The 57,671-nt window shown below is 71.6% G+C and carries 43 protein-coding genes (2 of these 43 running past the window's edge); 14 read left to right on the top strand and 29 right to left on the bottom strand.

Annotated features, from left to right (window positions below; all coding sequences use genetic code 11):
* On the bottom strand, window positions 1–655 hold the 5' end (the start) of the coding sequence (gene dxs, locus ACZ6IM_RS09190; protein WP_052839966.1) for a 1-deoxy-D-xylulose-5-phosphate synthase. 1,274 nt of this gene lie to the left of the window's left edge; the window shows 655 of its 1,929 coding nt (coding positions 1–655); its start codon is at window positions 653–655; the stop codon falls past the left edge of the window.
* A gap of 352 nt (window positions 656–1,007) precedes the next feature.
* Between dxs and ACZ6IM_RS09185 the strand changes: the two genes are divergently transcribed.
* Window positions 1,008–2,531, top strand: coding sequence for a glycosyl hydrolase family 18 protein (locus tag ACZ6IM_RS09185; protein WP_469555441.1), 1,524 nt, complete (start codon window positions 1,008–1,010; stop codon window positions 2,529–2,531).
* A 121-nt stretch (window positions 2,532–2,652) separates the two neighbouring features.
* Here the strand turns inward: ACZ6IM_RS09185 and ACZ6IM_RS09180 are convergent, their stop codons facing one another.
* From ACZ6IM_RS09180 to ngcE, 7 genes are all read right to left on the bottom strand, one after another.
* Window positions 2,653–3,942 carry a sugar ABC transporter permease gene (locus tag ACZ6IM_RS09180; RefSeq protein ID WP_469555438.1) on the bottom strand — a complete coding sequence of 430 codons (1,290 nt, stop codon included), beginning with the start codon at window positions 3,940–3,942 and terminating at the stop codon, window positions 2,653–2,655.
* Window positions 3,939–4,730, bottom strand: coding sequence for a sugar ABC transporter ATP-binding protein (locus tag ACZ6IM_RS09175; RefSeq protein ID WP_052839969.1), 792 nt, complete (start codon window positions 4,728–4,730; stop codon window positions 3,939–3,941). Before ACZ6IM_RS09175 ends, ACZ6IM_RS09180 begins: the two co-directional genes overlap by 4 nt.
* Window positions 4,731–4,890: 160 nt before the next feature.
* Window positions 4,891–5,991 (bottom strand): ABC transporter substrate-binding protein, encoded by a 1,101-nt coding sequence (locus ACZ6IM_RS09170; RefSeq protein WP_469555901.1) that lies wholly within the window; start codon window positions 5,989–5,991, stop codon window positions 4,891–4,893.
* Window positions 5,992–6,124: 133 nt separating this feature from the next.
* Window positions 6,125–7,336, bottom strand: coding sequence for an ROK family transcriptional regulator (locus ACZ6IM_RS09165; RefSeq protein ID WP_052839971.1), 1,212 nt, complete (start codon window positions 7,334–7,336; stop codon window positions 6,125–6,127).
* A gap of 202 nt (window positions 7,337–7,538) precedes the next feature.
* Complete coding sequence (locus tag ACZ6IM_RS09160) at window positions 7,539–8,462, bottom strand: carbohydrate ABC transporter permease (RefSeq protein ID WP_052839972.1); 924 nt, start codon at window positions 8,460–8,462, stop codon at window positions 7,539–7,541.
* A gap of 3 nt (window positions 8,463–8,465) precedes the next feature.
* Window positions 8,466–9,392 (bottom strand): carbohydrate ABC transporter permease, encoded by a 927-nt coding sequence (locus ACZ6IM_RS09155; RefSeq protein WP_469555433.1) that lies wholly within the window; start codon window positions 9,390–9,392, stop codon window positions 8,466–8,468.
* Window positions 9,393–9,477: 85 nt separating this feature from the next.
* Window positions 9,478–10,926: an N-acetylglucosamine/diacetylchitobiose ABC transporter substrate-binding protein gene (gene ngcE, locus ACZ6IM_RS09150; protein ID WP_052839974.1), complete on the bottom strand. Its 1,449-nt coding sequence runs from the start codon at window positions 10,924–10,926 to the stop codon at window positions 9,478–9,480.
* A gap of 425 nt (window positions 10,927–11,351) precedes the next feature.
* On the opposite strand from ngcE, the gene ACZ6IM_RS09145 reads away from it, so the two are divergent.
* Window positions 11,352–15,158, top strand: a complete 3,807-nt coding sequence (locus ACZ6IM_RS09145) for a GH92 family glycosyl hydrolase (protein WP_469555429.1) — start codon at window positions 11,352–11,354, stop codon at window positions 15,156–15,158.
* Between the two features lie 231 nt (window positions 15,159–15,389).
* Complete coding sequence (locus ACZ6IM_RS09140) at window positions 15,390–16,322, top strand: FG-GAP repeat domain-containing protein (protein WP_469555426.1); 933 nt, start codon at window positions 15,390–15,392, stop codon at window positions 16,320–16,322.
* Window positions 16,323–16,390: 68 nt separating this feature from the next.
* On the opposite strand, the gene acnA is transcribed toward ACZ6IM_RS09140, so the two are convergent.
* Window positions 16,391–19,105: an aconitate hydratase AcnA gene (gene acnA, locus ACZ6IM_RS09135; RefSeq protein ID WP_052839977.1), complete on the bottom strand. Its 2,715-nt coding sequence runs from the start codon at window positions 19,103–19,105 to the stop codon at window positions 16,391–16,393.
* 303 nt (window positions 19,106–19,408) lie between these two features.
* Here acnA and ACZ6IM_RS09130 point away from each other — a divergent pair, with 303 nt between their 5' ends.
* From ACZ6IM_RS09130 to ACZ6IM_RS09110, 5 genes are all read left to right on the top strand, one after another.
* Window positions 19,409–19,606: a DUF4236 domain-containing protein gene (locus tag ACZ6IM_RS09130; RefSeq protein WP_469555423.1), complete on the top strand. Its 198-nt coding sequence runs from the start codon at window positions 19,409–19,411 to the stop codon at window positions 19,604–19,606.
* Between the two features lie 86 nt (window positions 19,607–19,692).
* The gene (locus tag ACZ6IM_RS09125) at window positions 19,693–21,222 is read left to right on the top strand and encodes a helix-turn-helix domain-containing protein (RefSeq protein ID WP_052839978.1); all 1,530 of its coding nucleotides are present in this window, start codon (window positions 19,693–19,695) and stop codon (window positions 21,220–21,222) included.
* 91 nt (window positions 21,223–21,313) lie between these two features.
* Entirely contained in the window at window positions 21,314–21,850 is a 537-nt protein-coding gene (locus tag ACZ6IM_RS09120; RefSeq protein ID WP_052839979.1) for a hypothetical protein, read from the top strand.
* 148 nt (window positions 21,851–21,998) lie between these two features.
* Window positions 21,999–22,235 carry a hypothetical protein gene (locus ACZ6IM_RS09115; RefSeq protein ID WP_052839980.1) on the top strand — a complete coding sequence of 79 codons (237 nt, stop codon included), beginning with the start codon at window positions 21,999–22,001 and terminating at the stop codon, window positions 22,233–22,235.
* 37 nt (window positions 22,236–22,272) lie between these two features.
* Window positions 22,273–23,118 (top strand): DUF2637 domain-containing protein, encoded by an 846-nt coding sequence (locus ACZ6IM_RS09110; protein ID WP_469555418.1) that lies wholly within the window; start codon window positions 22,273–22,275, stop codon window positions 23,116–23,118.
* Between the two features lie 96 nt (window positions 23,119–23,214).
* Here ACZ6IM_RS09110 and ACZ6IM_RS09105 read toward each other — a convergent pair whose 3' ends face one another.
* A complete protein-coding gene (locus ACZ6IM_RS09105; protein ID WP_469555415.1) occupies window positions 23,215–23,658 on the bottom strand; it encodes a DUF6299 family protein in 444 nt (147 codons plus the stop codon).
* 239 nt (window positions 23,659–23,897) lie between these two features.
* Between ACZ6IM_RS09105 and ACZ6IM_RS09100 the strand changes: the two genes are divergently transcribed.
* Entirely contained in the window at window positions 23,898–24,107 is a 210-nt protein-coding gene (locus tag ACZ6IM_RS09100; RefSeq protein WP_052839983.1) for a DUF5999 family protein, read from the top strand.
* A 17-nt stretch (window positions 24,108–24,124) separates the two neighbouring features.
* Here ACZ6IM_RS09100 and ACZ6IM_RS09095 read toward each other — a convergent pair whose 3' ends face one another.
* The 3 genes from ACZ6IM_RS09095 to ACZ6IM_RS09085 all read right to left on the bottom strand — a co-directional run bounded on the left by ACZ6IM_RS09095 (window position 24,125) and on the right by ACZ6IM_RS09085 (window position 26,604).
* Entirely contained in the window at window positions 24,125–24,952 is an 828-nt protein-coding gene (locus tag ACZ6IM_RS09095; RefSeq protein ID WP_052839984.1) for an alpha/beta fold hydrolase, read from the bottom strand.
* 78 nt (window positions 24,953–25,030) lie between these two features.
* Window positions 25,031–25,429 (bottom strand): RidA family protein, encoded by a 399-nt coding sequence (locus ACZ6IM_RS09090; RefSeq protein ID WP_052839985.1) that lies wholly within the window; start codon window positions 25,427–25,429, stop codon window positions 25,031–25,033.
* A complete protein-coding gene (locus ACZ6IM_RS09085) occupies window positions 25,426–26,604 on the bottom strand; it encodes an acyl-CoA dehydrogenase family protein (protein ID WP_052839986.1) in 1,179 nt (392 codons plus the stop codon). The genes ACZ6IM_RS09090 and ACZ6IM_RS09085 overlap by 4 nt, the downstream gene beginning before the upstream one ends.
* Window positions 26,605–26,680: 76 nt before the next feature.
* On the opposite strand from ACZ6IM_RS09085, the gene ACZ6IM_RS09080 reads away from it, so the two are divergent.
* The 3 genes from ACZ6IM_RS09080 (at window position 26,681) to ACZ6IM_RS09070 (ending at window position 30,214) form a co-directional block, all read left to right on the top strand.
* Window positions 26,681–28,387, top strand: coding sequence for an AMP-binding protein (locus ACZ6IM_RS09080; RefSeq protein WP_469555898.1), 1,707 nt, complete (start codon window positions 26,681–26,683; stop codon window positions 28,385–28,387).
* Window position 28,388: 1 nt separating this feature from the next.
* Window positions 28,389–29,234, top strand: a complete 846-nt coding sequence (locus ACZ6IM_RS09075; protein ID WP_469555412.1) for a PaaX family transcriptional regulator — start codon at window positions 28,389–28,391, stop codon at window positions 29,232–29,234.
* 83 nt (window positions 29,235–29,317) lie between these two features.
* On the top strand, window positions 29,318–30,214 hold the full coding sequence (locus tag ACZ6IM_RS09070; protein WP_469555410.1) for a sulfotransferase family protein: 897 nt from the start codon (window positions 29,318–29,320) through the stop codon (window positions 30,212–30,214).
* On the opposite strand, the gene ACZ6IM_RS09065 is transcribed toward ACZ6IM_RS09070, so the two are convergent.
* Window positions 30,202–32,607, bottom strand: coding sequence for a bifunctional salicylyl-CoA 5-hydroxylase/oxidoreductase (locus ACZ6IM_RS09065; protein ID WP_469555407.1), 2,406 nt, complete (start codon window positions 32,605–32,607; stop codon window positions 30,202–30,204). The genes ACZ6IM_RS09070 and ACZ6IM_RS09065 overlap by 13 nt on opposite strands.
* 4 nt (window positions 32,608–32,611) lie before the next feature.
* Window positions 32,612–33,439 carry an enoyl-CoA hydratase family protein gene (locus ACZ6IM_RS09060; protein WP_469555403.1) on the bottom strand — a complete coding sequence of 276 codons (828 nt, stop codon included), beginning with the start codon at window positions 33,437–33,439 and terminating at the stop codon, window positions 32,612–32,614.
* Window positions 33,440–33,614: 175 nt separating this feature from the next.
* On the opposite strand from ACZ6IM_RS09060, the gene ACZ6IM_RS09055 reads away from it, so the two are divergent.
* Window positions 33,615–34,055 (top strand): ATP-binding protein, encoded by a 441-nt coding sequence (locus tag ACZ6IM_RS09055; RefSeq protein WP_469555399.1) that lies wholly within the window; start codon window positions 33,615–33,617, stop codon window positions 34,053–34,055.
* On the opposite strand, the gene ACZ6IM_RS09050 is transcribed toward ACZ6IM_RS09055, so the two are convergent.
* The 7 genes from ACZ6IM_RS09050 to ACZ6IM_RS09020 form a co-directional block, all read right to left on the bottom strand.
* Window positions 34,012–35,463, bottom strand: a complete 1,452-nt coding sequence (locus ACZ6IM_RS09050; protein ID WP_052839993.1) for an amino acid permease — start codon at window positions 35,461–35,463, stop codon at window positions 34,012–34,014. The genes ACZ6IM_RS09055 and ACZ6IM_RS09050 overlap by 44 nt on opposite strands.
* Before the next feature lie 123 nt (window positions 35,464–35,586).
* Window positions 35,587–36,594, bottom strand: a complete 1,008-nt coding sequence (gene argF / locus ACZ6IM_RS09045) for an ornithine carbamoyltransferase (protein WP_052839994.1) — start codon at window positions 36,592–36,594, stop codon at window positions 35,587–35,589.
* Between the two features lie 64 nt (window positions 36,595–36,658).
* The gene (locus tag ACZ6IM_RS09040) at window positions 36,659–37,882 is read right to left on the bottom strand and encodes an arginine deiminase (protein WP_052839995.1); all 1,224 of its coding nucleotides are present in this window, start codon (window positions 37,880–37,882) and stop codon (window positions 36,659–36,661) included.
* Window positions 37,883–38,024: 142 nt separating this feature from the next.
* Window positions 38,025–39,920: an aKG-HExxH-type peptide beta-hydroxylase gene (locus ACZ6IM_RS09035; RefSeq protein WP_469555395.1), complete on the bottom strand. Its 1,896-nt coding sequence runs from the start codon at window positions 39,918–39,920 to the stop codon at window positions 38,025–38,027.
* 125 nt (window positions 39,921–40,045) lie between these two features.
* Window positions 40,046–40,276, bottom strand: coding sequence for a hypothetical protein (locus tag ACZ6IM_RS09030; RefSeq protein WP_052839997.1), 231 nt, complete (start codon window positions 40,274–40,276; stop codon window positions 40,046–40,048).
* A gap of 105 nt (window positions 40,277–40,381) precedes the next feature.
* Window positions 40,382–41,542, bottom strand: coding sequence for an effector-associated domain 2-containing protein (locus ACZ6IM_RS09025; RefSeq protein ID WP_052839998.1), 1,161 nt, complete (start codon window positions 41,540–41,542; stop codon window positions 40,382–40,384).
* On the bottom strand, window positions 41,539–42,738 hold the full coding sequence (locus ACZ6IM_RS09020) for an alpha/beta hydrolase family protein (protein WP_052839999.1): 1,200 nt from the start codon (window positions 42,736–42,738) through the stop codon (window positions 41,539–41,541). Before ACZ6IM_RS09020 ends, ACZ6IM_RS09025 begins: the two co-directional genes overlap by 4 nt.
* A 152-nt stretch (window positions 42,739–42,890) precedes the next feature.
* On the opposite strand from ACZ6IM_RS09020, the gene ACZ6IM_RS09015 reads away from it, so the two are divergent.
* A complete protein-coding gene (locus ACZ6IM_RS09015; RefSeq protein ID WP_469555390.1) occupies window positions 42,891–44,249 on the top strand; it encodes a cation:proton antiporter in 1,359 nt (452 codons plus the stop codon).
* A gap of 241 nt (window positions 44,250–44,490) precedes the next feature.
* Here ACZ6IM_RS09015 and fxsT read toward each other — a convergent pair whose 3' ends face one another.
* The 7 genes from fxsT to ACZ6IM_RS08980 form a co-directional block, all read right to left on the bottom strand.
* Complete coding sequence (gene fxsT / locus ACZ6IM_RS09010) at window positions 44,491–49,161, bottom strand: FxSxx-COOH system tetratricopeptide repeat protein (protein ID WP_469555388.1); 4,671 nt, start codon at window positions 49,159–49,161, stop codon at window positions 44,491–44,493.
* Window positions 49,162–50,286 (bottom strand): AAA family ATPase, encoded by a 1,125-nt coding sequence (locus ACZ6IM_RS09005; protein WP_052840001.1) that lies wholly within the window; start codon window positions 50,284–50,286, stop codon window positions 49,162–49,164. It lies immediately after the preceding gene.
* Entirely contained in the window at window positions 50,283–51,830 is a 1,548-nt protein-coding gene (locus tag ACZ6IM_RS09000; protein WP_469555385.1) for a VMAP-C domain-containing protein, read from the bottom strand. The genes ACZ6IM_RS09005 and ACZ6IM_RS09000 overlap by 4 nt, the downstream gene beginning before the upstream one ends.
* A gap of 147 nt (window positions 51,831–51,977) precedes the next feature.
* Window positions 51,978–54,548, bottom strand: a complete 2,571-nt coding sequence (locus ACZ6IM_RS08995) for a polynucleotide kinase-phosphatase (protein ID WP_469555383.1) — start codon at window positions 54,546–54,548, stop codon at window positions 51,978–51,980.
* The gene (locus ACZ6IM_RS08990; RefSeq protein ID WP_469555381.1) at window positions 54,545–56,056 is read right to left on the bottom strand and encodes a 3' terminal RNA ribose 2'-O-methyltransferase Hen1; all 1,512 of its coding nucleotides are present in this window, start codon (window positions 56,054–56,056) and stop codon (window positions 54,545–54,547) included. Before ACZ6IM_RS08990 ends, ACZ6IM_RS08995 begins: the two co-directional genes overlap by 4 nt.
* 166 nt (window positions 56,057–56,222) lie before the next feature.
* Window positions 56,223–57,146 carry an LLM class F420-dependent oxidoreductase gene (locus ACZ6IM_RS08985; RefSeq protein ID WP_469555378.1) on the bottom strand — a complete coding sequence of 308 codons (924 nt, stop codon included), beginning with the start codon at window positions 57,144–57,146 and terminating at the stop codon, window positions 56,223–56,225.
* Window positions 57,147–57,228: 82 nt separating this feature from the next.
* A protein-coding gene (locus ACZ6IM_RS08980) for a DUF6099 family protein (protein ID WP_052840006.1) crosses the window boundary here: on the bottom strand, window positions 57,229–57,671 show its 3' portion. 52 nt of this gene lie beyond the right edge of the window; 443 of the gene's 495 nt are visible here — the last part of the coding sequence; its start codon lies off the right edge, out of view; it ends in the stop codon at window positions 57,229–57,231.

The following is a 57,671-nucleotide window of genomic DNA, read 5'->3' as shown; positions in this document are numbered from 1 at the left end:
GGGGGCGGCCGACGACCGGGGTGCGCTCCAGGACCTCCTTGGTGCGGGCCAGGAAGCGCTCGTAACCGTCGGTGGTGCGCAGGGTGGCCAGGTGGTTGGCGAGGCCGCCGATGGTGGGGGCGTAGGAGCGCTCGTTGTCGTTGACGACGATGACGAGGGGGCGGTCCTTGGCGGCGGCGATGTTGTTCAGCGCCTCCCAGGCCATGCCGCCGGTGAGGGCTCCGTCGCCGATGACGGCGACGACGTGGTCGTCGCGCTCCATGACCTGGTTGGCCTTGGCGATGCCGTCTGCCCAGCCGAGCACCGTGGAGGCGTGGCTGTTCTCGATGACGTCGTGCTCGGACTCGGCCTGCGAGGGGTAGCCGGACAGGCCGCCCTTCATCTTGAGCTTGGAGAAGTCCTGGCGGCCGGTGAGCAGCTTGTGGACGTAGGACTGGTGGCCCGTGTCCCAGAGCACCTTGTCCTTCGGCGAGTCGAAGACACGGTGCAGGGCGAGGGTGAGTTCCACCACGCCGAGGTTGGGGCCGAGGTGGCCGCCGGTCTTGGACACGGCGTCGACGAGGAAGGTACGGATCTCCTCGGCCAGCCGGGCCAGCTCTTCCAGGCTGAGCCGGTCCAGATCGCGCGGTCCCGTGATGCGGGTCAGCAGCGGCACCCGTGCCTCCTTGCAGTAGAGCTGTTGCCGGGCTCGTCGAGTCTAATGTTCCGCTCCGGCGGAACGTGTCCGGGCGGTGCGTCGTACGTCACGCGTTCGGCCTTACCCAGGGGCGGACCGTTCTACGTCTTCCCGGCCGGCGGGGTCCGGCTTGGGGACACCTTTACCCGGGTGGTCCAGTCCACCGGGCGCACGGTGTCCAGGCCGGGTGGCGCCCGGTCCGCCCGATTGGTCTAGTCCCTTTTTGGTCCAGACCATTGCGTCCCCGATGCTCCGGCGATATCCCCGTACCCGGCAACACCCCAGCACAGCACGGGAATCGACGTTCCTCCCCACACACACCGGGACTGACATGAGACGCATGCGTTCCATCCGGGCGGCCCTCACCGCGGCCGCCACCACCGTGGCCGCGGTGGGCCTCGCGCTGTCCGGCACCGGCGCGGCCCAGGCGGCGACCCCGCTGCCGGACCGGGTCTTCGCGCCGTACTTCGAGGCCTGGACCGGCGAGAGCCCGGCCGCGCTGGCCGCCCAGTCCGGCGCCAGGCACCTGACCATGGCCTTCCTCCAGACGGCGATCCCGGGTTCCTGCACGCCGTACTGGAACGGCGACACCTCGATGCCGATCGCGCAGTCGACTTTCGGCGCCGACGTCGACACCATCCAGGCGAACGGCGGCGACGTCATCCCCTCGTTCGGCGGCTACACGGCCGACACCACCGGCACCGAGATCGCCGACAGCTGCACGGACGTCCAGCAGATCGCCGCGGCCTACGAGAAGGTCATCACGACCTACGACGTCAGCCGGCTCGACATGGACATCGAGATCGATTCGCTGGACAACACCGCGGGCATCGACCGCCGCAACAAGGCGATCAAGCTGGTCCAGGACTGGGCCGCCGGCAACGGCCGCGACATCGAGATCTCCTACACCCTGCCCACCACCACCCGCGGCCTCGCGAGCAACGGCGTCGCCCTGCTCGAGAACGCCGTGAAGAACGGCACAAAGGTCGACGTCGTGAACCTCATGACGTTCGACTACTACGACAACCAGCCGCACGACATGGCCAAGGACACCCAGACGGCGACGCAGGGTCTGCACGACGTACTGGCCCGGCTCCACCCGGACAAGTCCTCCGCCGACCTGTGGCACATGATCGGCGTCATCGAGATGATCGGCGTCGACGACTTCGGACCGGCGGAGACCTTCACCCTGGACAACGCCCGCACGGTCTACGACTGGGCCCTGAAGCAGGGCATCGACACGCTCTCCTTCTGGGCGCTCCAGCGGGACAACGGAAGCTGCGCGGGCGGCGGCGCGGCCGACAACTGCTCGGGCATCCAGCAGAACACCTGGGACTTCTCGCACATCTTCGCGCCCTTCACCGGCGGCGGCACCGCCCCGGCGAACGACTTCTCCCTCTCCGCCGCCCCGGCCTCCGGCACGGTGACCGCGGGGGCCTCGGCCACCACCACGGTGAAGACCGCGGTGAAGACCGGTGAGGCGGAGACGGTGCAGCTCAAGGCGAGCGGGGTACCGGCGGGCGTCACCGCGTCGTTCGGTCCCGGCGCGGTCACGGCGGGCGGGCAGTCGACGCTCACCCTCGCCACCACCGGCCAGGCCGTCTCGGGGACCTACTCCGTCACCGTCACGGGCACCAGCCCGTCCGGCAGCCACAGCACCACGTACACGCTGACCGTCACCGGCGGCAACGGCAGCCAGTGCACGGCCGCCCCGTGGAAGCCGGGGTCGGTCTACACCGGCGGGCAGCAGGTCTCCCACCAGGGGCACACCTGGAAGGCCAAGTGGTGGACGACCGGCGAGGAGCCCGGGACCACCGGCCAGTGGGGCGTCTGGCAGGACCTCGGCGTCTGCTGAGGACCGTACGGCCCACCCCGGACGGCGTGAAAAGCGGTCCGCCCGCCGGCCCAGGGCTCAGCTGGGCGGGCGGGCGGACCGTCGTCGGCCGTGCGACGGGTGCGACGGGCTCTGACCCGTGCTACGCGCGGCCGGCCGTCTTCTGCGTCTTGCGGGTGACCGCGTCGATGACGACGGTCGCCAGCAGCACGCCACCGGTGATCATGTACTGGACCGGCGAGGCGATGCCCTCCAGGGCGAGGCCGTACTGGATCGAGACGATGACCATCACACCGAGCAGCGCGTCCCAGGTGCGGCCGCGGCCGCCGAACAGGGACGTACCGCCGATCACCGCCGCGGCGATGACGTTCATCAGGAACTCACCGGTGCCCGCGCCCTGGTTGGCGGAGGCGATCTTCGACGCCACGAAGAGGCCGCCGATCGCCGCGAAGCCGCCGGCGATCGCGAAGACCGAGATCCGGACCAGCTCCACGTTGATACCGGCACGGCGGGATGCCTCGACGCTGCCACCGAGCGCGAAGATCTTGCGGCCGTAGGCGGTGCGGCGCAGGACGAAGTCCGTGAGCAGCAGGAACGCCAGGAAGATCACCACGGCCAGCGGCAGGCCCTTGTACTGGTTGAAGACGATCGCCACGGCGAAGGCCAGGACCGCGAGCAGCACCGTGCGCACGATGATCTCGTTCAGCGGCCGGGACGGCACCCCGACGGACTCACGGCGGCGGTTGTCGAAGAACGCGGTGAGGAAGTACCCCGCGGTCACCACGATCGCCAGGCCGTAGGCGGCGGCCACGTCGCTGAAGTAGTAGCTGGTCAGCTTGACGACGACGCCCTCGGAGTCGAGGTTGATCGTGCCGTTGTCGCCCAGGATCTGGAGCATGAAGCCCTGCCAGAACAGCAGTCCGGCGAGCGTCACGGCGAAGGCGGGGACACCGATGCGGGCGAAGACGAAGCCGTGGATGGCGCCGGCCACGGTGCCGGTGAGGATCGCCAGCAGCAGGGCGAGCCACTCGTTCATCCCGTGCGTGACGCTCAGCACCGCGAAGGTGGCGCCCGCGACACCGCTGACCGAGCCGACCGACAGGTCGATCTCCCCGAGCAGCAGCACGAAGACGATGCCGACGGCGATCATGCCGGTGCCGACCATGGCGACCGACATGTCGGAGAAGTTGCCGGCGGTGAGGAAGTTGGAGTTCAGGCTGGTGAAGATGGCCCAGATGATCAGAAGGCCGACGACGACCGGTATGGACCCGAGGTCACCGGCCTTCATCTTCCGCTTGAACTCGCCCAGGTAGCCGGCGAAGCCCTGCTCACGCACCAGCAGCCGGGGGTCGACGGCGGTGACGGCGGCGGCCGCCGCGTCGGTGTTCTCCACCGCGCTGTCCGCGGGCGTGGAGGTCTTGTCGATGCTCACTTCTTGATCTCCCCATTTGCGCGTGCCGCACGACGGGTCACGGCGTTCTCCGTGGCGCCCGTGATGGCGGAGATGATCTCTTCCTGGGAGGTCGACTTGACCTCGAAGACGCCGTTGTTGCGCCCGAGGCGCAGGACGGCGACCTTGTCGGCGACCGCCTTGACATCGGCCATGTTGTGGCTGATGAGGATGACGGCGTGGCCGCGCTCGCGCAGCCGCTCCACGAGGTCGAGGACCTGCGCGGTCTGCTCGACGCCGAGGGCCGCGGTGGGCTCGTCCAGGATGACCAGCTTGGGCTCGCCGAGCATGGAGCGGGCGATCGCCACCACCTGGCGCTGACCGCCGGAGAGCGAGGCGATCGGGATGCGGACGCTCGGGATGCGGATGGACAGCGTGTCGAGGAGCTCGCGGGAGCGGCGCTCCATCTCCACCTCGTCCAGGACGCCGCGCCTGCGGATCTCCCGGCCCAGGTAGAGGTTGCCGACGACGTCGATGTTGTCGCACAGCGCGAGGTCCTGGTAGACCGTCGCGATGCCGAGACTCTGGGCGTCGTGCGGCCTGTTGATCGAGACGGCCTTGCCGTCCCACTCGATGGCGCCCTCATCGATGGGGTGCACGCCGGCGATCGTCTTGACCAGCGTGGACTTACCGGCGCCGTTGTCGCCCACCAGGGCGACCACCTCACCGGCGTGGACCTCAAGCTCTACGTCGGTGAGCGCCTGGACGGCACCGAATCGCTTGGAGACCCCGCGCAACGCCAGCACGGGCGTAGCGGACACGTGAACCATCTCCTTCGCCGCCTGACCCGGCGGGAGGTTGTGCAGAAGTATTGGGGGGGTTGTTCCGTCCGGCGCCCCGCGTAGCTTGCGGGGCTGATGAGTGCGGGACGCCGGAGGAGCTGGGGCGGCCGGTCCCGGGGCGCTCACGCGGCGCGGGACGCGGGTCCGCTTACTTGAGGCCGATCTTGTCGCAGGCGGCCTTGTACTTGTCCGTGCAGATCTCGTCGAGCGTGTAGAAGCCGTCCTTGATGACGGTCTCCTTGATGTTGTCCTTGGTCAGCGAGACGACCGGGACGATGACCGCGGGGATGCCCTTGGCGCTGGCGCTGTCGACCTTGTCGTTGGCGATGGAGTCGAGCGACTCGCCCTTGGCGAGCGCGACGGCCATCTCGGCCGCGGTCTCGGCCTCCTTCGGGTACGACTTGAAGACGCTCATGTACTGCTCACCGGTGACGATGCGCTGCACACCCGCGAGTTCGGCGTCCTGGCCGGTGACCGGGACGTTGGCGATCCCGGCGGCCTTCAGGGCGGTGATGATGCCGCCCGCCATGCCGTCGTTGGCGGAGTAGACGCCCTGGATCTTGCCCTTGCCGAGGGCGGAGATGGCGCCCTCCATGTTGGCGTTGGCGTTCTCCGGCTTCCACTCCTTGGTGTCGTACTCGCGGCCGACCTTCACCTTGCCGTCGAGGGCGGCGTGCGCGCCCTCCTTGAACTGGGCGGCGTTCGGGTCGGTGGAGGAGCCGTTCATCATGACGATCTGGGCGTCCTTGGCCTTGTCGCCCAGCGCCTCGAGGAGCGCCTCGCCCTGCGTCTTGCCGACGGTGACGTTGTCGAACGAGGTGTAGGCGTCGATCGGGCCCTCGGCCAGGCGGTCGAAGGCGACGACCTTGATGCCGGCGTCCTTGGCCTTCTTGACCGAGCCCGCGATCGCCTTGTAGTCCACCGCGTCGATGATCAGCACGTCGACCTTGTTGGTCACCATCGTGTCGACCTGCTGGTTCTGCAGGCTGGCGTCCTGCTTGGCGTTGGCGTAGACGACCTCGCCCTTGTTGTTCGTGAGCTCCTTGACCTTCTTCTCGATCATGGGCTTGTCGAACTTCTCGTACCGAGCGGTCTGGTTCTCGGGAAGGAGCAGACCGACCTTGATGTCGTCGCCCTTCTTCGCCGCCGAGTCGGACGAGTCCTTGTCGCCGGACTCCTTGGCGCTTCCACAGGCGGCGAGCGAGACAGCCATGGCACCCGCGGCAACAGCAACGGCGGCACGACGCATACGCGTGTTCACTTCAGAAACCTCCCTGACGAGGCCGCGTCGTTGCGGCCGAGGTGGCTGGAAGTCAACTCGGCCACACGTGCGACGTCAAGAAGTAAATCCTTAACGAGATGACAACGGTGCCATCCGTGCTCTAAGTGAAGGCAGGCGTGGCCGCCGGCAGAGCGCCGGTCGCAGATCCGTCCAAGAGGGTCGAATCGCCCATCTCGCTGAGGGCGAGGGCGAGGGCCCCGAGCACCTCCGCACGGCCGCCGAGGGCCCCGGGAAGCACCGAGAGCTGCCGCGCCGCGCTGGGGATGGCGTAACGCCCCACGGACTCTCTTATCGGCCCGAGCACCAGCTCACCGGCCTCGGCGAGATCGCCGCCGAGGACGACCCGGCTCGGGTTGAGCAGGTTGCAGAGATTGGCGACTCCACTGCCGATGTGGCGGCCGACGTCGGCGATCACCCGACGGCAGCCCGGGTCACCGTCCCGCGCCAGCCGCACGACGCCCTCCATCGTCAGATCGGTGCCGTGGCCGGGCTGGAGGAGCGGAAGCACATAGCGTGCTGCCGCGAAGGTCTCCAGGCAACCCCGGTTTCCGCATCGGCAGACGGGGCCGGCCTCGTCGAGGGTGATGTGCCCGATTTCGCCCGCTGTGCCGCCCGGACCGCGATAGATCTTTCCGTTGATCACCAGACCGGCACCGACGCCGCTGGCGACCTTGATGTACGCCAGGTCCCGCACCCCCCGGCCGCTGCCCCAGACCAGCTCGCCCAGGGCGCCCAGGTTGGCGTCGTTGTCCACGTGCACCGGCACGCCGAGCCGCCCCCGCAGCTCCTCGGCGGGCCGGGTGCCGCCCCAGCCGGGCAGGATCGCGGTCGAGCCCAGCGTCCCGGACTCCACGTCGATGGGCCCCGGCACGCCCAGGCCCACCCCGGCGATCTTGGCGCGGTCCACGCCGGTGGCCGCGATCAGTCGGCTGACCAGCTGTTCCGCCCGGTCGAAGCCCTGGTCCGAGGACGCGTCGACGTCCAGTGGCTCGGACTCCTCGGCGAGCACCTGGTGGGCGAGGTTGCCGATCGCGACGCGCAGGTGGGTGTGGCCGAAGTCCACGCCGATGACGATGCCGGCGTCACCGCTCAGCGAGACGCTGCGGGCCCGGCGGCCGCCCGCGGAGGTGGGCGTGACCTCGACGGTTCCGCCGTCCTTCAGTTCCCGGACGATGTTCGAGACCGTGGCCGCGGACAGGCCCGTCGTCCTCGCGATCTCCGCCTGCGTGAGCGAACCGGCGAGCCGTACCGCCCGTACGACGCGTTCCAGGTTGGCTCGGTGCAGCGACGACTGCGACCCCGGAGTCTCCACGACGACCTCCTGCGCGCGGGGCCGCTTCGATGAGGCCCCTTCCATGTCCAACTAGTGAACTCTAAGCTGAGCCGTTCGGGTCACCTCCCGTCAAGAGGTTGAACCGCATCCGGGTGTCCAGCGGCCCGCCCTGCACACACGCGCATGCCGCCCCCGGAGTCCGGGAGCGGCATGCGCGTGAGGTTCGAGGGGGCCGTCCGCGCTACTTCAGGGCGCCCGCCGTGAGCCCCTGGACCACCTGGCGCTGGAAGATGATGTACGCGGCCAGCACCGGCAGCATCGCCATGACCAGGCCGGCGAACAGGCCCGACCAGTCGCCCTTGTACCCCTGACTGACCGCCAGCTGCACCAGGCCCTGGGTGAGGACGTGTTTGTCCGGGTCCGTGTTCAGCACGGTCGGCAGCATGTACTGGTTCCACTGGCCCAGGAAGTTGAAGATTCCCACGCTGATCAGACCGGGCTTGGCCATCGGCAGCATGACCTGGAAGAAAGTCCTCGAGTGGGAGGCTCCGTCCACAAAAGCGGCCTCCGCCACCGAAGTGGGCAATGTGCGGAAGAACCCGGTCAGGAAGAACACCGTGAAGGGCAGTGAATAGGCGATGTAGACCAGGATCAGCCCGTGGATGGTGTTCAGCATCCCCATGTTGTCCACCACGTAGAACAACGGGACCAGAGCGAGCATGATCGGGAAACTCATGCCGGCGATGAACAAGTAATAGATGAACCGGTTGCCCGGAAAGTCGAACCGGGCCAGCACATAGGCCGCCATGGAACCCAGCACCAGGGTGCCGACGAGCGAACCGCCGACCACCAGGACGGTGTTGAGGAAATAGTCGCTCATGTGCGCCTGGGACCAGGCCCGAGACCAGTTGTCGAAGTTCAGCTTGTCGGGCAGTGACCAGGGCGAGCCGAAGATGGAGGCGTCGTCCTTGAAGGAGGTCATCACCGCCCACACCAGCGGCATGCCGACCATGATCGCCCAGATGACGAGGACGCCGTGGGAGAAGACGTTGAGGGTGGTGCCCTCCTTCTTCCCCTTCTTCAGTCCGCCGGGGGCGGCCTGGGCCTTGAGGACGGGCGTACCGGATTCGGCAGGTACGGGGGCGGGGGTCTCGGTCGTCTTCATTGATCAGTACTCCAGCCGCTCGCGCCGGCCCAGCCGCATCACGACGGCGGCGAAGGCCAGCGTGACGACGAGCAGGGCGACGCCGATGGTGGTGGCGTAGGCGGCCTGACCGTCACGGAACGCCTTCTGGTACACGTACAGGACCATGACGGTGGTCGAGTAGTCGGGTCCACCGGGTCCGGTCGTCATGATCTGCACGACCGCGAAGGACTCGGCGCCCAGCGCGAGGATGCCCATGTAGACCCAGCCGGACTGCACGGTGTCCCACAGCAGCGGCAGGGTCACCTTGAAGAAGGTGGTGGCGCGGTTCGCGCCGTCCAGCAGCGCGGCCTCGTACAGCTCCCCCGGGATGGAGGCCATGCCCGCGGAGAAGAGCACCACGAAGAAGCCGACCGTCGACCAGACGAGCACCGCCATCACGCACCACAGGGCGATGTCGGGGTCGCCGAGCCACAGCGGCTGGACGGAGCCCAGGCCGATCCCGCGCAGCAGCGAGTTGATCGCACCGCTGTCCGGGTTGTACGCGAACTGGAACAGCAGGGCGACGATCGCGATGGACAGGACCTGCGGGAAGAAGTACACGATCTTGTAGAATCCGGAGCCGCGCACACCGGTGATCCCAGGGCCGCCGCGGCGGCGCCGTCCGCCCACGTTGATCATGAAGGCGAAGAAGAGCGCCAGGCTGAGGGTCACCAGCGGAACCAACAGGGCGAACATCACGCTGTGTTGCAACGACTTCCAGAAGATGTCGTCGTCGAGCATCCGCGAGTAGTTGTCGAAGCCAACCATCTTGAACTCGGGGCTCAGCCCCGTCCAGTCCGTGAACGAGTAGTAGATGGACTGGATGAACGGCCAGATGACGAAGAGCGCGTACAGCCCCAGGGGAACCGCCAGGAACCCCACGATGAACCGGTACTTGCCGTGCTGCATTGCTACCGACCCCGATCTGCGCGCGGGTGGCGCCGCCAGGGCCCGCCCGGCGCGGTGGCGCCGGACAGGCCCTGGTGACGCGTCCTCACTGGTGCTTGTAGTGCTTGATCGACGAGTCCTTGGCGGCTTCGTCTGCGTAGCCCTGGATCTTCTTGATGGTCTCGGCCGGGGTCATCCGCCCCGCCATCATCTCGCCCAGGCAGGAGACGCCGATCTTCTCCTTCTGGAGCTGCACGTACCAGTCCTGCATGCGCGGGTTCACCACGTTGTCGCCGGCCAGCTCCAGCGCCGCGACGCCCGACTTGAGGCCCGGGGTCAGCTCGATGCCGTCGGTGCCGCCGTTGTAGGCGCTCAGGGACTTCACCTTGCTGGTGAAGTTCTTCGAGGACGCCTCGCTGAGCATGATGCGCAACTGCTCCATGCCGCCGGCGCCGTTGGCCGCCTTGGCCGGGACGATGAAGGGCTCGCCGCCGGACGCCCAGATGGTGCCGAAGGGCATCTTGTCGGAGTCGTCGATGCCGGGCGGGGCGGAGACGGCGAGGTCGAAGTCGGCGGGGATGACCTTGGCCGACTCGTTCTCCACCCAGGAGCCGTTGGGGAGGAAGAGGGCGTCGCCCTTGGCCCAGGCGGTCTGCGACTGGATGTGGTCCAGGCCCGGGGTGCCCTTGAGGATGTAGCCGCCCTTGAACAGCTCGTACCAGGCCTCGAAGACCGTCTTGACCGCCGGGTGCTTCCAGGCGTTCGGCTCCAGGTTGTCGATCGCGTCGAGCACCTCTCGGCCGCCGACCTTGGCGATCATCGGGGACATCGAGAAGGGGATGTAGTACGGGTACTTGCCGGCGTAGGTCCAGCCGGCCATGCCCTTCTTCTTGGCCTTCTTGCAGACCGCGATCATCTCGTCCCAGGTCTTGGGGTACTCCGCGTCCAGGGAGTCGAGGGCCTTCTGCGAGTACCAGTTGCCGTACACCGTGTAGGCGTAGTACAGGATCCAGACCGGGTCGCCGTCGAACTGGCCCATCTCCACGATGCCGGGGCGCAGCGTGTCGCGGACCTTCTTGTTCGGGTCGTCGTAGGACGGGGCGTCGAGCAGCGGGGTGAGGTCGGCGAGCTGCTTCTTGCCGACCAGGACGCCCATGTCCATCTGCTCGGCACCGGAGTTGTCGACGAGGTCGGGCGGGTTGCCGCCGTTGAAGCGCGGCTGGAGGGTGGACTGGATCTTCTGGGTGGCGGCGAACTTCACCTTGGCCTTCGGGAAGGCCTTCTCGTACAGCTTCACGGCGTCCTCGGCGTACTCCTTGCCGAAGCCGCCGTCGAAGAGGACGAATTCCATCTGGGCGCTGTCGTTGACCGCGAGCGGGTTCTTGGCGGACTTCTCGCCCGCCTCGGCCTTCTCCTGGTCGTCCCCGCCGCCGCTCGCGCAGGCGGACAGGAAGCTCATGGCCGGTACGGAGATCAGGCCGAGCGCGGCGGACCGCTTGATCAGATCGCGGCGGCCGACGCCCGTACCGTTGTTCTCGGCGGAAGTGGATCCCATGCTCAAGTCCTCGCCTTCTCCAGGACTCAGGCGGTGAACCGGATCCTCCCGGCACCGCGATCGGGTCACGCTGGGTCGTGCAGGAAATGCGGGTACTGCTGTGCGGTCACGGAAACCGTCACCGCTGTTCGGGCGCCTTGGACGGTTCCTCGTCGCGGTTCCCCCGTATCCCCCGGTGGGCGACAGGTATAGTCCACTTTCCGCCGGGGGAGCAAGATCGAATGCAAGGTTCGCGGTACGTCTTTTCCGAGTTGAGACCTCCCGGAAATATGAGCGGCCTGTGCGCCGCATGCCGGAGGAATCCCTGCCATAAGCCCCGAACGCCACATCCAACACCCTTGACATCACATGCCACTTGACCCCTACTGGTCCTTGCGCAGCTGATTTGACAACGTTGTCCCACGCGCAGGGAGGGTGGCCAGGACATGCAGTACGGAGTTCGGCACAGATGGGGTCCGGCGGTCGTCATGACGACCGCCTTCGCATTGGCGGTGGGTTCACAGGGAGCGGCGGTCGCGCTGCCGGGCGCCCCCGCCAAGGCCGACCGGGAGTTCGCGTCGTCCTTCGAGGCGGACGACCCGGTTCCGGACTGGACCGACACCGTGGACACCGACCGGGACGGCGGCAAGCGCGCCTCCGGCGTGGACGGCGGGTACAGCACCGGCATACCCGGCAACGTCACGGAGAACGTCACCGGCGTGCGGGCCAGCGCCGAGAACACGGGCGGCCGGGAGGTGAAGGAGAACCTCGTCGACAACGAGCCGGCCACCAAGTGGCTCACCTTCGCGCCGACCGGCTGGGTCGAGTTCGACCTCGACGCACCGACGAAGATCGCCAAGTACGCCCTCACCTCGGCCAACGACCACGACGAACGCGACCCGCTGGACTGGACGCTGAAGGGATCGGCGGACGGCGAGAACTGGCAGACGCTGGACACCCGCTCCGGGGAGCACTTCGGCGAGCGGTTCCAGACCAAGACGTACACACTCGCCGAGACCGCCGAGTTCCAGCACTTCCGGCTGGAGATCACCAAGAACAACGGGGCCGGCGACGCGCTCCAGCTCGCCGACGTGCAGCTGGCCACCAGCGACACCGAGGTCCCCACGCCCGAGGACATGCTCTCCTTCGTCGACGAGGGCCCGGTGGGCTCGCCGACCGCGAAGGCGAACGCCGGGTTCACCGGCACCCACGCGCTGCGCTACGCGGGCCGGCACACCGCGGACGGCCGGGGCTACTCGTACAACAAGGTCTTCGACGTGAACGTCGAGGTCGACCGGCGCAGCGAGCTGTCGTACAAGATCTTCCCGTCGATGGCCGACGGCGACCTCGACTACGACGCCACGAACGTCTCCGTCGACCTCGCCTTCACCGACGGCACCTATCTGAGCGACCTCAAGGCCACCGACCAGCACGGGTTCCCGCTGACGCCGCGCGGTCAGGGCGACGCCAAGATCCTCTACGTGAACCAGTGGAACAGCGTCGAGTCGGGCATCGGCTCGGTCGCGGCCGGCAAGACCGTCGACCGGATCCTGGTGGCCTACGACTCCCCCAAGGGCCCGGCGAAGTTTCGCGGCTGGCTGGACGACGTGGAGATCAAGCGGGCCGCGCCCGAGCGTCCCAAGGCCCATCTGTCCGACTACGCGCTCACCACCCGCGGCACCAACTCCAGCGGCAGCTTCTCGCGCGGCAACAACTTCCCCGCGACCGCCGTGCCGCACGGCTTCAACTTCTGGACGCCGGTGACCAACGCCGGTTCGCTCAGCTGGATCTACGAGTACGCGAGCGGCAACAACGACGACAACCTGCCCACCCTGGAGGCGTTCGGCGCGAGCCACGAGCCGAGCCCCTGGATGGGCGACCGGCAGACCTTCCAGGTGATGCCCTCGGCCGCCTCCGGTACCCCGGACACCGGCCGGGACGCCCGCGAGCTGGCCTTCCGGCACGAGAACGAGACGGCCAGGCCGTACTACTACGGGGTGCGGTTCGAGAACGGCCTCAAGGCCGAGATGGCGCCGACCGACCACGCGGCGATGATGCGCTTCACCTACCCCGGTGACGACGCGAGCGTGATCTTCGACAACGTCAACAACGACGCCGGCCTGACCCTGGACAAGGAGAACGGCACCTTCACCGGCTACTCGGACGTCAAGTCCGGCGGCTCCGCCGGTGCCACCCGCCTCTTCGTCTACGGCGAGTTCGACAGCAAGGTCACCGGCGGCGACTCCAGCGGCGTCAAGGGCCACCTGCGCTTCGACGCCGGCCGGGACCACTCCGTGACGATGCGCATCGCCACCTCGCTGATCAGCGTCGACCAGGCGAAGGACAACCTGCGCCAGGAGATCCCGAAGCGCACCTCCTTCGACAAGGTCAAGCGGGACGCCCAGAAGCAGTGGGACCGGATCCTCGGCAAGGTCGAGGTGGAGGGCGCCACGCAGGACCAGCTGACCACGCTGTACTCCGGCCTCTACCGGCTGTACCTGTACCCGAACGCGGGCCACGAGAAGGTGGCCGGAAAGTACAAGTACGCCTCCCCGTTCTCCAAGGCGGTCAAGGAGAACACGCCGACCGAGACCGGCGCCAAGATCGTGGACGGCAAGGTCTACGTCAACAACGGCTTCTGGGACACGTACCGGACCGCCTGGCCCGCGTACTCCTTCCTCACCCCGTCCCAGGCCGGTGAGCTGGTCGACGGCTTCGTGCAGCAGTACAAGGACGGCGGCTGGACCTCGCGCTGGTCCTCCCCCGGCTACGCGGACCTGATGACCGGCACCTCCTCCGACGTGGCCTTCGCGGACGCCTACGTCAAGGGCGTCGACTTCGACGCGAAGGCGGCGTACGACGCGGCGGTCAAGAACGCCACCGTCGTGCCGCCGTCCTCGGGCGTGGGGCGCAAGGGCATGGAGACCTCGCCGTTCCTCGGCTACACCGGCACCGAGACGCACGAGGGCCTGTCGTGGGCGCTGGAGGGCTACCTCAACGACTACGGCATCGCGAAGATGGGCGAGAAGCTCTACAAGGAGACCGGCCAGAAGCGGTACAAGGACGAGTCCGCGTACTTCCTCAACCGCGCCCAGGACTACGTCAACCTCTTCGACGCGAAGGCCGGCTTCTTCCAGGGCAAGGACGTCAAGGGCAACTGGCGCGTGGACTCCGGGAAGTACGACCCGCGCGTGTGGGGCTACGACTACACGGAGACCAACGGCTGGGGCTACGCCTTCACCGCCCCGCAGGACAGCCGGGGCCTGGCCAACCTGTACGGCGGCCGGGACGGCCTCGGCGACAAGCTCGACAAGTACCTCTCCACCCCGGAGACGGCCTCGCCGGACCTGAAGGGCTCCTACGGCGGGGTCATCCACGAGATGGTCGAGGCGCGGGACGTCCGCATGGGCATGTACGGGCATTCCAACCAGGTCGCCCACCACGCCCTGTACATGTACGACGCGGCCGGGCAGCCGTACAAGACGCAGAAGAACATCCGCGAGGTGCTCCAGCGGCTGTACACCGGCAGCGACATCGGCCAGGGCTACCACGGCGACGAGGACAACGGCGAGCAGTCGGCCTGGTTCCTCTTCTCCTCGCTCGGCTTCTACCCCCTGGTGATGGGCAGCGGCGAGTACGCCATCGGGTCCCCGCTCTTCACCAAGGCGACGGTGCACCTGGAGAACGGCCGCGAGCTGGTCGTCAAGGCGCCGAAGAACAGCACGAAGAACGTCTACGTGCAGGGTCTGAAGGTCAACGGCAAGCGCTGGAACTCCACTTCGCTCCCCCACGCGCTGATCGCGAAGGGCGGCGTCCTGGAGTTCGACATGGGCCCGAAGCCCTCCTCGTGGGGCACGGGCGAGAACGCGGCGCCGCCGTCGATCACCCAGGACGACGAGGTGCCGACCCCGCGCACCGACGCGATCACCGGCCAGGGTGCGCTGTTCGACAACACCTCGGCGACGGACGCGAGCGTGACGTCGGTGGACCTGCCCGTGTCCGGCGAGGGCGCGAGGGCGGTCCAGTACACGCTCACCTCCTCGGCGGACCGCACCAAGGCCCCGGCCGGCTGGAAGCTCCAGGGCTCGGCCGACGGCACCACCTGGCGGACGCTGGACGAGCGCTCCGGCGAGTCCTTCGCCTGGGACCGGCAGACGCGGGCGTTCTCGGTGAAGTCGCCGGGCTCGTACGCCGAGTACCGGCTGGTCCTCGACGGCGAGCACACGCTGGCGGAGGTGGAGTTGCTGTCCTGAACCCGAAGGTGAGCGTGGAATGACGTCGCGGGGTACGCCGGGTGACCGGCGTACCCCGCAAAAGGTTGTACGCCCCACGTTGCGCTTGCGTACCCGTTCTGTACCGCTCTCGTCCCCGGTCGTAAATCTGATTGACGTGTGAACGTCATGTGTAAGGATCACGAAGTATCCCGGGATCTTGCGGACTTACCCGTTCGCGGTCCCTTCCGCATGACCAGATGGAGGATCCACGTGGCCAAAAGCTCCGGCCTGAACACGCGTCGCGCCCTGGCGCGTGCCACGGCTGCGGCGCTCACCGCCGCTCTGGTGGCGACCGGTGCGAGCAGCGCCGTCGCCGCCGACGGACCGGGAGCCAGCGCTTCCCGGTCGCACCTCGACGTGAAGCCGTCGGGTGCCGAGAAGTACGGCACCTCCGCCATGCCCGGAGACGCACCGATCAACCCGGTGTTCGGTGTGGACGGCGCGGGTGACCTGTGGAGCTACGACCCCGACTTCGAGGGCGGGCTGGACGCTCGCTGGGACGCCGGCTACGGCTGGCAGACGGCCCGCGCCATGACGCAGGTCGACCAGGACGCCGACGGATTCTCGGACGGCATCTGGCACGTCACGTCCGAGGGCCAGCTCTACTGGGCCCCCTGGGGGACCGAGGACCACACCCTCGTCGGCAACGGCTGGAAGATCTACAACCAGCTGTTCTCCGGCGCCAACCTGGGCGGTGCCGGCGCCGACGACCTGCTCGCCCGCGACAGCTCCGGAAACCTGTACCTGTACCTGGGCTACGGCAACGGCAAGCTGACCCAGCGCTACAAGGTCGGCGGCGGCTGGAACGCCTACACCCACATCACCGGCAAGGGCGACCTCACCGGTGACGGCAAGGCCGACATCGTCGCCAAGGACAAGTCGGGCGTCCTGTGGCTCTACAAGGGCACCGGCAACTACAAGGCGCCGTTCACGTCCCGCACCCGCGTCGGCGGTGGCTGGAACACGTACAACAACGTCCTCTCCGTCGGCGACATCGACATCGACGGCATCACCGACGTGGTCGCGCGCGACAAGAACGGTGCGCTGTACCTGTACAAGGGCACCGGCAACGCCGCTTCCCCGTTCAAGGCCCGCGTGAAGATCGGCAGCGGTGGCTGGAACACGTACCGCCTGATGTTCTGAGGCGAACAGACGCGAGGGCCGCACTCCCGGTGACGGGGGTGCGGCCCTCGGCCGTTGTGCGGGTCCGCCTACTTGCGGATCAGGCTGCGCAGCACGTACTGCAGGATGCCGCCGTTGCGGTAGTAGTCCGCCTCACCCGGGGTGTCGATGCGGACGACCGCGTCGAACTCGACGCCGGTGTCGGTGGTGACCTTCACCGTGCGCGGGGTGGTGCCGTGGTTCAGCTCGGTCACGCCGGAGACGGAGAAGGACTCCTCGCCGGTCAGTCCGAGGGACTCGGCGGTCTGGCCCTCCGGGAACTGGAGCGGCAGGACGCCCATGCCGATGAGGTTCGAGCGGTGGATGCGCTCGTACGACTCGGCGATGACGGCCTTGACGCCGAGGAGCGCGGTGCCCTTGGCGGCCCAGTCGCGGGACGAGCCGGAGCCGTACTCCTTGCCGGCCAGGACGACGAGCGGGATGTTCTGCTCGATGTAGTTCCGGGAGGCGTCGTAGATGAACGCCACCGGACCGCCGTCCTGGGTGAAGTCGCGGGTGTAGCCGCCCTCGGTGCCCGGCGCGATCTGGTTGCGCAGGCGGATGTTGGCGAAGGTGCCGCGGATCATGATCTCGTGGTTGCCGCGGCGCGAGCCGTAGCTGTTGAAGTCGCGGCGCTCGACGCCGTGCTCCGTCAGGTACTTGCCGGCCGGGGTGTCGGCCTTGATCGCACCGGCCGGGGAGATGTGGTCGGTGGTGACCGAGTCGCCCAGCTTGGCGAGCACCCGGGCGCCGGAGATGTCCTCGACCGGGGCCGGCTCCATGCCCATGCCCTCGAAGTACGGGGGCTTGCGCACGTAGGTGGACTCGGAGTCCCACTCGAAGGTGTCGCCGGTCGGGATCGGCAGCGCCTGCCACTGGGCGTCGCCCGCGAAGACGTCGCTGTAGGACTTGGAGAACATGTCCTCGCCGATGGCGCTGGCGACGACCTCGTTGACCTCGGCCTCGGTCGGCCAGATGTCCTTCAGGTGGACCGGGTTGCCGTCCTGGTCGACGCCCAGGGCGTCCTTGGTGATGTCGACCTTCATGGAGCCCGCGAGGGCGTAGGCGACGACCAGCGGCGGGGACGCCAGGTAGTTCATCTTGACGTCGGGGTTGATCCGGCCCTCGAAGTTGCGGTTGCCGGAGAGCACCGAGGTGACGGCGAGGTCGTGCTCGTTGACGGCCTTGGAGACCTCGTCCGGCAGCGGGCCGGAGTTGCCGATGCAGGTGGTGCAGCCGTAGCCGACGAGGTTGAAGCCGACCTTGTCGAGGTACGGGGTCAGGCCCGCCTTCTCGAAGTAGTCGGTGACGACCTTGGAGCCCGGGGCGAGGGTGGTCTTGACCCACGGCTTGCGGGTCAGGCCCTTCTCGACCGCCTTCTTGGCCACCAGGGCGGCGGCGACCATGACGTACGGGTTGGAGGTGTTGGTGCAGGAGGTGATGGCCGCGACCGTCACCGCGCCGTGGTCCAGCTCGTAGGTCGTGCCGTCGGGGGCGGTGACCGGGACCGGGTTGGACGGCACGCCGTTGGTGACGGCGGGGGCGTCGGAGGCCGGGAAGGACTCCTGGCCCGCCTCGTCCACGCTGTCGACGTAGTTGCGCACGTCCTGCTTGAACTGCTCGGCGGCGTTGGCGAGGACGATGCGGTCCTGGGGACGCTTCGGGCCGGCGATGGAGGGCACGACCGTGGAGAGGTCCAGCTCCAGCTTCTCGGAGAAGTCCGGCTCGGCCTTCGGGTCCAGCCAGAGGCCCTGCTCCTTGGCGTACGCCTCGACCAGCGCGACCTGCTGCTCGCTGCGGCCGGTCAGGCGCATGTAGTTCAGCGTCTCGTCGTCGACCGGGAAGATCGCGGCGGTGGAACCGAACTCCGGCGACATGTTGCCGATGGTGGCGCGGTTGGCCAGCGACGTGGCGGCCACGCCCTCGCCGTAGAACTCGACGAACTTGCCGACGACGCCGTGCTTGCGCAGCATCTCGGTGATCGTGAGCACGAGGTCGGTGGCGGTGGTGCCGGGGGTCAGCTCACCGGTGAGCTTGAAGCCGACAACGCGCGGGATGAGCATGGAGACCGGCTGGCCGAGCATGGCGGCCTCGGCCTCGATGCCGCCGACGCCCCAGCCGAGGACGCCGAGGCCGTTGACCATGGTGGTGTGCGAGTCGGTGCCGACCAGGGTGTCGGGGTACGCCTTGCCGTCGCGGGTCATGACGACGCGGGCCAGGTGCTCGATGTTCACCTGGTGGACGATGCCGGTGCCGGGCGGGACGACCTTGAACTCGTCGAAGGCGGTCTGGCCCCAGCGCAGGAACTGGTAGCGCTCCTTGTTGCGGCCGTACTCCAGGTCGACGTTCTGCTTGAAGGCGTCGTTGGTACCGAACTTGTCGGCGATGACGGAGTGGTCGATGACCAGCTCGGCCGGGGCCAGCGGGTTGATCTTCGCCGCGTCGCCGCCCAGCTCCTTGACGGCCTCACGCATGGTGGCGAGGTCGACGACACAGGGCACGCCGGTGAAGTCCTGCATGATCACGCGGGCCGGCGTGAACTGGATCTCCTGCGACGGCTGGGCCTGCGAGTCCCAGCCCCCGAGGGCGCGGATGTGGTCGGCGGTGATGTTCGCGCCGTCCTCGGTGCGGAGCAGGTTCTCCAGCAGCACCTTCAGGCTGTAGGGAAGGCGCGCGGAGCCCTCGACCTTGTCCAGCCGGAAGATCTCGTACGACTCGTCGCCCACCTGCAGTGTGCTGCGGGCGTCGAAGCTGTTCGCCGACACGACAGTCTCCTTCATTTATGTGCGCGTACCACCGCATCCTGCCGCCACGCCCCCTGGCCGATCCGCTAAGGTAAGGCTAAGTTAGGTAACCCTTACCACCAGACTGGAGCGGCGTGCGACTGCGGTACGCCTCGGCAGATATCTCGATGTCGAGATAACTCTAGTACATGGGGGCGGCCCGGTCATGTCCGGGCGCCGTGTGGCGTGCACCCCATCCCGGGTGACCCGTGCGGCCATCAGTACGCCGAACGGGGGTATCCGATGCGTGCCGGACCGACCCGGCGCGACAAGGAAGGGGGCACGATGCCGCTCACGTTCCGCAAGAGCTTCCGGATCCTCCCCGGGGTGCGGCTGAACATCAACAAACGCTCGTGGTCCATCACCACCGGAGGCGGGAACGGCCCGCGCCACACCCGCAGCAGCACCGGACGTCGTACGACATCGATGGATTTGCCGGGACCTTTCGGATGGCGTCGCACGACGACGAGCAAGCGCGGCTGAGCCGTGACCGGGGGTTTCTTGACGTCACGTCACCCGGACGGACCCCCCGAGAGGCGCGATCTCATATCTGAGATAGCCTCAACCTCATGGCAGACGACTACCTCGTACGCATCGGCAGGCTCATCCGTGACGCTCGGCAGCACCGCGGCTGGACGCAGTCACAGCTCGCCGAGGCGCTCAACACCAGTCAGAGCGCCGTCAACCGCATCGAGCGCGGCAACCAGAACATCAGCCTTGAGATGATCGCCCGGATCGGCGAAGCGCTGGACAGCGAGATCGTCTCCCTGGGCTACGCGGGCCCGATGCACCTGCGCGTGGTCGGCGGCCGTCGCCTGTCCGGCGCCATCGACGTCAAGACCAGCAAGAACGCCTGCGTGGCCCTGCTGTGCGCCTCGCTGCTCAACAAGGGGCGCACGGTGCTGCGGCGGGTCGCCCGCATCGAGGAGGTCTACCGCCTCCTGGAGGTGCTCAACTCCATCGGTGTGCGCACCCGCTGGATCAACGACGGCACCGACCTGGAGATCGTGCCGCCGGCCGAGCTGGACATGGAGGCCATCGACGCCGAGGCCGCCGTCCGCACCCGCTCCATCATCATGTTCCTCGGCCCGCTGCTGCACCGCATGGAACGCTTCCGGCTGCCCTACGCCGGCGGCTGCGACCTCGGCACCCGCACCATCGAGCCGCACATGATCGCGCTGCGTCGCTTCGGCCTGGACGTCGCCGCGACCGAGGGCCACTACCACGCGGTGGTCGACCGGGCCGTCCGCCCGGACCGCCCCATCGTCCTGACCGAACGGGGCGACACGGTCACGGAGAACGCGCTCCTGGCCGCCGCCCGCCACGACGGCGTCACCGTCATCCGCAACGCCTCCTCCAACTACATGGTCCAGGACCTGTGCTTCTTCCTGGAGGCCCTGGGCGTCCGCGTCGAAGGCATCGGCACCACCACCCTCACGGTGCACGGCATGCCGGTCATCGACGCCGACGTGGACTACTCCCCCTCCGAGGACCCGGTAGAGGCGATGAGCCTGCTGGCCGCCGCCGTGGTCACGGAGTCGGAGCTGACGGTCCGCCGGGTCCCGATCGAGTTCCTGGAGATCGAGCTGGCGGTCCTGGAGGAGATGGGCCTCGACCACGACCGCACGCCGGAGTACTTCGCCGACAACGGCCGCACCCGCCTGGTGGACCTCACGGTGCGCCCCTCCAAGCTGGAGGCGCCCATCGACAAGATCCACCCGATGCCCTTCCCCGGCCTGAACATCGACAACGTCCCCTTCTTCGCGGCCATCGCCGCCTCCGCCCAGGGTCAGACCCTCATCCACGACTGGGTCTACGACAACCGCGCCATCTACCTCACGGACCTCAACCGCCTCGGCGGCCGCCTCCAGCTCCTGGACCCCCACCGCGTCCTGGTCGAGGGCCCCACCCGCTGGCGCGCCGCCGAGATGATGTGCCCGCCGGCCCTGCGCCCCGCCGTGGTCGTCCTCCTCGCGATGATGGCCGCCGAGGGCACGTCGGTACTGCGCAACGTGTACGTCATCAACCGCGGCTACGAGGACCTCGCCGAGCGGCTGAACTCGATCGGTGCGCAGATCGAGATCTTCCGCGACATCTGACCCGCGAACGCCGTCGCACCCGTGCCTGACCTGCCACTCGGCGGACCACGGACGGGTGCGGCGGCATTCCCATGTAAGGAAACAGCGGCACGTGGTACGTCGAAGTCGGAGCAGCAACCCCCGTTCGGCCGTCGTCCTGACCTCGGGCACGGACTGGGGCACCCGGGCCGCCGGGCAACGGCGCGCCGGCGGGGCCGAGGTTCCCATACCCAGGCGCCGGCCCGCGAAGGTCAAGGCGCTGCACCAGGCCCTCGGCCTGGCCCGCGCGGCGATCGACAAGAAGAACTGGAACGCGGCACGCTACGCGCTCGCCCGGGCCCGGGCCGTCGTCAACGCCCTTCCCGCCGACGTGGCCGTCCAGGAGCGCGGGCAACTCTCGGCGCTCCGCAAGAAGTACGCGGCACGGGACACGCCGGCCGCGAGGGCCGCCAGGCAGGAGAAGGGGACGCCGGTCAAGCGTACGGGCGGCAGGAGGTCCGCCCCGAAACCGACCGCGAAGAGGGCCACGGCCAGGAATGCCGTGCCGACGCCGAAGCCCGCGCCCGTGCGCGATCTCGGTGACCGCCTGATCGACCGCGCGTCCCTCGGCTACGCCCCCAGGGACGAGGCTGGAGGTCGCTCCGCGTGACCGGCGATCCCCCAATCGCGCACCCCTTTGACGCTTTTCGTACAAGGACATGGGCGAGCCGGTGTGAATTCTTGATTGGGTAAGTATCGCAGAAGTCGTTCACTCGACTGCCGCGCATCCGATGGAGTAGGCAGACGTTACTTCGGATATGACCGAGGAACGCGGGGAATTGACGGCGCTTGGCCCGTACACCTACAGGCCCGGCAGAGATCACTGTCCGTCACCGAGCGACGGAACTCTGACCAGAGGCGGCCGCCCCGTCCCGCTCCGGGTCACCGAACCGGTCCTGCAGCGCTTCCTGGACGTCATGACCGAGTTGGAGACCGGCCTCGCCGAGCGGTGGGGCCGTACGCAGGGCTCCTTGACGTACACCCGGGCGGAGTGACCGGCACCTCGTGTACGAAGAACACACGCACCCCGAAATGCCGTACGGCGAAGGGCCGTTCCGCGCCACGGGCACCGGTCGGCACCGTGCGCCCGAGGCGGCCTTCCAGGAGACCCTGGTTCCGCCCGAACCCGGTTGGGACCCGGCCGAGGAACTCGCGTTCCTGCTCCAGGACGCGATGGAGAACCGGACCGGCGTCCCCTCCGCGACGGACACCTCGGCGCTCGCACCCGCCCCGGGCACACCGCTGAGCAATCTGCAGGAGATCACGGCGGAGCTGCCCCCGTTGAGGGAGTCCCCGACGAGTCACCGCAGGGTCCGCAGAGGGAGAAAGGTGAGCCGGCTGCGCGCCGCGAGCCTGTTCGTCGCCGCGCTCGCCGCGGTCATCGCCGCCTCCGTGAGCCTGTTCGGCGGCATGGTGGCCTACGAGCCGTTGCGTCTGGCCGCCGTGACCCGCACCCGCGGCAGCGTCGTGTCCTGGTGGCCGCTGCTGGTCTACGGGCCCTGGCTGGTGGCCTCGCTCGCGGTGCTGCGGGCCGCGCTGCACCAGCGCCGCGCCGTGCACTCCTGGGCCGTCGTCCTGCTCTTCTCGGCCATCGCGATGCTGCTGTGCATCGCGGAGGCGCCCAGAACGGTCAGCGACGCCGCGGCGGCCGCCCTGCCCGGTCTGGCCTCGCTGGTCTGCTTCCAGCAGGTCATCCGGCAGATCACGCTCACCCGTCCGCCCCGGCGTGCGGTGCCGCGCCACCGGCAACGCGCCGCGGTCACTCCGGGTGACGATCCGTCGGGTAGGACGGCCGCCGATCCGGTGTCGCTTCCGCAGCAGCGGCAGAATCCGGTGCGTGCGCCGCGGCCCGGCACGGGACCCGGGAAACGAACCTGAAATTCCCGTCCATTCCCTCCGGGGAAGGTGACGAACAGAGAGATCGGCATTCGGTGCGGATCGCGCCCGGGCAGGCGCGGAAGACCACCGCGCGGGTCAGCCCTCCGTCAGTGTCACGTCCTGTGCCTGCCGGGCGTGGAAGCTCGGGAGCGGCACGATACCCATGGGGCGCAGCTCCATCAGGGTGGCCTCGACGTGGGCCGCGCCGGGCTTGATGACGACCGTGTCGGGCGTGCCGGTGTTGACCCAGCGGTGCTCCAGGCCGTCGCAGACCGCGCGGGTGCCGCCGACGCCGTACCGGACGGACGGGTCGCTCTGGCTCACGGTGGAGCTGACGTAGACCGGGCCGGTGCCGCTGGTGCAGCGGTAGGTACCGGAGAGGGTGACGCTGCCGTCGGCGGCGACGCGGCCGGTCGGGTCGACGGTCACCGACTCCGCGACGAGGCGGGCGTCGTGTGGTGTTGCCGTGGCGGCGGGCGCGGCGAGCAGGAGCAGGGCGGTGCCTGCGACCGTGGCGAGGGCGGTGGATCGTACGGGCATGGGAACCTCCCGGTGGTTCGGAATGAGGGGTTCCACTGGTACCGGGCGGAGGGGCCGACGACAGTGACCGTCACCCCTTCGGTGGCGAGTCCGCGTCGGCCGTCGTGGAACCGTCGCCGGCTTGTCCGGGTGTTGTCACGCTTGCCGCCCGGGTCTTGGCGATGGCTTCCCCGCGGGCGCACCGTCGGTACACGCGACGGTCCCGAGGACGGGACGGTCTTTCGACGTGGAGGTGCGCCATGTGTACCCACCGGCCTTCCTGCCCCGCAGCCGACTCCCCCGAGGCGCGCGTCGTCACCGCGCACGTCGTCACCGCCCACCCGGAGCAGGGGTGGAGCCTGCTGTGCGACGGCACGATCGTCTTCGACGACACCGGCGAGCTGCGGCCCGACGGCCTGGTCGTCGGCCCGCGCCGGGTGCCGGGAGGGCACCTGGTGATGGCCGCCTGAAACCGTCCGGTACCGACTCAGTTCTTCTCGGCGATGAACTCCCGCAGCAGGGAGGCGAGCAGTTCGGGCTGGTCCTCGGGGATCAGCGTCCGGGTGTCCTCGATCTCCACCAGCCGTCCCTTCGGGAGGAGTTCGGCCAGGCGTCGGCCGTGGGCGCGGGGCATCATCAGGTCCTCGGTCGCCCAGACGACGAGCGCGGGCCGGTCGAACCTCCGCAGTCCCTGGGCGGCTTCGAGCAGTTCGTCGCGGCGCACGTGCGTGCCGTAGTGGCGGAAGTCCCGCCGGATCGCCGGGTCGGTGCGCAGCGGGCGCAGCCAGCCGTCGACGACCGCGTCCGGCACGGGGCGTTTGGTGAGCGCGCCGATGCCGACGGGCAGGCGGCGCAACGGTTTCAGTCCCAGGGTTCGGACCAGCAGGGACACGCCTCCGGGGACCCGGCAGGCGATGCCGATCAGCTTCCCGGGCAGGCCCGGCGGGTAGTTGTCGAACGCCTCGCACGCGACGAGCGCCAGCCGCGCGAGCCGCTCGGGGTGCCGGGCGGCCACCGTCTGGGCGCGTCCGCAGTCGTTCTCGACGAGGGTGACGTCGGTCAGGTCGAGGCGGTCGAGGAACTCGGCGATCAGCTCGTTGACCAGGTCGGGTGTCGGGGGCCGGCGCATCGCGCGGCGGTGGGCGCCGTAGGGCAGGGTCGGCGCGATCACCCGGTGGCCGATGCGCAGGTCGGCGATGACCTCGCGCCAGACGGTCGCGTCGTGGACGAGTCCGTGCAGGAGGACGACGACCGGGCCCGTGCCGCCGGTGTCCTCGTACTCGATGGTTCCCGCGCTCAGTTCGATGTCCGGCATGCCGGAATGGTAGAGGCCGCGGGTCCGCCACGGCAGTACGACGGCTGTCGCGGTGCGACGACTACCGCAGTACGACGGCTACGGCAGTACCGCGAACCCGTCCAGCTCCACCAACGCCCTTTCGTCCCACAGCCGTACGACCTCCACGACCGCCATCGCCGGGTAGTCGCGGCCCGCCAGCTCGCGCCAGGTGCGGCCGAGTTCGGCGGCGTGGGTGCGGTAGGCGGCGACGTCGGTGGCGTAGACGGTGACGCGGGCTAGGTCGGCGGGGGTGCCGCCGGCGGCGCGCAGGGCGGTGAGGAGGTTGGTGAGGGCCCGTTCGAACTGGGCGGGGAGGGTGTCGCCGGTGACCTTGCCGTCGGTGTCGAGGGCGGTCTGGCCGGCCAGGAACACGAGGCGGGTGCCGGTGGCGACGACGGCGTGGGAGAAGCCGGTGGGCGGGGACAGTTCGGGTGGGTTGACCCGTTCGGCGGTCATGCTCCGGCCTCCTGGCTCGCGGCGTCCTGCGTGGGGTGCGTCCGGTACAGCTCCTTGGCGACGATGCCGCGCTGCACCTCGCTCGCGCCCTCGTAGACGCGCGGGGCGCGCACCTCGCGGTAGAGGTGTTCGAGGAGGTGGCCGCGGCGCAGGGCGCGGGCGCCGTGCAGCTGGACGGCGCGGTCGACGACGTACTGGGCGGTCTCGGTGGCGAGGAGTTTCGCCATCGCGGCGCGCTTCGGGACGTCCGGCGCGCCCGCGTCGTACGCCGTCGCCGCCGCGTACACCATCAGGCGGGCCGCCTCCGTGCGCAGTGCCATCTCGGCGACCTGGTGGGAGACGGCCTGGAGGTCGCGCAGCTTGCCGCCGAAGGCGTCGCGGGCGGTGGTGTGCGCGAGGGTCGCGTCCAGGGCGGCCTGTGCCATGCCGACGGCGAAGGCGCCGACGCTGGGGCGGAACAGGTTGAGGGTGTCCATGGCCACCCGGAAGCCGCGGTCCGGTTCGCCGAGCACGTCGTCCGAGGTGACGGGCACGGCGTCGAAGGCGAGGGTGCCGATGGGGTGCGGCGAGAGCATGTCGAGCGGTGCGCCGGTGAGGCCGGGGCGGTCGGCGGGCACCAGGAAGGCGGTGACGCCGCGGGCTCCGGCGTCGGGGGTGGTGCGGGCGAAGACGGTGTAGAAGTCGGCCTCGGGAGCGTTGGAGATCCAGCACTTCTCGCCGGTGAGCCGCCAGGCGGCGGACCCGTCGGCGTCCCGTGCCCCGCCCGGGTCCGGTTCCGCCCGCAGGGACAGCGCCGCCGCGTCCGAGCCCGCGTCCGGCTCGCTGAGGGCGAAGGCGGCCACCGCGGTGCCGTCGCTCACGCGGGGGAGCCAGCGGGCGCGCTGGGACTCGGTGCCGTGCGCGTGCACGGGGTGGGCGCCCAGGCCCTGGAGGGCGAGGGCGGTCTCGGCCTCCGTGCAGGCGTGGGCCAGGGACTCCCGCATCAGACACAGGTCGAGCGCACCCGAGGTGAACAGGCGGGACAGCAGGCCGAGGGCGCCGAGTTCCGTGACCAGGGCTCGGTTGACGCGGCCCGGCTCGCCTTTCTCGGCGAGCGGGCGCAGCCGTTCGGCGGCGAGGGCGCGCAGCTCCTCGCACCAGGTGAGTTGTGCCGGTTCGAGCGAGAATGCGGTCATCGCCGGTCCCCTTCCCTGCCGTCCTGCCCACCGGACGGGCCGTCGGGCCACGGCCGAGGGTATCGCGCCCCGTTGACTGTCGTCACCGACACGATACGCTCGTTGCGCGAGCCCACCACGACAAAGGGGGCGAACCGCCATGGCCGATCCGCGCCACGCGGACCCGCACCGCTCCGCCCACGTCGACACCTTCTCGCGCGACCACCTGCCGCCCCCCGAGCAGTGGCCCCGGCTCCTCTTCGACCTGCCCGAGCTGCGCTACCCGGCACGCCTGAACTGCGCCGTCGAGCTGCTCACCGGCCCACCCGACGACCGCCCGGTCTTCCGGACCGCGTCCGGCGACACCTGGACGTACGGCGGGCTGCGCGACCGTGTCGACCGCATCGCCCACGTGCTCACCGGCACCCTCGGTGTGGTCCCGGGCAACCGGGTGCTGCTGCGCGGCCCGACCACCCCGTGGCTGGCGGCGTGCTGGCTGGCGGTGCTGAAGGCGGGCGCGGTGGCGGTCACCGTGCTGGCCCAGCAGCGCCCGCACGAACTGCGCGCGATCTGCGAGATCGCGCGGGTGCGGCACGCGCTGTGCGACGTACGGGCCGTCGACGACCTCGCCAAGGCGGAGATCCCCGGCCTCGGCATCACCACGTACGGCGGGGACGCGCCGGACGACCTGCGCTGCCGTACGACGTCCGGCGGGGTGCCCGGCACGCCGTACGCGGCCGTCGACACCGCCGCCGACGACGTGGCGCTGATCGCGTTCACCTCCGGCACCACCGGGCGGCCGAAGGGCTGCATGCACTTCCACCGGGATGTGCTGGCGATCGCCGACACCTTCTCCCGGCACGTGCTCGGGCCGCGCCCGGACGACCTCTTCGCGGGCAGCCCGCCGCTCGGCTTCACCTTCGGGCTCGGCGGTCTCGTGGTCTTCCCGATGCGGGCCGGGGCGAGCGCCCTGCTGCTGGAACAGGCGGGACCCAGGCAGCTGCTGCCGGCCGTCGCCGAGCACCGGGTCTCGGTGCTGTTCACCGCGCCGACGGCGTACCGCGCGATGCTCGACGAGCTGGACGGCCACGACGTGAGCAGCCTCAGGCGCTGCGTCTCGGCGGGCGAGAACCTGCCCGCGGCCACCTGGCGGGCCTGGCACGAGCGCACCGGACTGCGGATCATCAACGGCATCGGCGCCACCGAGTTGCTGCACATCTTCGTGTCCGCGGCGGACGGCGACATCAGGCCCGGCACGACGGGTGTCCCGGTGCCGGGCTGGCACGCGCGCGTACAGGACGAGAACGGCACGCCCGTCCCCGACGGGGAGCCCGGGCTGCTGGCGGTGCGCGGCCCGGTGGGCTGCCGGTACCTGGCCGATCCGCGCCAGCGGGAGTACGTGCGCGACGGCTGGAACGTCACCGGGGACACCTACGTCCGCGAGCCCGACGGCTACTTCCGGTACGTGGCCCGTGCTGACGACATGATCATCTCCGCCGGGTACAACATCGCCGGGCCGGAGGTGGAGGACGCGTTGCTGCGGCATCCGGACGTGGTGGAGGCGGCGGTGGTGGGCCGTCCCGACCCGCGCCGGGGGCAGGTCGTGGTGGCGCACGCGGTGCTGCGCGAGGGGACCGCGCGGGACGCGGACGCGCTCCGCGAGTTCCTGCGGTCGGAGCTGGCTCCGTACAAGTGTCCGCGGGAGATCGTCTTCCTGGACGCGCTGCCGCGCACGGCGACCGGCAAGCTCCAGCGCTACCGCCTCCTCGACCCGTCCGGGCCGGGCGTGACGCCGACGACATAAGATGACCAACGTGTCCGACCAGCACGTACAGCACGCTCCGAGGTCCCTCATCGTCACGCTCTACGGCGCGTACGGCCGCTTCGCGCCGGGCCCGGTGCCCGTGGCCGAGCTGATCCGGCTGCTGTCGGCCGTCGGGGTGGACGCGCCCTCCGTGCGCTCGTCGGTGTCCCGGCTCAAGCGGCGCGGGCTGCTGCTGCCGGCCCGTACGGCCGGGGGCGCGGCCGGTTACGAACTCTCCGACGAGGCACGTCAGTTGCTGGACGACGGAGACCGGCGCGTCTACGCCACGGCACCCCACGGGGACGAGGGCTGGGTGCTCGCCGTGTTCTCCGTGCCCGAGTCGGAGCGGCAGAAGCGGCACGTCCTGCGCTCGCGCCTGGCCGGGCTCGGCTTCGGCACCGCGGCCCCCGGCGTGTGGATCGCCCCGGCCCGCCTGTACGCGGAGACCCGGCACGCCCTGGGCCGCCTCGGCCTCGACTCCTACGTGGACTTCTTCCGCGGTGAGCACCTGGGCTTCACGCCGACCGCCGAGGCGGTGGCCCGCTGGTGGGACCTGACCGCGATCGCCAAGGAGCACGAGGCGTTCCTCGACCGCCACGCGCGCGTACTGCACGACTGGGAGCAACGGACGGACACGCCGCCCGAGGAGGCCTACCGCGACTACCTCCTCGCCCTGGACTCCTGGCGCCACCTGCCCTACACGGACCCCGGGCTGCCCGCCCGGCTGCTGCCGGAGGACTGGCCCGGCACCCGCTCGGCGGCCGTCTTCCGGGCACTGCACGAGCGGCTGCGCGACGCGGGTGCGCACTACGCGGCGATGGGACCGACCCCACTCTCCGGCGAGTGAGTCACCTCACACCCTGAGGGGATCAGTGAACCCTCAGCCTCCTCAGACCCTCTTCTCAGGTTCGCCGCCTACCGTGCGGACGCATGAGTCTCGCACGCAACTTGAACCGGGCCCTCACCGTGACCACCGGCCTCCAGGTACGGAGAGCACCCCGGGCGGCGAAGGGGAGTCCGAAGGGTAAGCAGGGGAAGAGCCTGGCCGAGCGGCAGGCGGCCGCGTACCGATGTCCGTCGGCCGAGGAGCTGCCGGCCGAACGGCTGCTGCGACGGCCCGTCTTCATCATCTCGTCCATCCGGTCCGGCTCCACCCTGCTGCGCATGATGCTGGGCGCCCACCCGCGGCTGCACGCCCCGCACGAGCTGCACATCGGCCGGCTGGAGGTCAGCTGCGCCAACTGGTTCTCGGAGCGGGCGATGGGCGCCCTGGGCCTGGCGCGCGGCGATCTGGAGCACCTGCTGTGGGACCGCGTCCTGCACCGTGAACTCACCAGGTCCGGCAAGGAATTCGTGGTCGAGAAGACACCGGCCAACGTGTACATGTACCAGCGCCTCAGGGACTGCTGGCCCGACGCGCGCTTCGTCTTCCTGCTGCGCCATCCCGAGTCGACGGCCCGCTCCTGGCACGAGACCGACCCCGTCAGGCGGCCGCACGAGACGGCCGTCACGGACGTGCTGCGCTACATGACGGCCGTCGAGGAGGCCCGTACGGTGGACGCCGACGGTTTCACCGTGCGCTACGAGGACATCACCGACGACCCCGAGCGCGAGATGCGCCGCCTGTGCGCGCACCTCGGCGTGGACTACGCGCCGGCCATGCTGCACTACGGCGAGAAGAGCGGCGCCGAACTGGTCCGGGGGCTGGGCGACTGGCGCGAGAACATCCGCACCGGCAGCGTGCAGCCGGGGCGCGCGCTGCCCGGGCAGGACGAGATCCCCGAGCGGCTGCGCCCGCTGTGCGCGGCCTGGGGTTACACGTCCTGACGCGGGCCGTGCAGCGTGAGCCTCGGCTTGGGGTCGTCGGTGCGCCCGGTGCGCGGTGGGCGGCTGCCCGCCCGGTACGGCGCCGGCCACGGGGCGCCCGGTCCGGCGTAGCCCTGCTCGGCGGCGGCGTGCAGCGTCCAGTGCGGGTCGTACAGGTGCGGTCGGGCCAGCGCACACAGGTCGGTGCGTCCGGCCAGGATCAGCGAGTTGACGTCGTCCCAGGAGGAGATCGCGCCGACGGCGATCACGGGGACGCCCGCCTCGTGCCGGATGCGGTCCGCGTACGGCGTCTGGTACGACCGGCCGAACTCCGGCCGTTCACCGGCGACGACCTGGCCCGTGGACACGTCGAGGGCGTCGGCCCCGTGCGCGGCGAAGGCGCGGGCGATCTCCACCGCCTCCTCGGCGCTCGTGCCGCCCTCGGCCCAGTCGGTGGCGGATATCCGTACGGTCATGGGCCGCTCACCGGGCCACACCTCGCGTACGGCGTCGAAGACCTCCAGCGGGAAGCGCAGCCGCTTCTCCAGTGAGCCGCCGTAGGCGTCGGTGCGGTGGTTGGTGAGCGGGGAGAGGAAGCCGGAGAGCAGGTAACCGTGGGCGCAGTGCAGCTCGAGCAGGTCGAAACCGGCCCCGGCGGCCCGCGCGGCGGCGGACCTGAACTGCTCGCGCACGTCCGTCAGTCGCGCCCGGGACAGCTCGCGCGGGGTCTGGCTGCCGGGCCGGTAGGGCAGCGGCGAGGGCGCCACCAGGGGCCAGTTGCCCTCGGGCAGCGGTTCGTCCATGCCCTCCCACATCAGCCGGGTCGAGCCCTTGCGGCCGCTGTGGCCCAGCTGCACGCCGATCGCGGTGCCGGGGGCGCTGTCGTGCACGAAGTCGGTGATCCGCCGCCACGCCTCGCCCTGCCGGCCGGTGTAGAGGCCCGCGCAGCCGGGGGTGATGCGGCCCTCCGCGCTGACGCACACCATCTCGGTCATCACCAGGGCGGCACCGCCGAGCGCCCGGGCGCCGAGGTGGACCAGGTGGAAGTCGCCGGGGACGCCGTCGGTGGCCGAGTACATGTCCATCGGGGAGACGACGACGCGGTTGCGCAGGGTCAGCCCGCGCAGCCGGAACGGGGTGAACATCGGGGGCGTGCCGGGCGGGCAGCCGAACTCGCGCTCCACCGCGCCGGTGAAGTCGGCATCGCGCAGCCGCAGGTTCTCGTGGGTGACCCGGCGGCTGCGGGTGAGGAGGTTGAAGGCGAACTGGCGGGGCGGCCGGCCGAGGTACCGGTCCAGGTCCTCGAACCACTCCAGGCTGGCCTTGGCCGCTCGCTGGGTGGAGGCGACGACGGGACGCCGCTCCTCCTCGTAGGAACCGAGGGCCTCCTGGAGGGAGGGCTGCTCTTGCAGGCAGGCGGCGAGTGCGAGGGCGTCCTCGACGGCGAGCTTGGTGCCGGAGCCGATGGAGAAGTGGGCGGTGTGGGCGGCGTCGCCGAGCAGGACGACGTTGCCGTGCGACCAGCGTTCGTTGACGACCGTGCGGAAGGTGGTCCACGCCGACTTGTTGGACCTGAGCGGCCGGCCGCCGAGGGCGTCGGCGAAGATCTTGGCGCAGCGGGCGGTGGATTCCGTCTCGTCGAGTCCGTCGAAGCCCGCCGACTGCCAGACCTCCTCGCGCATCTCGACGATGACGGTCGAGGAGTTGGGTGCGTACGGGTATCCGTGCAGCTGCATCACGCCGTGCTCGGTCTCGGCGATCTCGAAGCGGAAGGCGTCGAAGGCGAAGTCGGCGGCGAGCCAGATGTAGCGGCAGCGGTGCGGGGTGAGGTGCGGGCGGAAGACGTCGCGGTACAGCTCGCGGGTGGCGCTGTGCACTCCGTCGGCGGCGACGACGAGGTCGTGGGTCCGCGCGAGCCGGTCCGGGGGCGGTGCCTCGGTGCGCAGGCGCAGGTCCACGCCGAGGTCGCGGCAGCGGTCGTGCAGGATGCCGAGGAGGCGGCGGCGGCCGAGGGCGGCGAAGCGGTGTCCTCCGGAGGTGTGGCGGGTGCCTCGGTGAACGACGTCGATGTCGTCCCAGCGGACGAAGTGCGCCTTCAGGGCCTCGTGGACGACCGGGTCGGCGTGTTCGATGCCGCCGAGGGTCTCGTCGGAGAGGACGACGCCGAAGCCGAAGGTGTCGTCGGGGGCGTTGCGCTCGTAGACGGTGATCTCACGGACGGGGTCGAGGCGCTTGAGGAGGGCGGCGGTGTAGAGGCCGCCGGGGCCTCCGCCGATGATCGCGGCGCGTAGGGGGTGGCCTGTCCTCGCGGGCGGCTGCGGGTTCGTTGTGGTCGCCCGCGCCCCGCGGCCGAGCCGCTGCTCGACACGGCCCCGCGCCCCCGGGTCGGCTCCACTGCCCTGGGACGAGCGCATCCGTCTACCTCCCTTGCCACTTCGGGGGGCGCTTCTCCGTGAAGGCCGCGTGGAATTCCGCGTAGTCCTCCCCCGTCATCAGCAGGGCCTGGGTCGAGGCGTCCAGCTCCACCGCCGCCGCCAGCGGCATGTCCAGCTCGGCCGTCAGGAGGGCCTTGGTCTGGGCGTGGGCGAGGGCCGGGCCGTCGGCGAGGCGACGGGCCAGGGTGTGGGCGGCCTCGTCGGCGCGGCCCTCCTCGGTCAGCTCGCTGATCAGGCCGATGCGCTCGGCCTCGGGCGCGCGGACCGTGTCGCCGAGCATCAGCAGGCGGGTGGCGTGGCCGAGGCCGACGACGCGGGGCAGCAGGTAGGCGGCGCCCATGTCGCCGCCGGAGAGGCCGACGCGGGTGAAGAGGAAGGCGAAGCGGGCGGACGGGTCGGCCACCCGGAAGTCGGCGGCCAGGGCGAGGACCGCGCCCGCCCCGGCGGCGACCCCGTGCAGCGCGGCGATCACCGGGAACGGGCACTCCCGTACCGCCCGCACCACCTGGCCCGTCATCCGGTTGAAGTCCAACAGCCGGGCGGTGTCCATGGACAGGGTCGCGCCGATGATCTCGTCCACGTCGCCGCCGGAGCAGAAGCCCCGCCCCTCGCCGGCCAGCACCAGCGCGCGGACGGACCGCCGGCGGGACAGCTCGGCGAGCAGGTCGCGCAGGTCGGCGTAGGCCTCGAAGGTGAGCGCGTTGAGCTTGTCGGGGCGGGCGAGGGTGACGGTGGCGACGCCGTCGGTGATCTCGACCCGCAGGTGCCGCCAGTCGGGGGTGGGAGCGGCGGAGCCGGTGAAGGGACTCATGACACTCGAAGTTATCACTCCTATGTGACTGTCGTCATGAGTGCGCGATAGGACGTCGGCCGTGCGGGCCGAAGGTCCCGGGGGCGCCCGTCGAACGGCTCTGCCGGGCGGCGCCGTACCATTCATAAGGTTGAAAGCAGGACAGGATGTCCCTGCTCCACGAAACGGACCCGCCGTGCACGATCACTCCCCCGCACCCGCCTCCTGGCGCATCGCGCTGCCGCACTCCGCCGCGGCCGTGCCGGTGGCGCGTGCCCTGGTGCGCAACGCCCTGGCCGAGCTGGAGCACACGGCCGACGGCGACACCGCGGAGCTGCTCACGGCGGAGCTGGTCGCCAACGCCGTCGAGCACACCTCCGGCCGGACACCGATCGAGCTGGTGGTGGAGCTGAGGCCGACCGGCTGCCAGGTCGAGGTGCACGACCCGGACCCGTCGCCGCCGGCCGACCTCACCCGGCCGGACGTGGAGCCGCCCGACCCGTGGCGGGAGGGCGGGCGCGGTCTGCTCCTGATCCGCGCCCTCAGCTCGTCCTGCGGTCACCGGCCCACCGAGGCGGGCAAGGCGGTCTGGTTCAGGCTTCCTGCGGTACCCGCTCAGCGTCGTCCACCGGCGTGAGCCGCGCGGGCGCGGACCGGGCCAGGCGGGAGTGCCGGCGCCCGTAGGCCGTGTACACCAGCAGGCCCACCGCGAGGAACACCGCGAACTGGAGCCAGGTGGCGCCGCCCGTCTCGTACATCAGGTACAGGCAGAAGCCGATCCCGAGCAGCGGGGTCGCCGGGTACAGCGGGACGCGGAAGGTGCGGGCGAGGCCCGGTTCGCGGCGGCGCAGGGTGATCACCGAGACGTTGACGGCGGCCATCGTGGCGAGAGTGCCGATGGTGCACAGGTTGACCACCGCGTCGAGCGGGGCGAAGGCCGCCGGGAGGGCGAAGACCACGCCGACGATCAGGGTGCCGGCCACGGGGGTCGCGGTGCGCGGGGAGACCTTCTCGAAGACCCGGGGGATCAGTCCGTCCCGGGACATCGACAGCAGGATGCGGGTCTGGCCGTACATCACGGCGAGCACCACCGAGGCGATGGCGACGACCGCGCCGAAGGCGACCACGCCGCCGCCGATCGCGGAGCCGGTGACCCGGTCGACGACGTAGGAGAGCGCGGCGGGCCGGTCGCCGACCCGGTCGCCGCCGACGGCGCCGATCGCGGCGACGGCGACCGCGCAGTACAGCAGGGTGACCAGGCCGATGCAGACCAGGATCGCGACGGGGATGTCCCGGCGCGGGTTCTTCGCCTCCTCACCGGCCGTGGTGATGGCGTCGAACCCGATGTACGAGAAGAAGGCGGCGGTGGTGCCGGCGCCGATGCCGCCGAGTCCGGCCGGGGAGAACGGGGTGAGGTTGCCGTCCCGGAAGGCGGAGAAGCCGATGGCGCAGAAGGCGAGCAGGACGGCCAGCTTGAGGACGGCCATGGCGGCCGTGGCGCGGGCGCTCTCCCGTACGCCGCGCACCAGGAGCACGCAGGCCAGGGCGATGACGATCACGGCTGGCAGGTTGACGGCGCCGCCGTCGCCGGGGCCCGCGGACAGGGCGTGCGGGAGCTGGACACCGAGGACGCTGTCGAGCAGCTCGTTGACGTACTGGCTCCAGCCGACCGCGACCGCCGAGACCGACACGCCGTACTCCAGGAGCAGGCACCAGCCGACGAGGAAGGCGGTCCGCTCGCCGAGCCCGGCGTAGGCGAAGGAGTACGAGGAGCCGGAGACCGGGATCGCGCCGCCCAGCTCGGCGAAGGCGAACGCGGTGAACACGCAGGTGATCGCCGCCAGCACGAAGGAGACGACGACCGCCGGGCCGGCCTCCGCGACGGAGTCGGACAGGCCGACGAAGATGCCGGTGCCGACGATCGCGCCGACGCCGAAGCAGACGAGCTGGAACAGCCCCATCGTGCGCTTCAGGCCGTGGCCTTCGCGGTCGGCGCCGGATTCGGCGACGAGGAGGTGGGGGGACTTGACGCGGGAAGCGGGCATTGCGGGTGGTGCTCGTTTCTGGTGGTGCGGGGCGCGAGGGTGGTCGCGCGGGCGGCGCCGGAAGGGGTGGCTCCGGAGCCGCCGGCCAGCAGGGGGCCTGGTGGGGCAGGCGGCGTGGCGGAGTCAGGCGAGGGTGGCGACGAGGACGGCCTTGATGGTGTGCAGCCGGTTCTCCGCCTCGTCGAAGACGACCGAGTGCGCCGACTCGAAGACCTCGTCCGTGACCTCCAGGGAGTCGAGCCCGTGGGCCTCGAAGATCTCCTGGCCGACCTTGGTGCCCAGGTCGTGGAAGGCGGGCAGGCAGTGCAGGAACTTGACGTCCGGGTTGCCGGTGGCGCGCAGCACGTCCATGGTCACGGCGTAGGGCGCCAGCGCCTTGATCCGCTCCGCCCAGACCTCCTTGGGCTCGCCCATGGAGACCCAGACGTCGGTGACGACGAACCCGGCGCCGCGCACCCCCTCGGCCACGTCCTCGGTGAGGGTGATGCGCGCCCCGCTGTTCTCGGCGAGCCGGTGCGCCCGGTCGACGACCTCCTGGGCGGGCCAGTAGGCCTTCGGCGCGACGATACGCACGTCCATGCCGAGCAGGGCGCCGGTGACCAGGTAGGAGTTGCCCATGTTGAAACGGGCGTCGCCGAGGTAGGCGAAGCCGATCTCCGGCAGAGGGCGGTCGCTGTGCTCGGTCATGGTGAGCACGTCGGCGAGCATCTGGGTGGGGTGCCAGTCGTCGGTCAGTCCGTTGTAGACGGGGACGCCGGCGAAGGCCGCCAGCTCCTCGACCTTGGCCTGGCTGTCGCCGCGGTACTCGATGCCGTCGAACATGCGTCCGAGTACGCGGGCGGTGTCCTTCACCGACTCCTTGTGCCCGATCTGCGATCCCGCCGGGTCGAGGTACGTGGTCGAGGCGCCCTGGTCGGCGGCGGCGACCTCGAAGGCGCAGCGGGTGCGGGTCGAGGTCTTCTCGAAGATCAGCGCGATGTTCCTGCCGGTGAGGTACCGCGTCTCGGTCCCGGCCCGCTTTGCGGCCTTCAGCTCGGCGGCCAGCTCGACCAGGCCGCGGAACTCCTCCTCGGTGAAATCCAGCTCCTTGAGGAAGTGGCGGCCGGCGAGGGCGGTCGGGACTGTCGCCATGGGGGCGCTCCAGAGGTGCAGGTCGGGGACTGACTCCTGGAAGTCTATACGAACTTCTGAATTTCTATACAGGCCCCCGTTCCACCGGGCAGCTCATGCAGCGCGGCCCGCCCCGGCCCCGCCCCAGTTCGCTGCCCGGGATCTCGATCACCTCGATGCCCTGCTTGCGCAGGTGGGTGTTGGTGGTGGAGTTGCGTTCGTAGGCGACGACGACGCCCGGCTCGACGGCCAGGACGTTGCAGCCGTCGTCCCACTGCTCGCGCTCGGCCGCGTGCACGTCCTGGGTCGCGGTGAGGACCCGGATCTCGCCGAGGCCGAGGGCGGCGGCCAGCGCGCGGTGCATGTGCTCCGGCGGGTGGTCGGTGACCTTCAGGTCCTTCTCCCCGGCGCCCGGCTCGATGGTGTAGGAGCGGAGCATGCCGAGCCCGGCGTACTGGGTGAAGGTGTCGCCGTCGACCATCGTCATCACCGTGTCCAGGTGCATGAAGGCGCGTCGCTTCGGCATGTCGAGGGCCACGATGGTCCGGGCGGAACCGGCGGCGAACAGCTTGTGGGCGAGCATCTCGACGGCCTGGGGCGTGGTGCGCTCGCTCATGCCGATGAGCACCGCGCCGTTGCCGATGACCAGGACGTCGCCGCCCTCGATGGTGGAGGGGTAGTCGGCCTGTCCCTCGGACCAGAGGTGGAAGGTCTCGTCGCGGAACAGCGGGTGGTGCCGGTAGATCGCCTCGAAGTGGACGGTCTCGCGCTGCCGGGCGGGCCAGCGCATGGCGTTGATGGAGACGCCGTCGTAGATCCAGGCCGAGGTGTCCCGGGTGAAGAGGTGGTTGGGCAGCGGGCCGAGCAGGAAGTCGTCCAGCTCCATGGCGTGGAAGCGCACGGAGGTCGGCTCCGGGTGCGCGTCCAGGAACTCCCGCTTGGTCATGCCGCCGACCAGCCACTCGGCCAGCTCGTGGGCGGGCAGCGTCTCGAAGGCGGCCCGGAGGTGGTCCGTGGCCAGCACTCCGTACTCCTTCTCGTCGAAGACCCGGTCCAGGACGAGCCGGCGGGCGGCCGGGACGTCCAGGGTCTCGGTGAGCAGGTCGCCGAAGAGGTGCACGGCCACCCCGCGGTCGCGGAGCACGTCGGCGAACCCGTCGTGCTCGGCACGCGCACGGCGCACCCACAGCACGTCGTCGAAGAGAAGGGCGTCCTTGTTGCTGGGGGTGAGCCTTTTGAGCTCGAGATCCGGCCGGTGCAGGATGACGCGGGTGAGCCGCCCGGCTTCGGAGTCGACTTGGAATCCCATGTCTCCATCCTGACCACTCGGGCGGGTGTTCACCCCCTGCTTGGACAGACCGGTGCTTGGCGAGAGCGGTGCTTGGCGAGACCGGTGCGTGGCGGGACCGGCCCTCGGGGCGACCGGTGCCCGGGCGGACCGGTGCGCCCCGTCAGCGGCCGGGCCGGGGCAGGAGCGACTCCGGGCGGGCGAGCGGGCGGCGGGTCCGGTGCCCCGGGGCCAGGCTCGCGCGGGCGACGATCCAGCCGGACAGGGCGTGGGGGTCGGCCGGGTCGCGGGCGAGTTGGCTGGCGTAGCCGTCCAGGGCGGTGGCCGGGTCCTCGGCGGCGAGGTGCTCGTCGGGGGTGCGGGGCGCGGTGGGGCGGGTGGCGAAGGCATGGGTGCGGTGGTCGGGCCAGAAGGTGCGGTCCGGCCGGAAACGCAGGACGCCGTCGGCTCCGGCCGGGGCGTCGAGGTTGCGCAGCCGCCACTGGGCGCGGTGCAGGGCGGCGGCCGTACGGGCCCGCCGCAGGGCGACCGGGTCGACGGGCACGCGCAGCCAGCCGTCCAGCGTCCCGGCGAGGCCCTCGACGAGCCGGCGACCGGGCGCGGTGAGCCGGTTGCTGGTCAGCAGGGTGCGCACGACCAGTCGGCACTGGAGCCGGCGCAGCGCGAAGTGGTAGGCGGCTGCCTCGGCGTACGCCGGCTCGTCCAGCCGGTCCCGCCAGAAACCCGCGACGCCGGTGAAGGCGTAGGCGCCGTGCAGCAGCCCGGTGAGGTGGCGCGGGTCGGCGCGCCAGGGGGCGTAGTAGCGCTCCTCGCGGTCGTCGTCGAGGAGCGGGAAGAGGTGGAGCAGTGCGGCGAGCTTGCTGTGCTGGAACTCGTGCACGAGGGTCTCGGCGAGGGCCAGCGGGGATCCGGGGCGGGAGATCACCATGGCGCCGAAGGAGTCGCCGCTGGACGCGGAGACGGCGACGGTCGCTGCGGCGGGCGGGGTGGCGGCGGTGCGCCCGTAGGGCACGACGGCGCGTATCAGCGCGGGGTCGAGCCGTCCCGGGCCCTGGACGGTGCCGGTCGCGGCGAGCACGGCGACGGCCCCGTCGAACACCCGCTGCCACTCGGCCGCCTCCTCGGCGTCGAGCCGGGCGGGCGGGACCGGGTCGTCGAGGTCGCGGTAGGGGTCGAGGTCGTCGAGGGGGATGGCGACGGGGCCGGTGGGGGCGGTGTGGGTGAGCGTACGCAGGGGCCGCCAGGAGGCCGTGTCGACGGCGTCGGCGGATGCCGGGGCGGGGAGGGGTGCCGTATGGCCGGTCGCCTGGCCCGGCGGAGCGGACGCCGGCGACACGGGACGCGGCTCGGCGCGGGCGCGCTCCTGTGGCCCGGGGCGGGCCGGCCGGGAGACGGCGGCGCTCGGTGTGCGGCGGAGCCGGCCGAACGTGGTCGTCGGACCGGCCAGGTCCGGTCGGCCGGAGGAGCCGGGCATCGGGGGCCCGCCGGCCGGGGCGGGGCGGGCGACGGCCGGTGCGGTGGCCGGGCGGCAGGTCAGGGAGGTCGGGGAGCCGTCCTGGCGCTGGGCCGAGAGGGTCAGTTCGCCCCGGCCCGTCGTGGTGGCCAGGGCCACCGTCAGTCCCGGCCTCGCCGCCGGCAGTCGGACCCGGCCGAGGGCGGGAAGGTGGGCCGCCCCGTCGGTGAGCGGCACGTCGAGGGCCGTCGCCGTGCCGGCGCGCAGGGCGGCCGTGAGGGCGAGCAGGTTCAGGTGGCCCGCCTCCGCCCACAGGGGAGGCCCCGTGGCGGTGCCGTGCAGCCGGCGCAGCATGTGGGCGATCCATCCGCCGGTGGCCGGGGCGGCCAGCAGCCCCTCGACCGCTTCCGGGGCCCGCTCGGCCGCCTCCTTGAGCACGGACCAGGCATCGGCGGGCGTGGCCAGCGGGGTGGGCACTCCTGCCAGCCGGTCGAGGAGCGTGCGCAGCAGGATCAGTCGGCGGGCCCGTTCCGCCCGTTCCAGGAAGGCGATGGCCTCCATGTCACCGCCGCCGGAGGCCAGTTCCGCGAAGAGTCGCTCCGGCATGCGGAAGACGGCAGGGCGCGGCTCACTGGACATGGGCGGGGACCTCCGGTTGCGGGTGCGGGCAGGCAGGCCCCGGCGGGCGCACGGCCGGGCCCGTCAAGGGAACGACGTGCGGCGGGCGGTGACTATTCGGCTCGGGCACCGCCTTGGCCGTCCTGACCGCCGCGGACGCCACCACGCGAGCGCAGTACCTCTTCCAGCAGACGGGCGGTGGGGCGCAGCGGCACCAGACCGTCCACGGCGGTCAGAGGCAGCCCCGCGAGGTCGGACAGGTCCGACTCCCAGACGTCGGCACCCCCGGCGACGGACGGCTCACGGGCGGCTGCGGCGCGTTGCCGAGCGAGCGGCTGGTCCAAGGTGCTCCCCCTTCTCGCACGATGGCACTCGATGCCTCGCGCACGTGTTCCTTCCATCATGGCCATTTCCGGCGCTGTCGAAAACCGTACGATCACGCCACTCGATCACCGCCGGCCTCCGCCGGGTCTCTGTGAAGCCGCCAACGCTTCGATGGCGTGGGCCAGTTCGTCCTGCCGGTCGGCGTCGTCGTCGACGGACACGACGGCGTCGTACAGCGTCCACAACTCCTCGGGACGGCGGCGGGCGAGCGCGGTGAGGATTCCGGTCGCGTCCGTGCGGGCCTTGGTGTGACGGGGCAGTACCGCGGTGACCGCCGGGTCCAACGCGGCCACCACGGTCTGCCGTTCGGCGGGGTCGCCCATCAGGGGGTAGGCGAGGAGTGCCTCGACCGCCCGGGCCAGCGGCGAGGCCGGGCGGGTCGCCGGCGCGCGGGGTGCCGGGTCCAGCGACTCGGTGCGCTCGGGGCTCCGCAGCCGGATCTCGGGGTGCTGCAGAGTACGGCCCGACTCCCTGAGGGCCCCGATGCGCGCGCGTACGGCCGGAAACAGTTCCTCCGCATCGGGCGGCGCGGGCAGCGTGTCGCTGCGCTCGGCCAGCAGGGCGAGCAACACGTCGGAGAAGAGACCGGTGGCGCGCCGCGGGTCGTTGGCCGCCACCCGGCCCCGGCCCGCGGCCCGCAGCACCGTCTGCCGGTGGCCGAGGGTGCGGCGGCCCACGGGCAGGGCGTCCGGCGGGAGTCGCTCGCGGAAGGCCAGGTCCTCCTCGAAGGTCTCGCAGGCGTCCACGATCCACAGCTGCTCGGCGAATCCCGGCACGGCGTCCCCGCTGTACCGGGTCAGCGCGGAGTCGAGGTCGATGCCCAGCTTGTCCGCGGTGGTGGCGTCGGCGCAGAAGAGCCGCAGCCGGTCGGCGAGGTCCAGTACACCGTGGCCGCCCCACCACACCCACAGGACGTCGCCGGAGGCCTGCGGCAGGTGCCGCACCAGGGTGCGGCGCAGGGTCGCGTGGTCCGCGGGGGCGTAGGGCACTTCCGGGGCGTAGGGAGGCAGCGGGGACAGGTGGACGTGCAGGTTGTCCTCCGGCACCCCGGCCGTCCGCAGCATGTGCCTCAAGCGCACGGCGTCCCGGGCGGGCCCGGGCAGGTCCCAGGACGGCCCGGCGTCGTAGGCCTCGATGCCGACGATCAGCGCGTGCACCCGCGAGGGGTCGACACGCGGCGCCGACCGCGTGGGCGCCGCCCCGGTGGCGGGCTCGGAGCCGGTCACGGCAGGCGCTCCACGATGTGGCGGAAGACTGCGGGGTTCGTCCAGTAGGCGCTGTGCGCGGCCGGGAAGGGCTGGCGGCTGTCGACCGGGGTGTCGGTCACGCGCCCCGGGAAGAGGCCCTCCCCGAGGTAGGAGAGCAGGTCCCGCCGATCGTAGAGATTCAGCCAGTCCGGGACGTGGGGCGGGAGCGGAGCAGGATGTTCCAGGGTGGGCAGGGACCCCGACTCGTAAAGGAACGGCGCCTGGGAACCGACCGTCACCAGGAGCCGCACCTGGGGCAGCGGGGCCGAGATCAGGGTGTCCAGGGCGATGATGCCGCCGAGGCTGTGCCCGACGAGCACGACGGGGGGCCGCAGGCCCGCGACGAGTGTGCGCAGGTCGGCACGGACCGCCTCGCCGCGGCTGAGGTAGCGCAGGATGTCGGCGGCCGCGGGGTGGGCGGCTTCCGTGAGGGCGCGTCGACGGCGCACGGCGGCACGCGATGCCGCGGAGCCCGCGACACGCAGCACCAGGGAGCGCACTCCGCGCTCGGTGCCGGCGGCCGGCGCCCCGAGCGCCGCGGCGAGCCGGGCGACGACCGCGTCGCGGACGTCGCCGCCCGGCACGAGCGGACTGTCGGAGTCCAGGGCCTCGGCGATGACCCGCGCGGTGAGGGTGCGCGCCGCGACGACCGCCAGATCGCCGGGGTCGAGCGCGTCGGCGGCCGGGCCGAGGAGGGGGTGGGCGGCCAGGTCCCCGGCGGCACGGGAGAGGCCGTCGCCCAACTCGGCCGCAGGGACGTCGCCTTGGGCGGCCAGTGCGAGCAGCCGCCCGCGCAGTCCTTGCTCCGGCGGCACGGTCCCGGGCGGCCGCTCGGCACCGGTGCCGCCGCCCGCCGCGGCGAGCGCGAGTTCGGCGTAGGGGTCGGCGTAGCGGGCGGCCCACTCGTCCGTGGTGTCCTCCCCCGCGGCCGCGGCGCGCGCCACGGCGGCCGGCCCGCCCTCGAACGCGACCGGCCCCCGGGCCGTGCCCCCCGGCTCCGGCGGGAGGCTGGCCCCGTCGGCGGCGAGGACGGCGCCGTGCGGGCCGCCCCAGTAGTACGGGACGATGCGCAACCCGTCGCGCAGCGAGGTCAGCCCTGCTCCCACGCGCCCCGCGAGCTTCGAGAAGCCCGGTTCGCGCACCCCCGTGCCGTGGATGAAGACGACCGCCGTCATGTGCCCCCCGTGACACCAGTGCTCTGCCGTTTACGACTCCATGGTGACGCCAAGCTACCCATACCCTCCAGTACTCGGGCCGACGCGATGTCGAAGGCCCGTACCGCTGCCGGGCCACCGGCACCGGCAACCGCACTCCCGGGGGACACGCCGTGAGCCCTGAATCGACCATCACGCACTTCCTGCTCGCCTCGGCACTGGTCCTCGCGGTCGGCCATGGAGCCGGATGGGCCGCCCGACGACTGAAGCAGCCCTACATCGTCGGCCAGTTGGTGGCGGGCATAGTCCTCGGCCCCTCGCTGCTCGGCAGCGCGGCACCGGACGCCTACTCGGCGCTGTTCCCCGCCCAACTGGCGACGGCGCTGACCGGGCTGGCCCAGTTCTCCCTGGTGGTGTTCCTGTTCGCGGTGGGTTACGAACTGGACCTGAAGGTGCTGGGCGAGCGCGCGCGTACGGTGCTGACCGTGGCGGTGGCCGCCTTCCTGGTGCCGATGGCCGTGGGCAGCGGCGCCGCGCTGCTGTTCCGCGAACAGTTGCACGCTCTGGGCGTGTCCCGGCTCAGCCCGGCCGTGGTCGTGTTCGCGGGTATCGCGCTGTCGATAACTGCCGTGCCGGTGCTCACGGCCATGGTGCGGGAGAACGGCCTGGCCAGTACGGTCCCGGGCATGGTGGCGGTCTCCGCGGCCGGTCTGATGGACGTGGTCGGCTGGACGGTCCTGGCCGGCACCCTGCTGGACGGCGCCGGTGAGCAGTCGCTCGGCCCGGGATGGCGGGCGGCGGCCGCGGTCGTCTTCATCGGCCTGATGCTCGTGGTCGCCCGGCCTCTGCTGCGCGGGCTGCTGTGGCGTACCCGGTTGGAGCCGCTGCTGCGGCTCTCGCTGCTCATCGCCTTCGCCTTCGGGTCTGCCTGTGTGACGCAGTACCTGGGGCTGCACGCCATCTGCGGTGCGCTGCTCGCCGGCGTGGTCTGCCCGCGCGAGGCGAACGGCACCCTCGACCCCGACCTGCTGCGTCCGCTGCACGACATCAGCTCACTGCTGCTGCCCTTCTTCTTCGTCTTCTCGGGCCAGGCCGTCGTCCTGAACAGCCTGACGGCCTCGGGGTGGGTCGCGGTGCTGGTGACGACGGCGCTGGCGGTCACCACGAAGATCGGCAGCGGTACGGCGGCGGCGCGGCTGGGCGGACTGGGCCGCGACGACGCCCGGACGGTGGGGGTCCTGCTGAACACCCGCGGGCTCACCGAGCTGATCGCCCTCAACGCGGGCTACCAGGCCGGTCTGCTGAGCAAGCCCCTGTACACGGTCCTGGTGCTCATGGCGCTGGCCACGACGCTCCTCACCCAGCCTTTGCTGCTGCTGGTCGACCGGCTGTCCGCGTCCCGGCCCGACACGGACACCGACGACCGTCCGGGCGTGCTCGTCGGCTCCCGACCGGCCGACGCCGACGGGCCACCCGCCCGGGATCGGCCCCTGGAGGACCCACCGGCCGGCGCGACACCGGACGCGGGCTGACTCCGGCGGGTCCGACACCGCCTGGCGTGGCCCGGCGGCCTGAACCAGGCGGCCTGAACCAGGCGGGCGTGACCCGGCGGGCCGTGGGAGGCGTTTCCTCCCGCGGCCCGTCCGACTGCGCCACGACCCGCACGATCTGCACCGCCTGCGCGACCTGCACCGCCTGCGCGATCCGCGCGATCCGCGTGATCTCCGCGAGCGGCACCCGGTGCCAGGCACGGCGCACCGGCACGGCAATGCCCTAGATCGGCATCGGGGCCAGGTCGCACTCGATGCGGCGGCGCCGGCTCGCCGCGAGGAGCCAGGGGTTGTCGGCGCGGACGACGCGGCCGAAGCCCTCCACCGCCTTGCGCTGCAACTCGTCCGCCTCGGCGCCGCGGCTCAGCCCGCGCAGGTCCAGGGCGAGGTTCGCCATCACCGACAGCGTGAGCGGGTGCTCCTCCCCCGCCTGCTCGGCCAGCAGCGGGAGATTGGCCTCGTCGATCCGGTGCGCCAGGTCGAAGTCGAGCCGTGCGTACGCCGTGTTGGCCTGCCCGATGGCCACGGTGAGGGTGAGGACGTGCTCGGGCCCCACCGTCTCCCGCAGCCGCTCCGCCACGTCGTCCTCCATCTCCTGCGCGGCGTCGAGGCTGCCCAGCGCCCGCAGCGTCGCGGCCGCGTTCGCCCGGGTCAGGAGGGTGTGGGCGTGGTCCGCGCCGAGGCGCCGGGTGAGGCCCCGCACGGTCTCCTCGGCCAGCGCGCGCGACGCCTCCAGATCCCCGGCCACCCGCTGGTCGACGAACAGGTTGGTCGCGGTCGACAGGGAGTCGAAGTGCTCGGGGCCGTAGCGGGCCCGGAAGTGCCGCAGGGACTCCTCGGAGAGTTTGGCGGACTCGGTGAGGGCACCGTCGCGACGTCGGCACACCGCCAGGTTGCGGGCGATGCGCAGGGTCAGCGGGTGTTCGTCGCCGAGGGTGCCCCGGGCGCGCCGGTAGACGTCCTCCTGGAAGTCCCGGGAGCCGGGGTAGTCGCCGCTCTCCCGCATGTCGATGGAGAGGCCGTTGAGGGCGTTGAGGGCGAAGAAGCTGGCCGGGCCGAAGACCAGTTCGCGCTGGCGGGCGTTCTCCTGGTCGATGGGCAGCGCCTCCCTGAAGCGGCCGCACAGTCGCAGCGCGACGCAGTAGGCGTGGGTGGCGCGCAGGGCGGTCGGGTCCTCCGGGCCGAACAGGGAGCGGGCCAGCTCTCTGGCCTCCTGGGTGAGGGTCCGGGCCTCTTCGAAGCGGCCCTGGTAGCCACGGGCGTCGGCCAGCTCACACAGGGAGTCGATCAGGCTCTCCGGATCGTCGTCGATCCGGCGGGTCGCCTCCAGGGCCCGCTCGGTGAGCGGCAGGGACTCGGAGACCTGTCCGTTCTGGCGCAGCAGGAAGGCGAGGCACTTGGCCATGCGGATGGCCTGGTCGTCCTCCTCGCCGGACGCCGCCAGCCAGGCGTTCCAGGCCTGGCGTGCGAAGGAGGCCGCGCCTTCGTGGTCCCCCCAGTAGTAGAGGAACCACGCGGTGTCGGCGACCAGTTCACGCACATAGGTGTCGGTGCTGGTCACCGCCTGCGAGGCATGGACGTGGGGCAGCAGCGCCTGGTAGGCGCGCCATTCCAGCGAGGAGCCGGGAGGGCCGGGCTTGGCCGCCGAGAGCAACTGGTGGGCGGCGTCGCGCATGCGTTCGCGTTCGTCGGCGCTGAGCTTGGCCAGGAGCACCGTCTGGAGCAGGCGGTGCATCTGCAGGGTGTCGGACCGCGGGTCCACCCGCACCAGGGAGAACTGGCTGAGGTCGCGTACGGCGCGGTTCAGTTTGATCGACTCGCGCAGCAGCGGGTCGACGTCGGGGGTCACGCTGACGCCCCGGCTGCCGCGCAGCATGGACCGCGGGATCGGCTCCGGTGCCATGCTGGCGCAGATGTCGAGCAGTTGCCGGGCGCCCGGGTTGTTCTGCCGGATGCGTTCCAGCGAGATGTCCCAGGCGGCGGCGACCGAGACCGGGTAGTCGGGGGTGGGGTCGAGTTCGAGGATCTCGGGACTGCGCTGGGCGAGGAGGTCGAGGTACTCGTCCACGAGCATGCCCGTGACCGCCCGCCAGGCGCCCGCCTGTTCGACGGCCAGGGGCAGGTCGCCGAGGGCGTCGGCGAGCCGGTCGGCGTCCTCGGTGGACAGGTCGGGCGAGCGCTTCTGGAGCAGTTCGACGGACTCGGACCGCTCGAAGACGTTCACCGGCAGCGGGGTGGCCACCCGTTCCCACGCGCGGTTGCGGGAGGTGACGACGACCTTCCCGGGGCCGTTGGTGGGGAAGTACTGCCGTACGGCGTCGACGTCCTCCGCGTTGTCGAAGACGAGGAGCCAGTTGTCCCACGGCGCACCGGCGCGCAGCGCCTCCAGTACGGCCGGGACCGCCGTGTTGGCGGTGAGGCTGCCCCCGGCGTCCTGGCCGGCCGGGGCGATGCCCAGGCGGGCGGCGAGGCTCGCGAGGGTGGCCAGGATGAGGCTCTCCCGCTCGGCGGGGATCCAGCAGATCACCTTGTAGTCGTGCTGGTGGGTGTAGATGTACTCCAGCGCGAGCTGGGACTTGCCGACGCCGCCCAGGCCGTGCAGTGCGTGCGGCAGCACCGCGGCCGTGTCCTGGGAACTCAGTTGCTCCTCCACGGCCCTCAGCAGTCCCTGCCGGCCGACGAACGAGGTGTTCCGCAGGGGAACGTTCACCAGTAGGGCGGGCGTCGCGGTCGTGGTGCTCTGCATGAGCTGCTCAGCCTCCGGGGCTTCGGATGGGGTCGCGTCGGTTACCAGGGGCGGCACGTGATCTCCAGGTTCGTCGGGGTGGTCTGACGCTGGATCACTGCCTTCTCGGCCGCCGGATGATCCCCCGCCGCCCGCAGGGTTCACCTCAGTGGGTGTACCCGCGGGCAAACCGGCGCCCACCCGTTCGGCCGCACCGGACGGCGGGCGCCCGGAGAGTCGGGGTTCGATGCGCCTTGCCCGTTCGGAGTAGGGCCCCGAGAGGGCGCGCATCACGGCCAGTTCGCTGCGTGCCCAGCCGACTTCGGCCGGGTCGGGCAGCGCTGCTCCGGCCGGGTCCTGCAGAGCGGCGCGCAGGGCGACACCGCGTCGTCCGGCGGCGGGCAGCTCGCCCACCATGCTGACGGTGCGGGCCAATTGACTGCGGGTCGTGGTGGCGAGCAGTGCCTCGCGGACCCCCTCGGCGAACTCGGGGCGCCCCTCTCCGCCGCTGTCCCAGTCGATCAGCCCGCCCATGAGGATCTCGGCGAGGTGGTCGGGACCGGTCTCCGGCATGGTCCGCCGCCGCATCTGCTCCACGAGATCGAACTCGAAGGGGATGGCGGCCAGTTGGGTGGCGAGTCGGCGCGCGGCGGGGGTGGCGAGGGTGAAGAAGCGGCGTACGGCGGCCGTGGCGGCGCGCGAGAGGCGCGGGGCGCGCAGACCGGGCGCGGGCGCGCCCTTGGCGAGGGCGCCCGCGAGGACGACGGGCAGGGACCGGCGCACGCCCCGCTCGCCGGTGACGAGGTCGGCCCAGGTGCCGAGGGAGCCGGGTTTGAGGGAGAGCACGGGTACCGGTACCGAGCCGTCACCGGCCTCGGGCAGCGGGCGCAGCGGGTCGGGGCCGCCGGGCGGCGCCCAGTGCCCTAGACCCGCGTTGGCGGCGCCGAAGCCGTCGGCCTCCAGGACCGCCTGGTACGGGTAGAGGGAGGTGCGGTGGCGCAGGTGCGGGGGCAGGAGGTGGACGAGTGCCGTCGGGCCGGCGTGGCCGAGGCGGCCGAGCAGGTCGTCCGCGGCCGGGGCCGCCCAGCCGTGGGCGAGCCCGTCGGTGACGACGAGGAAGACGCGTCCGCCGCGTCCGTCGAGGAGTTCGGCGGGGTCGGCGGTGGCGCCGTCGTCGGCGCGGCGCAGGGTGGCGGTGCCGGTGCGGGGTACGTGGACCCGGACGGCACGGACGCCGCGGAAGGCGCCGCTGTGTTCGGCGGCCTCGGTGAGGCGGGCGCAGGTGTCCTGCCAGATCCGCATGGTCGGGGCGTCGTCGACGAGCAGCACGAGGTCGAAGGCGGTCGCCCGGGCGGGCCGCAGGAAGGGCAGCCACAGACCGTCCGACAGGCCCTGCTCGGCGGTGGCCTCCTCGTCGAGTTCGAGGGTGTGGCGGGAGGGGATGCGCCGGGCCAGCTGGTGCAGGGCCCGGGCGAGCAGCGCGGTAGTACGGCCGGGTCCGGGCTGCGGGCGCTCCGCGGCGGGCAGCAGCGGATGTCCGACGTGCAGGGTGAAGGTGCCCTCCGGGTCGGGTAACAAGCCGTTGCCGGCGCCCTGTTCGGCGGATGCCGCCGTCGACGGGCCGACGGTCGCGGACGGGTCCGCGGGGTCGGGCGATGGTCCGGGCAGGGTGCGGGAGCCCACGCCGGGGACGGCCGGCCGTGGGGGCGGTGCGGCGTCGGCGGCACGCCCGGCGTCCTCCGCCGCGGGCGCGACCGCCGGCCGCGCGTCGTCGATGTCGGCACCGGACCGGGAGCCGGTCCCGGACTCGGCCTCGGGCTGGGTGTCGGATCCTGGCCGGATGCCGCTCCCGGTGGTGGCCGGGTGGGCGCGGAGGGCGGGGTCGGTGTCCGTCGCCGGGTGGTCGCCGGCGGGGCCGCCGTGGCGGTCCCAGTACGCGGCGAGCCACACCGCTTCGGCCACCTCCCGCCAGTGCGCGTCGGCCGGCTCCGAGTCCTGGGCGGGGTGCTGTTCGCCGCCGGCCGGTGCCTCGGTCAGGGCAGAGGTGTGCGCCGCTCCGTACCCACTCGCGCCTTCGACGGACTCGGGGGACGCCGATGGAGGCGACGTCCCTGATACGGGATCACCGTCGCCCGGTCCGGATGCGCGCTCCCTGGGAAAGCCGGTCATTCAGCGGCCCTTCGCGAGGTCGCGGAGGAGCATTTCCACGAGCTTACGCCCGTCACCGTGCGCCTGGAAACCACCCGCGGTAGTCATCTGGACAGCGTTGAGCAACTGGTCGAGGGAGTGGGTGCCGCCGGCCCGGATCCGGCCCACGAACTCGTCCACCAGGCGCTCGGTCCCCTCGGGCCGGACCCCCAGGTGTCCTTCCACCAGGGCGAGCAACTGCTCACGGCTGGGGGTGCGCAGCTCCAGCGGCAGGCAGCGGCGGCGGAACGCGGCGGGAAACTCGCGTTCTCCGTTGCTGGTGATCACCACGACCGGGAACTCCCGGCACTCGACGCGGCCGCCCCGTACCAGCGCCTGGCCGGCGGGGTCGCTGGTGTGGACGCGCGCGGTGTCCGTGGCGTCGCGCACCAGTTCCGGGACGTCATAGCTTCCGTTCTCCAGGACGTGCAGCAGGTCGTTCGGCAGGTCGATGTCGCTCTTGTCGAGTTCGTCGACAAGGAGCACCCGGGGACGATCGTAGGGCAGCAGAGCGGTGCCGAGTGGCCCCAGGGTGATGAAGTCCCCCAGAACAGGCGGCACTTGGCGGTGTGTTGATACGACTGAGGGGTTGACGTCGCCCGACCCGGGTGCGGCACCCTCCGCGTGGGCCGCCGCCGGGTCGGTCCCGTCCGGTTCCGGGGACGCGACGCCGCGCAGTCCGGCCTGCCAGGCGGCGATGGCCTGGGCGCGGCCCATGGCGTCGTGGGCGTACAGCCCGTCGCGCAGCGTGGTCCGGCTGACGATGCTCCATTCCAGGACCCTGCCGAGGCCCAGTTCCCGGGAGATCACATAGGCGAGTGTGGACTTGCCGATGCCGGGCGGTCCCGTGATCAGCAGCGGCCGGCGCAGCAGCAGCGCGGCGTTGACGGTGTCGATCTCGTCGGGGCCGAGTTGCGGGGTGACCTCGCCGGGGCCCAGTCGGCGTACCGCGGCCTCCGGTTCGTCCGGCGGGGCGGGCTGGGACGGTGCGCCCAGGAAACGCCGCCACGGCGGTGCCTGGGGCAGCGGGGGCGCGGCGACCGGCGGCCGGCCGGTGCCGTGGAACACGCGCCAGCCGTTCGGGGACGTCTGTTCCTGCGTGTTCATGCCGGTGCCTCCTCGCCGGCGATCTCGCCGGGGTCGATTGTGTGCATGTCGACGACTCGAGTGGGATCGTCCCAGAAGAATCCGATGTGCCGCCCCAGAAGCCGGCCCGGGCCCTGCCGGTTCAGTTCGGCGTTCTGCCGCAGGCGGTGGATGGCGAGCGGGATCTGTCCGGGCCTGGGAACCGCGGCGAACACGGCGGTCACCACTTCGCGCCGTTCCTCGGGGAAGGCTCCTCTGCGGTCCCACACCGCGAGGCCGATGCCTTCCGCTATGGCGGCCTTGAGCGCCTCCATGGCGGGGACCCGGGCCGGGGCGTCGAGCACCACCGCCGTGTGCCTGGTGTCCCCCGCGAGTGTGGCCTGCCACGCGTCGAGTCGTCGCGCGTCCGGCTCGCTCCAGCCGTGCACACCGACCCCGTGCTGTCGCAGCGCGTGCCAGCGCTCCTGCCACTGGTGTCGCACCAGGGCGTCGTCGGTGCGCATCCGCTCCAGGCTCCGTAGGTGAACCCCGTACTTCAGCCCGAGCGGCAACGGGCGGCCGTCGCCGACCCGGTACGTCAAACTCGCCACATCGTGGTTGAGGAGGTCGTACGGGAGGACGAACTCCACGTACGCCGACGGTTGTCCGCGTCCACCGGAGGCCGGGTCCCCGGGTGCGGTCCACAGCCGGGCTCCCTGCCGCAGCGCGTCGTCGACGGCCGGCCCGAGCGCGTCCAGGGTGGTCACGGCCGGCACGCCCGGCTGCGGATCCCACCGGCCCGGCGCGGTGTTGAGCCACGGGCGTACGACGACGTCGTCGGAGCCGTCCCGGGCGGGCTCGACCGCGACGATCAGAGCGCGGGGTATGTCGGGGTCCCGCACGACCCGGGTCCGGGCCTCCCGGCGCCGCTCGAGTTCGCGCGGGAGGCCGACCCGCTTGACCCAGTCGTCGACCCAGTCGGTCAGCGCGGCGCGGTGGCCGGGCGTGGCGGCGAGCGGAGCCGCACGGTCGAGGAGGAGGACGGCGGGCGGCAGGCCGTCCGGCTGGGTGTTCCAGGCGAGGACGTGGAGGAAGAGTTGTTCGGGCAGGAGCCCGGCCGGGAGGTCGAGGCCGTTGAGTTCCTCGGCGAGGTCGTCGCGCAGCCGGCCTGCGGGCAGCTCGCCCCTGGCGAGGACGGCCCGCGCGGCGGCCTCGTCGTCGCTGCCCAAGGGCCCGGGCGGGGCATCGGGTCCGGCGGGCGGATCGGGTGTGATCACCCGGTCCAGTTCGTCGCCGGCGAGGGGGCCTTCGAGGATGCGCACCACGGCGACGAGTACGCGCTCCCCGCCCGCCACGTTCAGGGCGGTACGCACCAGGGTGACGACGTCCTCGCGCTGTTTGACACCGCGCAGGTCGACGGGGCGGCCCAGCTGGTCCCCGAGCACCGCGGCGAACTGGCCCCGCCCCTGCGGGTCCTCCGTGCAGCTGAGCGCGCACAGCGCCTCGGTCAGCTCCAGCAGCAGGGCCAGCCCGCGTGCGTGCCCGGAATCACCCTCGGCTCCGCCGAATCCCGTGGCTGTCTCCACCGACTGTCCCCCATGAGTCGGTACGTCCCTCTGACCGACCTGCGAAGTTAGCACGGGAGCTGACGGTTAACCAGAGACATGTGGGGTGCCGGGGACAGGGAGTCCGGCCGAGTCGCCCCCCACGGGCAACTCGGCCGAAAACGTGTGTCACAGCCGCGGGTCCACCGGCTCCGACTCCAGGGCCAGCACCCCGAACACCGCCTCGTGCACGCGCCACAGCGGCTCGCCGTCCGCGAGGCGGTCCAGGGCCTCCAGGCCGAGGGCGTACTCGCGGATCGCCAGGGACCGCTTGTGGTTCAGGAACCGGTGCCTGAGCCGGGCGAGGTTGTCGGGGCGGGTGTACTCGGGACCGTAGATGATCCTCAGGTACTCGCGGCCGCGGCACTTGATGCCGGGCTGCACCAGGCGGCCCTTCCCGTCCCGCACGAGGGCGCCGACGGGCTTGACCACCATGCCCTCGCCGCCGCGGCCGGTCATCTCCAGCCACCAGTCGACGCCCGCCGCCACCGACTCGGGGTCACCGGTGTCGACGTGGAGGCGGCGGGTGGTGTGCAGCAGGCCGCTGCCGTCGTGCTCGACAAGCCGGTCGATCAGGGCGAGCTGCTCGTCGTGCGGCAGAGCGGCCAGGCTGCGGCCCTGGACGGCGAGGATCTGGAACGGGGCCAGGCGGACGCCGTCGAGGCCGTCGGTGGGCCAGCAGTAGCGGCGGTAGGCGTCGGTGAAGGCGGCCGCGTCGGCCGCCCGTTCGCGCTGGCGGTCGAGGAGGTCCCGCACCTCGACGCCGCGTGCCGCGGCGCCCTCCAGTGCGGCCAGCGCGCCCGGGAAGACCGCGCCGGAGGCGGCGCCCACGGCGGCGTACTGGGAGCGCAGCAGCCCGGACGCCTTCAGCGACCACGGCATCAGCTCGGTGTCGAGCAGCAGCCAGTCGGTGGCCAGTTCGTCCCACAGGCCGGCCTCGCCGACGGCGGTGCGCAGCCGGTCGAGGATCTCCTCGGTGACGGATGCGTCGTCGAGGAAGGGGCGGCCGGTACGGGTGTAGAGGGAGCCGGACGGCCCGTCGACCCCGAAACGGGCGCGGGCCGCGTCCGCGTCGCGGCAGACCAGGGCCACCGCCCGCGAGCCCATGTGCTTCTCCTCGCACACCACCCGCGCGACGCCGTCGGCCGCGTACTGCGCGAAGGCCTCCTTCGGGTGCTCCAGGTAGCCGTCCACCCCGGAGGCGGCGGTCGGGGCCATGGTCGGCGGGAGGTACGGCAGCAGACGGGGGTCGGTGGCGAAGCGGCTCATGACCTCCAGGGCCGCCGCGCCGTTCTCCTCGCGCACGGTGATCCGCCCGGCGTGCCGGGTCTCCACCGTGCGGCGGCCCTGGACGTCGGCCAGGTCCAGCGGGCGGCCGTCGTGCCCGCCGGGCGCCTCGGTGCGCAGCGGCTTGGCCGGCTCGTACCAGACCCGCTCGGCGGGTACGTCGACCAGCTCGCGCTCCGGCCAGCGCAGCGCGGTGAGCTTGCCGCCGAAGACGGCGCCGGTGTCCAGGCAGATGGTGTTGTTGAGCCAGGTGGCCTCCGGGACCGGGGTGTGGCCGTAGACGACGGCCGCGCGGCCCCGGTAGTCCTCGGCCCACGGGTAGCGCACCGGCAGCCCGAACTCGTCGGTCTCGCCGGTGGTGTCGCCGTACAGGGCGTGCGAGCGGACCCGGCCGGAGGTGCGGCCGTGGTACTTCTCGGGCAGACCGGCGTGGCAGACCACCAGCCGGCCGCCGTCGAGGACGTAGTGGCTGACCAGGCCGTCGATGAACTCCCGTACCTCGGCGCGGAACTCCTCGCTCTCCCCCTCCATCTGCTCGACGGTCTCGGCGAGTCCGTGGGTGTGCTGGACCTTGCGGCCCTTCAGGAAGCGGCCGTACTTGTTCTCGTGGTTGCCCGGCACGCACAGGGCGTTGCCCGTCTTGACCATGGACATCACGCGGCGCAGCACGCCGGGGCTGTCCGGGCCGCGGTCGACGAGGTCGCCGACGAAGACGGCGGTGCGGCCCTCGGGGTGGACGCCGTCGGTGTAGCCGAGCTTGCCGAGCAGGGTCTCCAGCTCGGCGGCGCAGCCGTGGATGTCGCCGACGATGTCGAAGGGGCCGGTGAGGTGGGTGAGGTCGTTGAAGCGCTTCTCGGTGACGACGGTGGCGTGCTCGGCCTCCGCGGTACCGCGCAGCACGTGCACCTTGCGGAAGCCCTCACGCTCCAGGTGGCGCAGCGAGCGGCGGAGTTCGCGGGTGTGGCGCTGGATGACCCGGCGGGGCATGTCGGCGCGGTCGGTGCGGGTGGCGTTGCGCTCGGCACAGACCTGCTCGGGCACGTCGAGGACGATGGCGATGGGCAGCACGTCGTGCTTCCTGGCCAGGTCGATCAGCTGACGCCGGGCGTCCTGCTGCACGTTGGTCGCGTCGACCACGGTGCGGCGGCCGGCGGCGAGCCGCTTGCCCGCGATGTAGTGCAGGACGTCGAAGGCGTCGCGGCTGGCGCTCTGGTCGTTCTCGTCGTCGGCGACCAGGCCCCGGCAGAAGTCGGAGGAGATGACCTCGGTCGGCTTGAAGTGGCGCCGGGCGAAGGTGGACTTGCCGGAGCCGGAGGCGCCGATCAGCACGACGAGGGAGAGGTCGGTGACGGGCAGGGCGCGGGCCCGCACGGCGCTGTCTCCGGTGGCGCGGGTGGTGTCCGCGGTACTCATGCGGCCTTCGCCTCCTTCTCGGTCGCGGTCGCGGTGGTGGCCGGGGTGTCGGTCGGGCTCTCGGTCGTGGTCTTCAGGGTGAACAGGGCCAGCTGGGTGGGCGGCCCCACCTCGGGGTCGTCGGGTCCGACGGGGCGGAACTCCACGCCGTAGCCGTGCCGTTCGGCGACCGTCCCGGCCCAGGCGCGGAACTCCTCGCGGGTCCACTCGAAGCGGTGGTCGCGGTGGCGGACGTGACCGGCGGGCAGGCTCTCCCAGCGCACGTTGTACTCGACGTTGGGGGTGGTGACGACGACGGTGCGGGGGCGCGCCGAGCCGAAGACGGCGTACTCCAGGGCGGGCAGCCGCGGCAGGTCGAGGTGCTCGATCACCTCGCTGAGCACGGCGGCGTCGTACCCCTTGAGGCGCTTGTCGGTGTAGGCGAGGGAACCCTGGAAGAGCCGGACGCGCGCGGCCTGCCGCTCGCCCATGCGGTCCAGCCCGAGCCGCCGGGAGGCGATGGTGAGCGCGCGCACCGACACGTCCACGCCGGCGATCTCGGTGAACCGCGGCTCCTTGAGCAGCTCGCGCACCAGGTGCCCCTCACCGCAGCCCAGGTCGAGGACGCGGGCGGCGGCCTGCTCGCGCAGCGCGGTGAGGATCGCCTCGCGGCGGTGCACGGCGAGCGGGGTGGGCTTCTCCTCCTGCTCGGCCTCCGCCTCCACCGCGTTGTCGATCTCCTCGACCTCGCTGTCGTCGGTCTCGGCCAGCCTGATCAGCTCCAGCCGGTCCATCGCCTCGCGGGTCAGGGACCAGCGGCGGGACAGATAGCGGCTGGTGATCAGCTTCTGCTCCGGGTGGCCGGACAGCCAGCCCTCGCCGGCCCGCAGCAGCTTGTCGACCTCGTCCGGGGAGACCCAGTAGTGCTTGGCGTCGTCGAGCACCGGGAGGAGGACGTACAGGTGGCGCAGGGCGCCCGAGAGAGTGAGGGTCGCGGACTCCAGCACGAGCCGGACGTAGCGCGAGTCGCCCCACTCGGGGAACTCGGTGTCCAGCGGGACGGCCTCGACGGCGACCGCCCAGCCGAGCGGCTCGAACAGGCGCCGGACCAGGCCGGGGCCGCCGCGGGCGGGCAGCGCCGGGATCTCGACGCGCAGCGGCAGCGGCCGGGCGGCGCGCTCGGGGCGGGCCTTGCACACGCCGCGCATCGCGCTGGAGAAGACGTTGCTCAGCGCCACGGCGAGGAGGGACGAGGCGGCGTACGGGCGGTCGTTGACGTACTGCGCGAGTGCCGCGTCGGGGGCGCCGCCGCGGCCCTTGCCCTTGCCGCGCCTGACCAGCGCCACCGCGTCGACCTCCAGCAGCAGCGCCGCCGTGCAGCGCTGCTCCTCCGCCTCGGGGTAGAGCACGTGGGCCGTGCCGAAGGAGGTGGAGAACGCCTGCGCGTTGTCGGGATGCTTGTGCAGCAGGTAACCGAGGTCGGTCGCGGGGTGCTCGGGGGTGCCGGTGGTGGTGATGGTCAGGAACATGGGCCTCTCCGGCCGGGTCGGGGGTGCGAGGGACGACTGCGTGGACGCCGTGCGCACGAGAGCCCCCAGGGGGTGTTCCCCAGGGGCTCCGGCAGGACGACGGTCACACCATCGCACAGGGCGGGTGACCGGCGCCTTCGGTTATCCGGCTGTCCGGCAGGCGGTCTCAGGCCAGTTGCGACTGGACCTGGGCGGCGATCAGCTCCAGGTGGTCCAGGTCGTCGAGGTCGAGGATCTGGAGGTAGATCCGCTGGGCGCCGGCCTCGGCGTAGCGGCCGATCTTCTCGACGACCTCGGCCGGGGAGCCCGCGAGGCCGTTGGCCTTCAGCTCCTCGACCTCGCGGCCGATGACGGCGGCGCGCCGGGCGACCTCGGCGTCGTCCTTGCCGACGCAGGCGACGAGGGCGTTGGAGTAGGTGAGGGCGTCCGCGCCGCGGCCGGCCGCCTCGGCGGCGGCCCGCACCCGGCCGAACTGGCGCTCGGTGTCCTCGATCGAGGCGAACGGCATGTTGAACTCGTCGGCGTACTGTCCGGCCAGCCGCGGGGTGCGGGTGGCGCCGTGGCCGCCGATGAGCACGGGCACCTTGGCCTGCGCGGGCTTGGGCAGCGCGGGCGAGTCGGTGAGGTCGTAGAACCTGCCGTGGAAGTCGAAGGTCTTGCCCGTCTCGGTGGCCCACAGGCCGGTGACGATCGCCAGCTGCTCCTCCAGGCGGCCGATCTTCTCCTTCGGGAAGGGGATGCCGTACGCCTTGTGCTCCTCCTCGAACCAGCCCGCGCCCAGGCCCAGCTCGATGCGGCCGCCCGACATCTGGTCGACCTGGGCGACCTGGATGGCGAGGACGCCGGGCAGCCGGAAGGTGCCCGCGGTCATGAGGGTGCCGAGACGGATGCGCTTGGTCTCCCGGGCGAGGCCGGCGAGGGTGATCCAGGCGTCCGTGGGGCCGGGGAGGCCGTCCACGGCGCCCATGCGGAGGTAGTGGTCGCTGCGGAAGAAGGCGTCGAAGCCGAGGTCCTCGGTGGCCTTGGCCACGGCGAGCAAGGTGTCGTAGGTGGCCCCCTGCTGGGGCTCGGTGAAGATACGGAGATCCATGTCTCCCATCCTGCCTGCTCGGTCCGGGTGTCCGGCACAGGCTCCGGTCGCGACGCGCGGAGCCCGGCGCGCGGGCCGCTCCCTAGCCCGCCTCCCGCTCGGGTAAGTGCACCTCCTCCCGCTCGGGTAAGTGCGCGTCGCGGTCGGCCAGTTTGCGGAGCATCTCCAGGACCCGGTCCCGTGACTCGTCCGCCGCGTCGATGGCCTCCATGCACTGCCAGTACGTCGCCTCGTCGTCCGCGGCGCAGGCCACGCCCACGAGCGCGATCCCGGTCTCGCCGAGCAGGGTGCCCAGGCGCATCAGGGCCTGCCGGGCGTCGCCCAGTTCGGTGAGCTGGGCGGCGCGCAGCTCACCGGGGGCCAGCTCAGGAGTGTGCAGCACTCCGCAGCCGCGGCCCGCCAGCTCGGTCAACCCGATGGCCTCGCCGCGCAGTTCGGGCGGGCCGTGGACGGCCAGCCGGCTGCCGATCGCCTGGGCCAGCGCCTGCACCTGCCACACCTCAGTCAGCACGTCCGGCACCTCGC

Source organism: Streptomyces sp. NPDC042336 (genome assembly GCF_055581985.1).
This window is presented reverse-complemented; position numbering and strand designations above follow the sequence as displayed.

What these genes read in the sequence shown, in the direction of transcription:
- ACZ6IM_RS09185 (WP_469555441.1), top strand. Translation starts at nt 1,008, where the DNA reads ATGAGACGCATGCGTTCCATCCGGGCGGCCCTCACCGCGGCCGCCACC.
- ACZ6IM_RS09175 (WP_052839969.1), bottom strand. Translation starts at nt 4,730, where the DNA reads ATGGTTCACGTGTCCGCTACGCCCGTGCTGGCGTTGCGCGGGGTCTCC.
- ACZ6IM_RS09170 (WP_469555901.1), bottom strand. Translation starts at nt 5,991, where the DNA reads ATGCGTCGTGCCGCCGTTGCTGTTGCCGCGGGTGCCATGGCTGTCTCG.
- ACZ6IM_RS09160 (WP_052839972.1), bottom strand. Translation starts at nt 8,462, where the DNA reads ATGAAGACGACCGAGACCCCCGCCCCCGTACCTGCCGAATCCGGTACG.
- ACZ6IM_RS09155 (WP_469555433.1), bottom strand. Translation starts at nt 9,392, where the DNA reads ATGCAGCACGGCAAGTACCGGTTCATCGTGGGGTTCCTGGCGGTTCCC.
- ngcE (WP_052839974.1), bottom strand. Translation starts at nt 10,926, where the DNA reads ATGGGATCCACTTCCGCCGAGAACAACGGTACGGGCGTCGGCCGCCGC.
- ACZ6IM_RS09145 (WP_469555429.1), top strand. Translation starts at nt 11,352, where the DNA reads ATGCAGTACGGAGTTCGGCACAGATGGGGTCCGGCGGTCGTCATGACG.
- ACZ6IM_RS09130 (WP_469555423.1), top strand. Translation starts at nt 19,409, where the DNA reads ATGCCGCTCACGTTCCGCAAGAGCTTCCGGATCCTCCCCGGGGTGCGG.
- ACZ6IM_RS09125 (WP_052839978.1), top strand. Translation starts at nt 19,693, where the DNA reads ATGGCAGACGACTACCTCGTACGCATCGGCAGGCTCATCCGTGACGCT.
- ACZ6IM_RS09115 (WP_052839980.1), top strand. Translation starts at nt 21,999, where the DNA reads ATGACCGAGGAACGCGGGGAATTGACGGCGCTTGGCCCGTACACCTAC.
- ACZ6IM_RS09110 (WP_469555418.1), top strand. Translation starts at nt 22,273, where the DNA reads ATGCCGTACGGCGAAGGGCCGTTCCGCGCCACGGGCACCGGTCGGCAC.
- ACZ6IM_RS09105 (WP_469555415.1), bottom strand. Translation starts at nt 23,658, where the DNA reads ATGCCCGTACGATCCACCGCCCTCGCCACGGTCGCAGGCACCGCCCTG.
- ACZ6IM_RS09100 (WP_052839983.1), top strand. Translation starts at nt 23,898, where the DNA reads ATGTGTACCCACCGGCCTTCCTGCCCCGCAGCCGACTCCCCCGAGGCG.
- ACZ6IM_RS09095 (WP_052839984.1), bottom strand. Translation starts at nt 24,952, where the DNA reads ATGCCGGACATCGAACTGAGCGCGGGAACCATCGAGTACGAGGACACC.
- ACZ6IM_RS09090 (WP_052839985.1), bottom strand. Translation starts at nt 25,429, where the DNA reads ATGACCGCCGAACGGGTCAACCCACCCGAACTGTCCCCGCCCACCGGC.
- ACZ6IM_RS09085 (WP_052839986.1), bottom strand. Translation starts at nt 26,604, where the DNA reads ATGACCGCATTCTCGCTCGAACCGGCACAACTCACCTGGTGCGAGGAG.
- ACZ6IM_RS09075 (WP_469555412.1), top strand. Translation starts at nt 28,389, where the DNA reads ATGACCAACGTGTCCGACCAGCACGTACAGCACGCTCCGAGGTCCCTC.
- ACZ6IM_RS09070 (WP_469555410.1), top strand. Translation starts at nt 29,318, where the DNA reads ATGAGTCTCGCACGCAACTTGAACCGGGCCCTCACCGTGACCACCGGC.
- ACZ6IM_RS09065 (WP_469555407.1), bottom strand. Translation starts at nt 32,607, where the DNA reads ATGCGCTCGTCCCAGGGCAGTGGAGCCGACCCGGGGGCGCGGGGCCGT.
- ACZ6IM_RS09060 (WP_469555403.1), bottom strand. Translation starts at nt 33,439, where the DNA reads ATGAGTCCCTTCACCGGCTCCGCCGCTCCCACCCCCGACTGGCGGCAC.
- ACZ6IM_RS09050 (WP_052839993.1), bottom strand. Translation starts at nt 35,463, where the DNA reads ATGCCCGCTTCCCGCGTCAAGTCCCCCCACCTCCTCGTCGCCGAATCC.
- argF (WP_052839994.1), bottom strand. Translation starts at nt 36,594, where the DNA reads ATGGCGACAGTCCCGACCGCCCTCGCCGGCCGCCACTTCCTCAAGGAG.
- ACZ6IM_RS09040 (WP_052839995.1), bottom strand. Translation starts at nt 37,882, where the DNA reads ATGGGATTCCAAGTCGACTCCGAAGCCGGGCGGCTCACCCGCGTCATC.
- ACZ6IM_RS09035 (WP_469555395.1), bottom strand. Translation starts at nt 39,920, where the DNA reads ATGCCGGAGCGACTCTTCGCGGAACTGGCCTCCGGCGGCGGTGACATG.
- ACZ6IM_RS09020 (WP_052839999.1), bottom strand. Translation starts at nt 42,738, where the DNA reads ATGACGGCGGTCGTCTTCATCCACGGCACGGGGGTGCGCGAACCGGGC.
- fxsT (WP_469555388.1), bottom strand. Translation starts at nt 49,161, where the DNA reads ATGACCGGCTTTCCCAGGGAGCGCGCATCCGGACCGGGCGACGGTGAT.
- ACZ6IM_RS09005 (WP_052840001.1), bottom strand. Translation starts at nt 50,286, where the DNA reads ATGAACACGCAGGAACAGACGTCCCCGAACGGCTGGCGCGTGTTCCAC.
- ACZ6IM_RS08995 (WP_469555383.1), bottom strand. Translation starts at nt 54,548, where the DNA reads ATGAGTACCGCGGACACCACCCGCGCCACCGGAGACAGCGCCGTGCGG.
- ACZ6IM_RS08990 (WP_469555381.1), bottom strand. Translation starts at nt 56,056, where the DNA reads ATGTTCCTGACCATCACCACCACCGGCACCCCCGAGCACCCCGCGACC.
- ACZ6IM_RS08985 (WP_469555378.1), bottom strand. Translation starts at nt 57,146, where the DNA reads ATGGATCTCCGTATCTTCACCGAGCCCCAGCAGGGGGCCACCTACGAC.